Annotated in this window: 52 protein-coding genes and 1 pseudogene (2 of these 53 running past the window's edge); 37 read left to right on the plus strand and 16 right to left on the minus strand. The window is 67.0% G+C overall.

What is annotated here, in order from left to right; translation table 11 throughout:
• From U5805_RS01010 to U5805_RS01020, 3 genes are all read left to right on the plus strand, one after another.
• Window positions 1-321, plus strand: the 3' portion of a protein-coding gene (locus U5805_RS01010; protein WP_322101562.1) for a nitronate monooxygenase. It extends 777 nt beyond the left edge of the window; only the last 321 of its 1,098 coding nucleotides appear in the window; its start codon lies off the left edge, out of view; the stop codon is at window positions 319-321.
• A 482-nt stretch (window positions 322-803) separates the two neighbouring features.
• Window positions 804-1,712: a TauD/TfdA family dioxygenase gene (locus U5805_RS01015; RefSeq protein WP_322101563.1), complete on the plus strand. Its 909-nt coding sequence runs from the start codon at window positions 804-806 to the stop codon at window positions 1,710-1,712.
• Between the two features lie 17 nt (window positions 1,713-1,729).
• Complete coding sequence (locus U5805_RS01020; RefSeq protein ID WP_322101741.1) at window positions 1,730-2,002, plus strand: hypothetical protein; 273 nt, start codon at window positions 1,730-1,732, stop codon at window positions 2,000-2,002.
• Here the strand turns inward: U5805_RS01020 and U5805_RS01025 are convergent.
• Both U5805_RS01025 and U5805_RS01030 read right to left on the minus strand, forming a co-directional pair.
• Window positions 1,915-2,405: pseudogene (locus U5805_RS01025) on the minus strand (dihydrolipoyl dehydrogenase); the annotation flags it as partial. The gene U5805_RS01020 and the pseudogene U5805_RS01025 sit on opposite strands and share 88 nt — an antisense overlap.
• 13 nt (window positions 2,406-2,418) lie before the next feature.
• Window positions 2,419-3,333: a LysR family transcriptional regulator gene (locus U5805_RS01030; protein WP_322101564.1), complete on the minus strand. Its 915-nt coding sequence runs from the start codon at window positions 3,331-3,333 to the stop codon at window positions 2,419-2,421.
• Window positions 3,334-3,436: 103 nt separating this feature from the next.
• Between U5805_RS01030 and U5805_RS01035 the strand changes: the two genes are divergently transcribed.
• Window positions 3,437-4,348: a DMT family transporter gene (locus U5805_RS01035; protein ID WP_322101565.1), complete on the plus strand. Its 912-nt coding sequence runs from the start codon at window positions 3,437-3,439 to the stop codon at window positions 4,346-4,348.
• 101 nt (window positions 4,349-4,449) lie between these two features.
• Window positions 4,450-5,823 (plus strand): LLM class flavin-dependent oxidoreductase, encoded by a 1,374-nt coding sequence (locus U5805_RS01040; RefSeq protein WP_322101566.1) that lies wholly within the window; start codon window positions 4,450-4,452, stop codon window positions 5,821-5,823.
• A gap of 71 nt (window positions 5,824-5,894) precedes the next feature.
• Here the strand turns inward: U5805_RS01040 and U5805_RS01045 are convergent, their stop codons facing one another.
• Complete coding sequence (locus U5805_RS01045; RefSeq protein ID WP_322101567.1) at window positions 5,895-6,722, minus strand: MetQ/NlpA family lipoprotein; 828 nt, start codon at window positions 6,720-6,722, stop codon at window positions 5,895-5,897.
• Between the two features lie 163 nt (window positions 6,723-6,885).
• Between U5805_RS01045 and U5805_RS01050 the strand changes: the two genes are divergently transcribed.
• The 3 genes from U5805_RS01050 to U5805_RS01060 all read left to right on the plus strand — a co-directional run bounded on the left by U5805_RS01050 (window position 6,886) and on the right by U5805_RS01060 (window position 10,214).
• Complete coding sequence (locus tag U5805_RS01050; protein ID WP_322101568.1) at window positions 6,886-8,382, plus strand: MFS transporter; 1,497 nt, start codon at window positions 6,886-6,888, stop codon at window positions 8,380-8,382.
• 171 nt (window positions 8,383-8,553) lie between these two features.
• Window positions 8,554-9,975: a YeiH family protein gene (locus U5805_RS01055; protein WP_322101569.1), complete on the plus strand. Its 1,422-nt coding sequence runs from the start codon at window positions 8,554-8,556 to the stop codon at window positions 9,973-9,975.
• Between the two features lie 8 nt (window positions 9,976-9,983).
• Window positions 9,984-10,214 (plus strand): hypothetical protein, encoded by a 231-nt coding sequence (locus U5805_RS01060; RefSeq protein ID WP_322101570.1) that lies wholly within the window; start codon window positions 9,984-9,986, stop codon window positions 10,212-10,214.
• A 7-nt stretch (window positions 10,215-10,221) separates the two neighbouring features.
• Here U5805_RS01060 and U5805_RS01065 read toward each other — a convergent pair whose 3' ends face one another.
• Window positions 10,222-11,028, minus strand: a complete 807-nt coding sequence (locus tag U5805_RS01065; protein ID WP_322101731.1) for a phosphate/phosphite/phosphonate ABC transporter substrate-binding protein — start codon at window positions 11,026-11,028, stop codon at window positions 10,222-10,224.
• A gap of 331 nt (window positions 11,029-11,359) precedes the next feature.
• Between U5805_RS01065 and U5805_RS01070 the strand changes: the two genes are divergently transcribed.
• The 11 genes from U5805_RS01070 (at window position 11,360) to phbB (ending at window position 29,773) form a co-directional block, all read left to right on the plus strand.
• On the plus strand, window positions 11,360-12,322 hold the full coding sequence (locus tag U5805_RS01070) for a fatty acid desaturase (protein WP_322101571.1): 963 nt from the start codon (window positions 11,360-11,362) through the stop codon (window positions 12,320-12,322).
• Between the two features lie 497 nt (window positions 12,323-12,819).
• Entirely contained in the window at window positions 12,820-13,275 is a 456-nt protein-coding gene (gene bcsD / locus U5805_RS01075; protein WP_322101732.1) for a cellulose biosynthesis protein BcsD, read from the plus strand.
• Between the two features lie 46 nt (window positions 13,276-13,321).
• Entirely contained in the window at window positions 13,322-14,497 is a 1,176-nt protein-coding gene (bcsP, locus tag U5805_RS01080) for a cellulose biosynthesis protein BcsP (protein ID WP_322101572.1), read from the plus strand.
• Window positions 14,494-15,282 (plus strand): cellulose biosynthesis protein BcsQ, encoded by a 789-nt coding sequence (gene bcsQ / locus U5805_RS01085; RefSeq protein ID WP_322101573.1) that lies wholly within the window; start codon window positions 14,494-14,496, stop codon window positions 15,280-15,282. The genes bcsP and bcsQ overlap by 4 nt, the downstream gene beginning before the upstream one ends.
• The gene (bcsA, locus tag U5805_RS01090) at window positions 15,279-17,492 is read left to right on the plus strand and encodes a UDP-forming cellulose synthase catalytic subunit (RefSeq protein WP_322101574.1); all 2,214 of its coding nucleotides are present in this window, start codon (window positions 15,279-15,281) and stop codon (window positions 17,490-17,492) included. The genes bcsQ and bcsA overlap by 4 nt, the downstream gene beginning before the upstream one ends.
• 5 nt (window positions 17,493-17,497) lie before the next feature.
• Window positions 17,498-20,101 (plus strand): cellulose biosynthesis cyclic di-GMP-binding regulatory protein BcsB, encoded by a 2,604-nt coding sequence (gene bcsB / locus U5805_RS01095; protein WP_322101575.1) that lies wholly within the window; start codon window positions 17,498-17,500, stop codon window positions 20,099-20,101.
• Window positions 20,102-20,181: 80 nt separating this feature from the next.
• Window positions 20,182-21,414: a cellulose synthase complex periplasmic endoglucanase BcsZ gene (gene bcsZ, locus U5805_RS01100; RefSeq protein ID WP_322101733.1), complete on the plus strand. Its 1,233-nt coding sequence runs from the start codon at window positions 20,182-20,184 to the stop codon at window positions 21,412-21,414.
• Window positions 21,405-26,516 carry a cellulose biosynthesis protein BcsC gene (locus U5805_RS01105; protein WP_322101576.1) on the plus strand — a complete coding sequence of 1,704 codons (5,112 nt, stop codon included), beginning with the start codon at window positions 21,405-21,407 and terminating at the stop codon, window positions 26,514-26,516. The genes bcsZ and U5805_RS01105 overlap by 10 nt, the downstream gene beginning before the upstream one ends.
• Before the next feature lie 202 nt (window positions 26,517-26,718).
• Window positions 26,719-27,741 (plus strand): DNA-binding protein, encoded by a 1,023-nt coding sequence (locus U5805_RS01110; protein ID WP_322101577.1) that lies wholly within the window; start codon window positions 26,719-26,721, stop codon window positions 27,739-27,741.
• Window positions 27,742-27,995: 254 nt separating this feature from the next.
• The gene (gene phaP / locus U5805_RS01115; RefSeq protein WP_322101578.1) at window positions 27,996-28,643 is read left to right on the plus strand and encodes a TIGR01841 family phasin; all 648 of its coding nucleotides are present in this window, start codon (window positions 27,996-27,998) and stop codon (window positions 28,641-28,643) included.
• A 386-nt stretch (window positions 28,644-29,029) separates the two neighbouring features.
• The gene (phbB, locus tag U5805_RS01120) at window positions 29,030-29,773 is read left to right on the plus strand and encodes an acetoacetyl-CoA reductase (RefSeq protein ID WP_322101579.1); all 744 of its coding nucleotides are present in this window, start codon (window positions 29,030-29,032) and stop codon (window positions 29,771-29,773) included.
• 221 nt (window positions 29,774-29,994) lie between these two features.
• Here phbB and U5805_RS01125 read toward each other — a convergent pair whose 3' ends face one another.
• A complete protein-coding gene (locus U5805_RS01125) occupies window positions 29,995-30,384 on the minus strand; it encodes a DUF3022 domain-containing protein (protein ID WP_322101580.1) in 390 nt (129 codons plus the stop codon).
• A gap of 229 nt (window positions 30,385-30,613) precedes the next feature.
• On the opposite strand from U5805_RS01125, the gene U5805_RS01130 reads away from it, so the two are divergent.
• The 3 genes from U5805_RS01130 (at window position 30,614) to U5805_RS01140 (ending at window position 32,172) form a co-directional block, all read left to right on the plus strand.
• The gene (locus tag U5805_RS01130) at window positions 30,614-31,225 is read left to right on the plus strand and encodes a hypothetical protein (protein WP_322101581.1); all 612 of its coding nucleotides are present in this window, start codon (window positions 30,614-30,616) and stop codon (window positions 31,223-31,225) included.
• Window positions 31,222-31,506, plus strand: coding sequence for a hypothetical protein (locus U5805_RS01135; RefSeq protein WP_322101582.1), 285 nt, complete (start codon window positions 31,222-31,224; stop codon window positions 31,504-31,506). The genes U5805_RS01130 and U5805_RS01135 overlap by 4 nt, the downstream gene beginning before the upstream one ends.
• Window positions 31,507-31,788: 282 nt before the next feature.
• Complete coding sequence (locus U5805_RS01140; protein WP_322101583.1) at window positions 31,789-32,172, plus strand: hypothetical protein; 384 nt, start codon at window positions 31,789-31,791, stop codon at window positions 32,170-32,172.
• Between the two features lie 304 nt (window positions 32,173-32,476).
• On the opposite strand, the gene U5805_RS01145 is transcribed toward U5805_RS01140, so the two are convergent.
• Window positions 32,477-32,761 (minus strand): hypothetical protein, encoded by a 285-nt coding sequence (locus U5805_RS01145; protein ID WP_322101584.1) that lies wholly within the window; start codon window positions 32,759-32,761, stop codon window positions 32,477-32,479.
• Between the two features lie 68 nt (window positions 32,762-32,829).
• Window positions 32,830-33,792: a LysR family transcriptional regulator gene (locus U5805_RS01150; RefSeq protein ID WP_322101585.1), complete on the minus strand. Its 963-nt coding sequence runs from the start codon at window positions 33,790-33,792 to the stop codon at window positions 32,830-32,832.
• Here U5805_RS01150 and U5805_RS01155 point away from each other — a divergent pair.
• The 5 genes from U5805_RS01155 to U5805_RS01175 all read left to right on the plus strand — a co-directional run bounded on the left by U5805_RS01155 (window position 33,791) and on the right by U5805_RS01175 (window position 38,662).
• Window positions 33,791-33,970 carry a hypothetical protein gene (locus U5805_RS01155; RefSeq protein ID WP_322101586.1) on the plus strand — a complete coding sequence of 60 codons (180 nt, stop codon included), beginning with the start codon at window positions 33,791-33,793 and terminating at the stop codon, window positions 33,968-33,970. The genes U5805_RS01150 and U5805_RS01155 overlap by 2 nt on opposite strands.
• A complete protein-coding gene (locus tag U5805_RS01160) occupies window positions 33,967-35,067 on the plus strand; it encodes a porin (RefSeq protein ID WP_322101587.1) in 1,101 nt (366 codons plus the stop codon). Before U5805_RS01155 ends, U5805_RS01160 begins: the two co-directional genes overlap by 4 nt.
• 78 nt (window positions 35,068-35,145) lie before the next feature.
• Complete coding sequence (locus tag U5805_RS01165; RefSeq protein ID WP_415914520.1) at window positions 35,146-36,279, plus strand: alpha/beta hydrolase; 1,134 nt, start codon at window positions 35,146-35,148, stop codon at window positions 36,277-36,279.
• Between the two features lie 86 nt (window positions 36,280-36,365).
• Window positions 36,366-37,664 (plus strand): MFS transporter, encoded by a 1,299-nt coding sequence (locus U5805_RS01170; RefSeq protein WP_322101734.1) that lies wholly within the window; start codon window positions 36,366-36,368, stop codon window positions 37,662-37,664.
• A complete protein-coding gene (locus U5805_RS01175) occupies window positions 37,661-38,662 on the plus strand; it encodes an alpha/beta hydrolase (protein WP_322101589.1) in 1,002 nt (333 codons plus the stop codon). The genes U5805_RS01170 and U5805_RS01175 overlap by 4 nt, the downstream gene beginning before the upstream one ends.
• A gap of 356 nt (window positions 38,663-39,018) precedes the next feature.
• Here the strand turns inward: U5805_RS01175 and U5805_RS01180 are convergent, their stop codons facing one another.
• Complete coding sequence (locus U5805_RS01180) at window positions 39,019-39,981, minus strand: sulfonate ABC transporter substrate-binding protein (protein ID WP_322101590.1); 963 nt, start codon at window positions 39,979-39,981, stop codon at window positions 39,019-39,021.
• A 304-nt stretch (window positions 39,982-40,285) separates the two neighbouring features.
• Between U5805_RS01180 and U5805_RS01185 the strand changes: the two genes are divergently transcribed.
• From U5805_RS01185 to U5805_RS01195, 3 genes are all read left to right on the plus strand, one after another.
• Window positions 40,286-41,095: a DUF2325 domain-containing protein gene (locus U5805_RS01185; protein WP_322101591.1), complete on the plus strand. Its 810-nt coding sequence runs from the start codon at window positions 40,286-40,288 to the stop codon at window positions 41,093-41,095.
• A 3-nt stretch (window positions 41,096-41,098) separates the two neighbouring features.
• Entirely contained in the window at window positions 41,099-42,154 is a 1,056-nt protein-coding gene (locus tag U5805_RS01190; protein WP_322101592.1) for a fatty acid desaturase, read from the plus strand.
• 643 nt (window positions 42,155-42,797) lie between these two features.
• On the plus strand, window positions 42,798-44,348 hold the full coding sequence (locus U5805_RS01195; protein ID WP_322101593.1) for a methyl-accepting chemotaxis protein: 1,551 nt from the start codon (window positions 42,798-42,800) through the stop codon (window positions 44,346-44,348).
• 266 nt (window positions 44,349-44,614) lie between these two features.
• Here U5805_RS01195 and U5805_RS01200 read toward each other — a convergent pair whose 3' ends face one another.
• Window positions 44,615-45,550, minus strand: coding sequence for a LysR family transcriptional regulator (locus tag U5805_RS01200; protein ID WP_322101594.1), 936 nt, complete (start codon window positions 45,548-45,550; stop codon window positions 44,615-44,617).
• Between the two features lie 26 nt (window positions 45,551-45,576).
• Window positions 45,577-46,233, minus strand: a complete 657-nt coding sequence (locus U5805_RS01205; protein ID WP_322101595.1) for a M24 family metallopeptidase — start codon at window positions 46,231-46,233, stop codon at window positions 45,577-45,579.
• A gap of 309 nt (window positions 46,234-46,542) precedes the next feature.
• Here U5805_RS01205 and U5805_RS01210 point away from each other — a divergent pair, with 309 nt between their 5' ends.
• Together U5805_RS01210 and U5805_RS01215 are read left to right on the plus strand one after the other, a co-directional pair.
• On the plus strand, window positions 46,543-47,745 hold the full coding sequence (locus tag U5805_RS01210) for an NAD-dependent formate dehydrogenase (RefSeq protein WP_322101735.1): 1,203 nt from the start codon (window positions 46,543-46,545) through the stop codon (window positions 47,743-47,745).
• Between the two features lie 5 nt (window positions 47,746-47,750).
• Complete coding sequence (locus U5805_RS01215; RefSeq protein ID WP_322101596.1) at window positions 47,751-48,263, plus strand: HPP family protein; 513 nt, start codon at window positions 47,751-47,753, stop codon at window positions 48,261-48,263.
• Between the two features lie 518 nt (window positions 48,264-48,781).
• Here U5805_RS01215 and U5805_RS01220 read toward each other — a convergent pair.
• From U5805_RS01220 to tkt, 3 genes are read right to left on the minus strand one after another with little or no spacing between them, the layout of a single operon-like run.
• Complete coding sequence (locus U5805_RS01220) at window positions 48,782-49,036, minus strand: hypothetical protein (RefSeq protein ID WP_322101597.1); 255 nt, start codon at window positions 49,034-49,036, stop codon at window positions 48,782-48,784.
• A gap of 24 nt (window positions 49,037-49,060) precedes the next feature.
• Entirely contained in the window at window positions 49,061-49,444 is a 384-nt protein-coding gene (locus U5805_RS01225) for a DUF3175 domain-containing protein (protein WP_322101598.1), read from the minus strand.
• A gap of 1 nt (window position 49,445) precedes the next feature.
• Window positions 49,446-51,551, minus strand: a complete 2,106-nt coding sequence (tkt, locus tag U5805_RS01230; RefSeq protein WP_322101599.1) for a transketolase — start codon at window positions 51,549-51,551, stop codon at window positions 49,446-49,448.
• Window positions 51,552-51,904: 353 nt separating this feature from the next.
• On the opposite strand from tkt, the gene U5805_RS01235 reads away from it, so the two are divergent.
• The 3 genes from U5805_RS01235 to U5805_RS01245 all read left to right on the plus strand — a co-directional run bounded on the left by U5805_RS01235 (window position 51,905) and on the right by U5805_RS01245 (window position 53,109).
• Window positions 51,905-52,207: a hypothetical protein gene (locus U5805_RS01235; protein WP_322101600.1), complete on the plus strand. Its 303-nt coding sequence runs from the start codon at window positions 51,905-51,907 to the stop codon at window positions 52,205-52,207.
• 82 nt (window positions 52,208-52,289) lie between these two features.
• The gene (locus U5805_RS01240) at window positions 52,290-52,628 is read left to right on the plus strand and encodes a hypothetical protein (RefSeq protein ID WP_322101601.1); all 339 of its coding nucleotides are present in this window, start codon (window positions 52,290-52,292) and stop codon (window positions 52,626-52,628) included.
• Between the two features lie 184 nt (window positions 52,629-52,812).
• Window positions 52,813-53,109 (plus strand): hypothetical protein, encoded by a 297-nt coding sequence (locus U5805_RS01245; protein WP_322101602.1) that lies wholly within the window; start codon window positions 52,813-52,815, stop codon window positions 53,107-53,109.
• 56 nt (window positions 53,110-53,165) lie between these two features.
• On the opposite strand, the gene U5805_RS01250 is transcribed toward U5805_RS01245, so the two are convergent.
• Complete coding sequence (locus U5805_RS01250) at window positions 53,166-54,122, minus strand: zinc-binding alcohol dehydrogenase family protein (RefSeq protein ID WP_322101603.1); 957 nt, start codon at window positions 54,120-54,122, stop codon at window positions 53,166-53,168.
• Window positions 54,119-54,394 (minus strand): hypothetical protein, encoded by a 276-nt coding sequence (locus tag U5805_RS01255; protein ID WP_322101604.1) that lies wholly within the window; start codon window positions 54,392-54,394, stop codon window positions 54,119-54,121. Before U5805_RS01255 ends, U5805_RS01250 begins: the two co-directional genes overlap by 4 nt.
• A gap of 94 nt (window positions 54,395-54,488) precedes the next feature.
• Between U5805_RS01255 and U5805_RS01260 the strand changes: the two genes are divergently transcribed.
• Window positions 54,489-55,289 (plus strand): helix-turn-helix transcriptional regulator, encoded by an 801-nt coding sequence (locus tag U5805_RS01260; RefSeq protein ID WP_322101605.1) that lies wholly within the window; start codon window positions 54,489-54,491, stop codon window positions 55,287-55,289.
• A gap of 115 nt (window positions 55,290-55,404) precedes the next feature.
• Here the strand turns inward: U5805_RS01260 and U5805_RS01265 are convergent, their stop codons facing one another.
• Complete coding sequence (locus tag U5805_RS01265; RefSeq protein ID WP_322101606.1) at window positions 55,405-56,304, minus strand: alpha/beta hydrolase; 900 nt, start codon at window positions 56,302-56,304, stop codon at window positions 55,405-55,407.
• A gap of 281 nt (window positions 56,305-56,585) precedes the next feature.
• On the opposite strand from U5805_RS01265, the gene U5805_RS01270 reads away from it, so the two are divergent.
• On the plus strand, window positions 56,586-56,629 hold the beginning of the coding sequence (locus U5805_RS01270; RefSeq protein WP_322101607.1) for a sugar porter family MFS transporter. It continues 1,366 nt past the right edge of the window; the window shows 44 of its 1,410 coding nt (coding positions 1-44); it begins with the start codon at window positions 56,586-56,588; the stop codon falls past the right edge of the window.

The following is a 56,629-nucleotide window of genomic DNA, read 5'->3' on the forward strand; positions in this document are numbered from 1 at the left end:
CGCCGCGCCTTGCTCGGCGACGCGGCGCGCAGCACGGCCTTCACCGCCGCGATTTCGGGGCGCGTGGCGCGCAGCCTCGCGAATCGCTTCACGGCGCTCGGCGAGCGGGCGGACGCGCCGCGCCCGCCCGCGTATCCGATCGCCTACGACGCCGGCAAGGCGCTGAACGCGGCCGCGAAGGCGCGCGGCGAATTCGGCTACGGCGCGCAATGGGCGGGGCAAGCCGCGGCGCTGGCGCGTGCGCTGCCCGCCGCCGAACTCGTCGCGCAACTGGAGCGCGAGGCGCGCGCGAGCATCGCGGCGCTGCAATCGGCATGGTGAGCGGGCGCGGGCGTAGGTAAAGGCGTGTCGGCGGCCGCGAGCGCCGCGTCTGCCGACGCTGTGCCGATGTCGCGGCGCTGCTGTGTCGCTGCCGTGTCGCTTCCGTGTCGATATCGTGTAGATGTCGTGCCGATGTTGTGCCGATGTTGTGCCGATGCCGTGAGCCTCGAAGCGACGAGTCGCAACCGGCACCGCGCCGGGACCGGCGACTTCTTTCGATAACTCACGCCATGACCTCGCTGACGTGAGGCTTTTCGGCCGCGCTTGCCTGCCGAATCGACGCTTTCGATGCGACCGGCTACAGGCACGTGGCCGCCGGTTCGAACGCTCGCCGTGGCCAGGCGTCTTGCACGCGCGGAACGCGTCCGTACGCCATAGCGACGCCGTTATGACTTCAGCGGATAAACGTATGGGATTTGCTTCGTTGCCAGCCCGCGTGGGCGCGCGTAGATTGAGCCGATCGTTCTCAGGAAGGTTTTCGCGTGACCACGACCGCTCTACACCCCGCACCCGCCGCGCGCGAGCCGCGCGCCGGCCGTCAACGCTTCGAGATTCGCGCGCTCGACGCGCCGCTCGGCGCCGAAGTGATCGGGCTCGATCTCGCCTGCGCGCTCGACGCGGACGACTTCGCGCGCCTGCATCGCGCGCATCTCGATCATCATGTGCTCGTGTTTCGCGACCAGCGCATCACGCCCGCCGAGCAGGTCGCGTTCAGCCGCCGCTTTGGGCCGTTGCAGATTCATGTGCTGCATCAATTCGCGCTGGCGGGCCATCCCGAAGTGCTGATCGTGTCGAACATCGTCGAAAACGGCCAGCCGATCGGGCTCGGCGACGCGGGCCATTTCTGGCATTCGGACCTTTCGTACAAGGAGAAGCCGAGCCTCGGCTCGTTCCTGCATGCGCAGGAGTTGCCCGCGGAAGGCGGCGACACGCTGTTCGCCAACATGCATCTCGCGTGGGACACGCTGCCCGCGCATTTGCGCGACGCGGTGAAGGACTTGCGCGCCGAACACACCTATCTCGCGCGTTATGCGGAGTTGCAGGCGCGCAGCCCGTGGCGGCCGAATCTTTCGGCGGAACAGATCGCGCAGGTGAAGCCCGTGCAGCATCCGGTCGTGCGCAGGCACCCGGAAACGGGCCGCAAGGCGTTGTTCGTGAGCGAGCACTTCACCACGCGCATCGTGGGCTTGCCCGAGGACGAAAGCCGCGCGCTGCTCGACGAACTGTTCGCGCATAGCGTGCGCGAGGCGCATCTTTATCGGCATGTCTGGCGCGAACACGATCTGGTGTTCTGGGACAACCGCTCGCTCATGCATCTCGCGGGCGGCACGCCCGATCATTTGCGACGCAAGCTGTATCGCACGACGATCGAGGGCGACGTGCCGGTTTGATCGCGCGTCGGTGAAGCGTGGGTTATGCGTTGTCACGCGTTGGTTGCGCGTGCAACGACACGCGCGGCGCAACACGCGCAGCCCGGGCACGCTATGCCGCGTCCACCACGATCTTTTCCGCCGCCGTGCCGTCGCCCCAGCGCGGCATGATCGAGCGCGACGGGATCGAACGGGCCGTCGTACTGGCCGAGCACGCGTGCCTTCATGACGGCGTTATCGTTCGCGGGCTCGACAGTTTCGCGGCGGCGTCGCGCAACGCGGTGCGCAAGCCTTCTTCCACCACGGGGTGAAAGAACGGCATCGCGAGCATGTCGTCCACGCTCAGGCGCATTTGCACGCTTCACGCGGGCAGATGGCCGATAGGCTCGGCCGCCGGCCCGAACCATTCGGCGCCCGCAAAGCGGCGCGTGACGCGATCCACGTACACGTGGCCCAAGCGCTGATTCTTGAGCATGACGCGGCGGCGGCCCTGATCGGCGAAACTTGCCTCGCCGGTGACGAACGCGCCTTCCCGAAAGTCTCGCGAAGCGTTTGACGATCCTGCCCGACCATGGCGATCCGCGGATCGGAAAAAACGATCGCAAGCGGCGCGCGCCGCGCGACCGGCTCCACGGCGGGAAAACGCGCGGCGTTGCGGCCGGCGTTGCGGCCGTCGTCGGCGGCTTCGTGCAGCAGCGGATGGCGCCGGTTCGCGCCGGGCGAGCGCTCACTCCGCAATGCGCTCGCCGAGCCAGTCGATCAGCGCGCGCACCTTGGGCGGCAGGAAGCGGTTGGGCGGATAGAGCATCCACACGGGGCCGCTGTAGGCGCGCGGTTCGAGCGACCACTCCGGCAGCACGCGCACGAGCAGGCCGTCGCGCAGCGCGTCGGCGGCCGCGAATTCGGGCAGGCTCGCTATGCCCCAGCCGTCGAGCGCCGCGTCGCGCCGCGCGTTGACGTCGTTGGCGCTGTAGCGGCCGCTCACTTCGACGGTGTGCGCGCGTGCGCCGCGCCGGAACAGCCAGCGGTTGTCGTCGGCGCTTTCGCCGAGGCAAAGGCAGTCGTGCCGCGCGAGATCCCTGGGGTGCCGCGGCGTGCCGCGCCCGCGCAGATAAGCCGGCGCGGCGCACGGCATCCAGTGCAGCGCGCCCAGGCGCCGCGCGGCCAGCCCCGGCGGCGGCGCGGGCGTCGGGCGGATCACCACGTCGACGTGATCGCGCAGCGGGTCCACGTCGCGGTCGGTGAAAAGCAGTTGCACGTCCACTTCCTCGTAAGCGCGCAGAAAACCGGCGATCAGCGGATGCACCACGGTCTGGGCGAACGAAATGGGGGCGCTCACGCTCACGCGGCCGTGCGGGCGCTCGTTCAGGCGGCTCGCGGCTTCGGCCGCGCTGGCCGCCGCGCCGAGCATGTCGGCGCTGTGCCGGTACACCTGGGCGCCCGCTTCCGTGAGCCGCAAGCTGCGCGTGGAGCGTTCGAGCAGACGGGTGCCGAGCGCGCGTTCGAGCCGCTGCATCTGGCGGCTCACCGTGGAAGGCGTGCTGCCGAGCTGGCGGGCCGCGAGCGAGAAATTGCCGGCTTCGGCCACGCGCGCGAAGGTGGCGAGATCGGGCAGCAAAGGCAGGAGATCGGTGGGATTCATTTGTGCATTGCCGACATAGATGATGTTCCGATGAACCGGATTATCGCTTCGAGTGCAATGCCGGACAATGTGCCGAAGCCATCTTCTTTTCTCTCCCGCCGCCATGCTCACGTTCCTCCGCTCACCTCGCACCATCGACGCCCTGCTCGTGGCCGTCGCTTTCATCTGGGGCACGAGTTACGGCGTCGTCAAGGGCGCGTTGCTCTCGTATTCCGTGCTCGGCCTGCTGGCGCTGCGCTTCGGCCTGACGTTCGTGCTGCTCTCGCCCGCGTTGGGCGCGCTTTCGCGCGTGCGCTGGCGCGACCGGCTGGGCGTGCTGGGCGCGGGCGTGCTGCTGCTCGGCATTTTTCTCGCGGAAACCTTCGGCGTGTCGCTCACGCGCGCGTCGAACGCGGCGTTCCTCATCAGCCTGTGCGTCGTATTCACGCCGCTCGTCGAATGGGCGTGGCTGCGGCGCGCGCCGCGCGCGCTGGAGTGGGGCGCGGCGGGCGTCTCGATGGCCGGCGCGTTCTTGCTGACCGGCGGCCATTTCGCGGCCGGCGCGGGCGACTGGCTCGTGGTGCTGGCCGCGCTGCTGCGCGCGCTCACGAGCTGCGCCGTCAAGCGCGCGATGCATGCGGGCGCGGTGCCGCCGCTCGCGGTCACGGCGGTGCAGGCGGGCGTCGTGGCGGTCGGTTGCGCGGCGCTCGCGCTTACGGTCGCGCCCGCGCAGTGGCAGCCGCTGCCCGCGTGGCACGGTCACGCCGCGTTCTGGTGGAGCGTGATCTGGCTCGTGGCGGGCTGCACGCTGTTCGCCTTCTTCGTGCAGAACTATGCGATGAGCCGCAGCAGCCCCACGCGCGTCGCGCTGCTGATGGGCAGCGAGCCCGTGTTCGGCGCGTTGTTCGCGCTGGTGTGGCTCGGCGAGCGCCTGACGCTGGCGGCGTGGGTCGGCGGCCTGCTGATCGTTGCGGCGTCGGTTCTGGCGCTGGAGCGCGCGCCGCGCACGGCGGCACGGGCGAGCGCGAGCGCGTAGCGCGCTTCATCGGGAAAGCGCATATGCAATCGCGAATTAACTGGTAGGGGATTGCCGCGCGCGCTGTTCCAATGGCAGACGACCTGGCATGGAGCATGGCAATGGCGCAACCGAACAAGCAGATTCTGCTCAACGCGTTCAACATGAATTGCGTGGGCCATATCAACCACGGTTTGTGGACGCACCCGCGCGACCGCTCGACCGACTATCGCACGCTCGCGTACTGGACCGACCTCGCGCGCACGCTCGAACGCGGCCTGTTCGACGGACTGTTTCTCGCCGATATCGTGGGCGTGTACGACGTTTATCGACGTAACGTGGACGTCACGCTGCGCGAGTCGATCCAGTTGCCCGTGAACGATCCCACGCTGCTCGTGCCCGCGATGGCGGCCGTCACCGCGCATCTGGGCTTCGGCGTGACCGTGAATCTCACCTACGAGCAGCCGTATCTGCTCGCGCGGCGCTTTTCCACGCTCGATCACCTCACGAACGGGCGCATCGGCTGGAACATCGTCACCGGCTATCTGGACAGCGCCGCGCGCGCGATGGGGCTGGAGCAGCAATGGCCGCACGACGAACGCTACGAGCGCGCCGACGAATACCTGGAAGTCCTCTATAAATTGTGGGAGGGCAGTTGGGAAACGGGCGCCGTGCGGCGCGACAAGGCCGCGCGCGTGTTCGCCGATCCCGCGAAGCTGCATCGCGTGGCGCACGCGGGCCGCTATTACCGCGTGGACGGCTATCATCTCGCCGAGCCTTCGCCGCAACGCACGCCGGTGCTGTTTCAGGCGGGCAGTTCGGGGCGCGGCCAGCGCTTCGCCGCGCGTCATGCCGAGTGCGTGTTCATCTCGCCGCCGAACCGCGCGGCGGCGCGCGAAACGGTGCGCGCGCTGCGCGAGCAGCTCGTGCAGGCGGGCCGCCGCCCCGACGACGTGAAGGTGTTCGTGGGCGCGGCGGTCGTGCCCGGCGCGACGGAGCGCGAAGCGCGCGAGAAGTACGCGGATTACCGGCAGTATGCGAGCCGCGAGGCGGGCCTCGCGCACTTCGCTTCGAGCACCGGCATCGACTACGCGCAATACGATCTGGACGCGCCCGTCGATTACGCGCCCGGCAATGCGATCGAATCGGCCGCGCGCACGGCGAAACAGCACGGCTGGACGCGCCGCAAGCTGCTGGAAATGTTCGAGCTGGGCGGGCGTTATCCGGCCATCGTCGGCAGCGCCGCGCAGGTTGCCGACGAATTGCAGGCGTGGATCGACGAAACCGGCGTGGACGGCTTCAACCTGAGCCGCACCGTGGTGCCCGAAAGCTACGAAGATTTCGTCGATCTCGTGATTCCCGAGCTTCAGTCGCGCGGCCTCTACAAGACGCAGTACGCGCCAGGCACGCTGCGCGAAAAACTCTTCGGCGAAGCGCCGGTGCTTCCCGAACGTCACGCGGGCGCGAGCTTTCGCCGGGTGACGGAACCCGTGTGATACAGAAAAGGCCATTGATTCGTTATCCGAATCAACGGCCTTTTTCTGTCCGGCGCTTCGCGCGCGCGAGCTTACTGCTGCGGCGCGTCCTTCCAGGCGGGCAGCGTCGCGCCGTGATAGACGGACAGAATCTCCGTCGCCACGTTGGCTTGCTGATAGCTTTGCACGAGCGTATGCACCCACGGCGCATTCGCGTCCTTCTCGTTGACGGCGATGAAGTTGCGATACGGATTGCCCGGCACCTTCTCCTGCGCGATACGGTCCTGCGGAATCTTGATGCCGGCCTTCACGGCCCAGTCGGTGTTGATCACGGCGGCGTCCACGTCGTCGATCGAACGGCCCACGATGCCCGCGTCGAGTTCCTTGATGCGGAGTTGCTTCGGATTCCTCGCGATGTCGCGCGCGGTGGGCAACAGGCCCACGTCGCCGCGCAGCGTGAGCAGGCCCAGCGACTGAAGCAGCAGCAGCGAGCGGCCTTCGTTGCTCGGATCGTTGGGCACGGCAACCGTGGCGTTCAGCGGCAGGTCCGCAACCGACTTCACCTTGTGCGAATAAAGGCCGATCGGCTGCACGTAGGTGAAGCCCACGGGCACGATCTTGTAGCCGCGCGCCTTCACCTGCGCGTCCAGATAAGGCTTGTGCTGAAACGAATTGGCGTCGAGATCGTGCTCGGAAAGCGCCTCGTTCGGCTGCGTGTAGTCGCCGAAGGTGGTCACCTTGACCGTCACGCCATGCTTCGCGGCGTTGGCGGCGACCACGCGCCACACGTCCTCGTCCTCGCCCGACATGATGCCCACGCGCACGGTCTGATCCGCCGCGCAGGCGAGCGGCGCGGCCGCGAATGTCACGCCCAGCGCGAGCGTGCCGAGCAGGGTGGCGAGCAGTTTTCTTTTATTCATGGTGTGCGTCACGTTGACGAGTTGAGGGTGAGGCGATGCTAGAGAGCGCCATGCACGCGGACAACCAATTTCGCCAGCAATGCTTAGCAAAAATCGTCGTTTTGCGCGCGCAACCGCCGTGGCTACGATGCAGCGATTGCCCTCATCAGCGAGCGTTTTCATCATGTCGACGATAGCCGTTCCCACTTCCACCGCGAGCGATGCCGCGCCGCATTCGCCGGATGCTTGCGCGCAGGCCGTGATCCGCTCGGCGCAGGACGTCGCGCGTATCGTCAACGCGGGCGCGGCCAAGGGCAGCAATGCGCGCATCGTGATCGCCATCGCGCTCGGCGGCGTGTTTCTCGACGCCTACGATCTCACTTCGCTCGCCTACGGCGTGAAGGACATTGCGCGCGAATTCGCGCTTTCGCCGGTGCAGGTGGGCTTCGTTTCGGCGGCGATCACGTTCGGCGCGATTCTCGGCGCCTTGTTCGGCGGGTATCTCACCGACCGCATCGGCCGCTACCGCGTGTTCATGGCCGACATGCTGTTCTTCGTGGTCGCGGCAATCGCGGCCGGTCTCGCCCCGAATGCGTGGGTGCTGGGCGGCGCGCGCTTTCTCATGGGCTTCGGCGTGGGACTCGACTTGCCCGTGGCGATGGCGTTTCTCGCCGAGTTCTCGCGCGTGGCGGGCAAGGGCAACAAGGCCGCGAGCGTGGCCGCGTGGTGCCCCGCATGGTACGCGGCCACCAGCACCTGCTATCTGCTGATTCTCGGCCTCTATGCGGTCTTGCCGGAGTCTCAGCTCGGCTGGCTCTGGCGGCTCACGCTCGCGTTCGGCGCCGTGCCCGCGCTCGCGATCATCGCGGTTCGCAGCCGCTATATCAGCGAGTCGCCGGTGTGGGCCGCGAACCAGGGCGATCTGGAAGGCGCCGCGCGCATTCTTAAGCGCACCTATGGCGTGGATGCCGTGGTCGAACGCGATCGCGCCGCAGAGAAGCCGCAAGCGCGCGGCGCTTCATGGCGCAATTACGGCGTGCTGTTCAACGCAACGTATCGGCGCCGCACGATTCTCGCGGCGACCATCGGCGCGGCTTCGTCGTTCGGCTATAACGCGATCATTTTCGGTCTGCCCGTGATCATCGCGAGCTTCCTCAAGCAAGGACCGCTTACCACCATCGTCGCCGCGCTCGCGCTGAATCTGCTGTTTGCATTCGTGGGCGGCTTGATCGGCGTGCGCACGGCGCCCACGGTTGGCGCGTGGAAAATGACGGTGCTCGGCCATAGCCTGCAATTCGTCTCGCTGATCGGACTTGCCTTGATCGGGCATCCGGGCAGCGGCGTGTTCGTCGCGCTCGCGATTTTGCTGCTGGGCGGCTACCTGTTCGGTCAGGGGTTTGGCCCCGGCTCGCACAGCATGACGTACGCATCGCTCAGTTATCCCACTTCGCTGCGCGGCATCGGCGTGGGGTTCAACCAGACGCTCGTGCGCTCCGCATCGACGATCTCGCTGTTCCTGTTCCCGATTCTCGCGGCGGCGCTGGGCACGAAAGTGTTCTGGGTGATTGCCGTCGCGCCGCTCACCTCGCTGCTCGTGCTGCTCGCGATTCGCTGGGAACCGTCGGGCTACGACATCGACGCCGAAGATTACGCCGGCGTGGTGCAAGAAAGGGCGCAATGAAGCGTAGAAAGAAAGCGCCATAAGCATAGAGCGATAAGTGATTTCCGTTGAGTCGATCAGCACTCCATACTGATTCGTGATTCGACAAGCGTAAAAAATCACGGCGACGCGTTGCCCGCGCAGGGACACGCGAATCGCCGCAAACGGGGTTTGGAAACCACAGGGGAAGCCATGAGCAATACGACACTCGCAGCCGAGGGCGGCAAGCCCGCCGGTCAACCCGCGGCCGCTACCGCGCAACGCAAGCCGTTCGGCACCGAGGACTGGTGGGCCGTGGCGATCGGACTCTTCGCGATCGTGGCGGCGTGGGCGCTGTTCGCCTCGGGCAGCAGCATCAAGACGCTGGCGGTCGCGCCCGCGCGCTGGGCGGACCTGGGCGCGCTCTCGCACGACATTGCGGCGCACGCGGGCGGCTATCTCGCGCTGTTCGTCGCGTTCGCCGTGGTGTTTTCGGTGGCGATCGCCGCGCTCGGCTTGCCCGTCGCGCAGTTTCTGGGCGGCTTTCTCGTGCTGTTCGTGGTGTCGGCGCTTGTCTTTGCCTTAGGTGCCTGGGCGCAGGCGACGCGCTATAACTTCGAGCCGCCGCTCATCGCGCTCGCGCTCGGGCTGATCGTCTCCAACGTTTTCACGTTGCCCGCGTGGCTCGCGCCCGCGTTGCGCGTGGAGTTTTATATCAAGGTGGGGATCGTGCTGCTCGGCGCGACGCTGCCGCTCACGCTCATCGCGTGGGCCGGGCCGGTGGCCGTGGGGCAGGCGACCATCGTTTCGCTCGTCACGTTCTTCGTGATTTACGGCGTGGCGCGCGCGCTCGGGATCGAGCAGCGCTTCGCGGCCGTGCTTGGCGTGGGCGGCGCGGTGTGCGGCGTCTCGGCGGCCATTGCGATTGCGGGCGCGGTGCGCGCGAAGCGCGAGCAGGCTTCGGTGGCGATCACGCTCGTGGTCGTGTGGGCCATCGTGATGGTGTTCGCGCTGCCCGCGCTCTCGCACGCGTTCGGCTTGCCGACGGGCATCGCGGGGGCCTGGATCGGCACTTCCGAATTCGCCGATGCGGCCGGCATTGCCGCCGCGCAAGCCTACGGCGATCTCGCGCGCCACGCTTCAGGCGCGGTGGCGGGCGCGCCGGAGGCGTCGCTACAGGCGTTCGTGCTCATGAAGGTGGTGGGCCGCGACATCTGGATCGGCATCTGGGCGTTCGTGCTCGCCGTCGTCGCCACCACGCGCTGGGAACGCGAACCCGGCGACGACGTGCGCACCACCACGCGCGCCCGCGAAATCTGGACGCGCTTCCCGAAGTTCGTGATCGGCTTCGTGCTGGCTTCGGCGCTCGTGACGTGGGTCGCCTCGCACTATTCGCTCGCCGATTACCGCAGCGTGGTGACGCCGGCGTTCGTCGCGCCGATCGTCGCGCTGCGCACCTGGGCCTTCACGTTCTGCTTCCTGAGCATCGGGCTGACCACGCGCTTTGCCACGCTGTCGGCCACGGGCGCGAAGCCGTTCCTCGCTTTCACGGCGGGCGTGGCGGTGAACGTGGTGATCGGCTACCTGCTCTCGGCGCATGTGTTCGCGTCGTACTGGTCGGCGCTGGGGCAATGAGCGCGGCAATGAGCGTTGTTGCATTCCCGGCCGCGCAGCACGCCTGCGCGCGCTGTGTGCGCTGGGCCGACGACCGCGCGTTGCTCGAAGCGCGCATTGCGGGCCTGGCGTCGTTCGGTTCGGCATGGGGCGCGACCGTGGGCACGAGCCGCCTGTGCCTGCATCACGATCGCCTCACGATGCCCGACGATGGTTGCGGCGCATTCCTCGCACGCGACGGCGCGAACCGCGTCGCTTGATGCGCCGTTAGCGCAGTTCGGGATAGCCGTGGCCGCGCGCCGTGTGCGCGATGGCCTCGATATCGGCGTAGGCATCCGGCACGAGCCGCGCGAAGCCGCGCAGACGCAATGCGCGGGCGCGTTGGGCGTCGGCGGCACAGGCGGCATCCAGCGCTTCGCGTAATGCTTCGGCATCCGAATCATCGAGCGAGCGCGCGGCGATCAACGGCAAGCCCGGCGCGTCCGTGCTCATGCCGATCTCGCGCACGCGGCGCAACGTTTCGTCGTTCGCGTCGCGCAGCAGGGCGTACGTCACGCAGTCGATGGCGCCGATATCGGCGTTATGCGCGGCCAGCGCGCGCAACGTGGCGGCGTGCGAGCCCGTCCATGTCACCGAGGCGAAGAAGCGGCCTTCGCAGGCGGGCGATATCAGCGGCGCAACCACGTGCCGCAGCGCGTTCATGCCGCTGTGCGAATCGGCGCTATTGCAAGCCGCCCGCAGGCCGCGGCACGCTTCAAGCGAAGTCGCGCCGTTGCGCCAGGCTCGCTCCGACACCACCAGCACGCTGCGATACCGCGCGCCCTCGCAACCGGGCGCGTCGAACTGCGGCGTGGCGATCAGATGCACGTCGTGTTCGAGCCCGAGCATGCGATACGGAAACCCGCAGGTCTGCGAAAGCAGCAGGTTCCGGCTGCGCCAATGCGGCATGAGTTCGCCGCCGGGGGAATCCATCAGCGTGACGCGGCGTTCGCCGCGCCGTTGCAGGTAATGCGCAACGGTATCGCGCAGCAACGCATGCCACCACGCGGCGTGGCGCGGCGTGACGTTGTACATCGGCAGGGAAGCTATCCAGGTTCGGGCGGGCGCGTTCATGCGCTCATCTTACGCGGGCGTTTTGCGGCGCGCGCGCGAATAAGCAAAGCCGAATCCATTGGTTTGCGCGGCGCGGCGGGCCGGTTATGTTGGCGGCTCGGTGAGGGTTCGTTATCCGCACGGTGGCGAACCCGGTTACGACTACGGTCTCCGATGCAGCCGGGAATGTGACCAATAATGCGGCCAATAATGTGACCACGAATGTGACCACGAATGTGACCACGAATGTGACCGCAAATGCGGCGGCCTCGGGCATTCACGGCAAGCGCCAACGCGAGCGGATTTGATTAGCATGGCTGAATATTTCGATTCCGATCACGCACGCGACATCGCGGCGCTCGGCGCGCATTTCGCGGCGCGCACGCAGTGGCCGACCTGGCTCGTCATCGCCGCAATCTACGGCGGCTGGTTCGGCGTGCTGGCCGCGCTGCACGCGGGACGTTTGCCGCTCTACGCGGCCACGCCGCTTCTGATCGTGCTGTGCGCATGGCACATGTCGTTGCAACACGAGCTGATTCACGGTCATCCCACGCGTTTCGCCGCGCTCAACATGGCGCTCGGCTGGCCGCCGCTGGCCGTGTGGTTTCCGTACGCGCTCTACCGCGAAAGCCACATGGCGCACCACCGCGACGAGGCGCTCACGGTGCCCGGCATCGACCCCGAAACGAACTACGTGCAGCCCGAGCGATGGTCGCGCCTGCCGCGCTGGCAGCGCGTGCTGTGGCGCGCGCGCAAGAGTTTCTTCGGGCGCGTGCTGATCGGGCCGCCGATGGCCGTGGCCGCGATGTTGGCCGGCGCCGCCGGACCATGTCGCGCGGGCGACGCGCGCCATGTGCGCATGTGGCTCGCGCACGCCGCGGCGGTCGCGGTGCTGCTCGCCGGGGTGCAGCGTTACGCGGGCGTGCCGTGGTGGTTCTATCTCGTGGCGATCACGTGGCCCGCACTGGGCCTCGCGATGGTGCGCTCGCTCTACGAGCATCGGGCGGCTCCGGCGCCGAAGGCGCGCATCGCCATCAACGAGGCGGGTGTCGTCATGCGCCTCTTGTATCTGAACAACAATTACCACCTCGTCCATCACGACCTGCCGGGGCTGCCGTGGTTTCAGTTGCCGCTGGCGTACCGGTTGCGCCGCGACGACTACCGCAGTAAATGCGGCGGCTTTGTGATCGACGGCTATGCGGCGCTGCTGCGGCGCTACGCATGGCGCGCGACCGACGCGCCCGCCCATCCGTTCGCCGACGGCGCGACGCAGTAATCCTTCCGCGACTTCTCGCCGCCGTAATGGCTTACGGCCGTATTGCACCGCGCATGGCGTGTAAATAATTCGTTATTTTTATTTATATCGCTGCGGCAAATCATTCCGGGCGACGCGTGAAAAAACTACCGAAAAAAATCGTCGCGCATTGTGTTATGACTCCGGCTTTTGCCGATTTTCAGATAACGCTTAAATAAATCGCCCCGGCGCAGCGCAGGGAGACATGCGTATCGTATGGGAATTTGCGATTTTCTTACCGACTCGGCTCGATTTTTTGAGAATTTTCTCCCGATATTTGCCGATTTTGAAGGGCGGTATCAGGGAAATCGACTGAGCTATACTCGTGAAAATCCAAATACTGCCTGTTAATCGCGTTAGGTACAGTTTCGATTAATGCGCATGCCGGGTAACGCATGCGTTGGATTCGGGGCCTCGACGCGCAGGCGTCACGGCCGGATGTCCGTCAGCCACTTTGCGATTCAGGGATGAGCCTGCCCATGCCGACCGTCGTCGATGTTCTGCTCGAGCAACATCTTTCGCCCCAATGGCGCGGCGTGCTGCGCGCGCTGGCGGCGGAGTTCGAATCGCAACTGAGCCGCGACGAGCTGCGTCAACTCATGTTCCGCATCGGCACGCGCTTTGCCGACTGCCATGCGCTGCCGCCGTGCGAATCGACGGGCGAACTCGCGCAGGCGCTCAACGCGCAGTGGGCCGCCATGCAATGGGGCTATGTGGAACTCGACGACGCCGGCGACTACCTGCGCGTCTTGCACTATGGCGCGCCGCTTGCTGCTTTCGGCGGCGATGCGCTCGCGTGGTCGCCCGCGTTCCTGCAAGGCTGTTATCAGACGTGGCTCGACGCGATGGGGGCGGCCGATCTGAGCGTGGTGCAGGCGAGCGCGCCGGGGGAGGGTTTCGTCGTCGAATTCCATCTCGCGCGCGCCGTGGCCTGAGCGCCGCGCCGCCCGGTTTTCTGTGTTCACGCTTCCAGTGAGTCTTATGAGCAGCTCGCGCGACATCAAGGCACTCTTCGACCGGTTTGGCGGAGACGCCAACGGTTATCGGGAAATTCGCATGGAAAACGAGGCGCGCGATGCACGCGGCCGCTGGCCGTTGCTCGGCATGCTCGATCCGCGGCGAGTCGAACTCACGAAAACCGAGGCGGCCGGTTCCGATCTTGCTCGGGCGGGAACCGGCAAACCCGGCGTGGCGGAGCCTGGCGGCCCCGGCGTGTCTGGCCAGCAGGACAACTCGCAAGCGGCGCTGCGGCGTTCGGCGCCGCTTTTCACGCGCTCGCCGCGTCGCGACGTGCCGCCGGTGGTGCGCAAGGAAAAGCCCGCCGCGCCCGAAAGCGGCGCGTACCGGTTTTCGCCGGAGCCGGACGCGCAGGCCGATGAGCGCGCGGAGCGCGACGCGGCGGCCAATGAACCCGGCGACGATGCGCCGCTCGGCTTCGTGATGCCCGCGACGAGCGCGCCCGACGCACTTCCTTCGGCGTCGGCTTCGTTGCAAACGCCTACGCCCGAAGCGACCCCGGACGCCGCGAGGGAAGCCGCCGAACCGGCCATGACGCCTGCCGCACCGGCCGCGCCGCGTTTCGTGCAGCCGTCCGCCGTGCTGGGAAGCGCGCGCGCAGGCGTGCCGGCGCGCGGCGGCGTTACGTGGGCCTCGACGCAAACGTTAGCGGGTCCGCAGGCCGGCTTGCGCACGCCGCAGAATGCGGCGAACGGCGCGCCCGGCCAGCCGCAAACGTGGCGCGACGCGTCAGCCGCGCCGCAGCCGGAAGCGGCGCGCTTGGTTCAAGCGCCGCCGTCCGCGCAACCGGCACAATCAGCGCAATCAGCGCAATCAGCGCAATCAGCGCAATCAGCGCAATCAGCGCAAGCGGCACAATCAGCACAATCAGCACAATCAGCACAATCAGCACAACCCGCACAAGCGCGCGAGCAACCCGCACAACCCGCCGCGCCGCTGAAAAAACTCTTCGGCGCGCCGGCTTCCGGGCAGGCCCAAGCCGCGCCGCCCGTGTCCGGCGGCGAAAAGCGCCTTGCCTCGTTGTTCGACCGTCTGCGCGGCGGCGGCGCATCGCCTTCGGGCGAGGCGAGCCGGAACTCCGGCGGCGCGGCGCAGCCGACGGCGCGCCCGTGGTTCCTCAAGGGAGCCCGCAAACCATGAAAGTCGTGAGCGTGGTCTCGGCGAAGGGCGGCGTCGGCAAAACGACGATCGCCGCCAATCTCGCCGCGGTGCTCGCGGCGCAGGGCCGTCATGTGGTGGCCGTGGATCTCGACCCGCAGAACTCGCTGCGCCTCTACTTCGGCGTGCCGCTCGACAGCGTGGACGGTTTGTCGCGCGCCGCGCTCACCGGCGCGCCGTGGCAAAGCGCGATCGTCGACGGCACCGGCGGCGTGCTGGTGCTCGCGTTCGGCGCGCTGATCGAAGAGGAGCAGCATCTGTTCGAACGCCATCTCGACGAAGACCCGCGCTGGCTCGCACGCGGCCTCGACGCGCTGCACCTGGGCGACCCCGACATCGTGATCGTCGATACGCCGCCGGGCTCGTCGGCCTACACGCGCGCCGCGCTCACGGCCGCGCATTTCGCCGTCAACGTGGTGCTCGCGGACGCCGCTTCGTATGCCGCGATCCCGCAGATGCAGCGCATGATCGACGCCTATGCCGCGCCGCGCCCCGAGTTTCGCGGCGAGGGCTACGTCGTCAACCAGGTCGATCAGACGCGCCAGCTCAACAAGGACGTGCTGCGCGTGTTGCGCGACATGCTCGGCGACCACATGTTTCCGGGCGTGGTGCATGACGACGAAGGCGTGAGCGAGTCGCTCGCCTGCAACACCACGGTCGTGCGCTACGACCCGATGTGCCAGGCTTGCGCCGACATGCAGGCGTTCGGCAAATGGCTGCTCGCGGCGCTCGAAGCGCCCGGCCTCGCCCGCAGGAGCGTGGCATGAGCACGGTTCGCCCCGATTCCGTCGAAGCATTCTCGCGCGACGGCAAGCGCGCCTCGCGGCTCGAACGTTTCGCCGACGCGCGCATCTGGGGCAGCCTGCCCGTCGCGATCGTGCTCGTGCTGTTCTCGCTCGTCGCCCTGTTCTTCGTGTTCACGGTGCCGCTCACGAACGCGCAGCAACTGCTGTTCGCAGCCTGCTGCTTCGTGTGCGCGCTGCTGTTCCGGCGCGCGGAAGGCCATTACGCGACGCTCGTGATGATCATGCTCTCGCTGCTCGCAACGGGCCGCTACATGTTCTGGCGCCTCACCGAAACCACCTACTGGACGCGCCCGATCGACGCGGTCTGGGGCTTGCTGCTGGTTTCCGCCGAAGTCTACGCGGCCGTGGTGCTGCTGCTCGGCTACTTCCAGACGGCGTGGCCGCTCAAGCGCAAGCCCGTGCCGCTGCCCGCCTCGCGCGACGACTGGCCCACCGTCGACATCTTCATTCCCACCTACAACGAGCCGCTCGCCGTCGTGAAGCCGACCATCTACGCGTCGCTCGCGCTCGACTGGCCCGCCGAAAAACTCTCGATTCACGTGCTCGACGACGGCCGCCGCCCCGAATTCAAGGCGTTCTGCGAGGAAGTGGGCGTGAACTGGACGATACGCGCGCACAACCGCCACGCGAAAGCCGGCAACATCAACGAGGCGCTCAAGATCACCTCGGGCGAATACTTCGCGATCTTCGACTGCGACCACATTCCCACGCGCTCGTTTCTGCAAATCTGCCTCGGCTGGTTCCTGCGCGACAAGAAACTGTCGATGCTGCAAACGCCGCACCATTTTTTCTCCGCCGATCCGTTCGAGCGCAATCTCGGCACGTTCCGCAAGGTGCCCAACGAAGGCGAGCTGTTCTACGGGCTCGTGCAGGACGGCAACGACCTCTGGAACGCCACGTTCTTCTGCGGCTCGTGCGCGGTGCTGCGCCGCTCGATGGTGGAGGAAATCGGCGGCATTGCCGTGGAAACCGTGACCGAGGACGCGCACACGGCGCTCAAGCTGCACCGGCTCGGCTACACCACCGCCTATCTCGCGATCCCGCAGGCGGCCGGTCTCGCCACCGAAAGCCTTTCCGGGCACATCGGCCAGCGCATTCGCTGGGCGCGCGGCATGACGCAGATTTTTCGCGTCGACAATCCGCTCGTCGGCAAGGGGCTCTCGTTCGGCCAGCGCCTGTGTTATCTGAACGCGATGATGCACTTCTTCTACGGCATCCCGCGTCTCGTGTTTCTCACGGCGCCGCTCTCGTTCCTGTTCTTCGGCGCGCACGTGATCCAGGCGTCGGCGGCCACCATCGCGCTGTTCGCGCTGCCGCACATGTTCCACGCGAACATCACGAACTCGCGCATGCAGAGCGCGTTCCGCCATTCGTTCTGGGCCGAGGTGTACGAGTCCGTGCTGGCGTCGTACATCACCGCGCCCACGCTGCTCGCGCTCATCAACCCCAAGCTCGGCAAGTTCAACGTGACGGCCAAGGGCGGCCAGATCGCCGAAAACTATTTCGACTGGGCGATCTCGCGGCCGTATCTGGCGCTGCTGCTGCTGAACCTGATCGGCTTCGCTTTCGGGCTCTGGCATATCGAGGCGTACTGGCACGTCAGGAGCGAGGTCGACACGACGCTTCTCAATCTCGCGTGGACGGCCTACAACATGCTGATTCTCGGCGCGAGCGTGGCCGCGGCGAACGAGCACAAGCAGGTGCGCACGGTACACCGCGTGTCGATGCGGATGCCGGTGATGCTGCGCTTCGGCACGGGACGCACGCTCGCCTGCGAGACCGTCGACTATTCCGAAGGCGGCGTGGGCGTGAAGCTGCCGCAGAACCTCTCGGTGCCGCTGCACGAGAAGGTCACGGTCTCGCTCTTTCGCGGCGACGAGGAATACGCGTTTCGCGCGACCGTGAGCTTTTCCGCGCCGGGGCGCGCGGGGCTGCACTTTCACGAGATGACGAAGGACCAGGAGTTCGACTTCGTCAAAACGACGTTCTCGCGCGCCGACGCATGGACCGGCTGGGCCGAAGGGCGCGAGAAGGACGCGCCGCTGCGCGCGCTTTCGCATGTGCTGAAAGCGGGCGTGATGGGCATTGGGGGACTCTTCGAACACCTTTACGTCGACCTGCGCGCATGGGGAAGGCGCGGCGAAAAACGCGGCGGACAAAAAGACAGTTAAGGCACATGAAGAAATGGAGCGGTGTGTCGCTCGGGCGCGCGCGCCGGGGCGAGGGTCGGCGCGCGGCGCGTTCTGCGCAGGTTGCGGATCGCGCGCGCCCGGCGCAGGGAAGGCGCGCGGCGCGCGCGCTGGTTTGCGCGCTCGCGCTGCAACTCGTGGCGGCGCCATGCGTCGATGCGATGGCGCAAACGGCCTCGGGCACGGCCGCAACGGCAGGCGCGGGCAAGCGCACCGGCGAGAGCGCGAGCGCACCGCCGCCGCCCGCCGCGGGCCGCGCGGCCGACGGCGCGACGGCGGTGGGCGCCGTGCCGCCGCCGGGCGCGGCGCAGCCGTTCGACACGCAGGCGGGCGTGCAGCCCGCGCTGGGCTTGCCGGTGCCGCCGTTGCCGGCGGAGCAGCAGAAACTGCTCGGCATGCGCCCGCCCACCACGGCCAATCCCGGCACGCTCGTGCCTGGCGGGCGGCGCCAGACGCTCACGTTCGCCGATCTCGGCGCGCTCGACCCGCTGCAACTGCGCGGCACCGAAGGGCAGAACGGCGTGCCGTTCTCGGTGCGCAACGACGAAGTCGTGACGGCCGCGATGCTGCATCTCGTCTACAGCTATTCGCCCGCGCTGCTGCCCGATCTTTCGCAACTGAAGGTGCTCGTCAACGGAGAAGTGGCCGCCACGCTGCCGGTGCCGCCGGCGCAGGCGGGCACGACCATCGCGCGCGACATCGCGCTCGATCCGCGCTTCATCACCGAGTTCAATCACCTGAACGTCCAGTTGATCGGCCATTACACGCGGCGCTGCGAAGACCCGGCCAGCTCCGCGCTCTGGGCGACCGTGAGCAACGCGAGTTCGCTCGATCTCACCTACGCCTCGCTGCCCACGAAGCCCGACCTCGGCGCGCTGCCGCAGCCCTTCTTCGACCGCCGCGACGTGCGCCGCCTCGAACTGCCGTTCGTGTTCGCCGCCAGGCCCGACGCCGCGACGCTCGAAGCCGCGGGCACGCTCGCCTCCTGGTTCGGCGCGCTCGCCGGGTATCGCGGCGCGACCTTCCCCGCGCAAGTGGGCAGCGTGCCGCTCTCGGGCAATGCCGTGGTGCTCGCGCTGGCCGGCGCCGCTCCTTCCGCCTTGCCCGACGGGGTGACGCTGCCCGCCGTCAACGGCCCGACCATCGCCGTGACGGAGCGCGCCGCGCCCGCGCGCGGCCAGTTGCTGCTCGTGCTCGGCCGCAACGACGAAGAACTCAAGACGGCCGCGAGCGCGCTCGCGCTCGGCCAGAACACGCTCTCGGGCACGGCCGTGACGGTGAACCAGCTCACGACGCTCAAGCCGCGCGCGCCCTACGACGCGCCGAACTGGCTGCCGTCGAACCGGCCGGTGCGCTTCGGCGAACTCGTGGACGAACGCTCGCTCTCGGTCGCGGGCTACGACGCCGGGCCGATCCTGCTCAATCTGCATGTTCCGCCCGACATGTTCATGTGGAACACGAAGGGCGCGCCGATCGACCTGAGCTACCACTACACGGTGCGCCCGCGCCCGGACCGCTCGTCGCTCAACATCAGCGTGAACAACAGCTTCGTGCAGGCGTTGCAGATTCCGGCCGCGAACCCGGCGCGCTTCAGCCTCAACCGCTTTCTCGGCCGCTTCGGCGCGGTGGCGTATTCGGCGGGCGTGTCGCGGCGCATCATCCACATTCCGCCGCTGCTGCTCACGCCGCGCGCGCAACTGCGGCTTCATTACTTCTACGACATTCCCGATACCGGCGAATGCTCGGGCCGCCTGCTGCGCAATGTCGAAGGCACGATCGATCCCGATTCCACCATCGACCTCTCGTCGTTCCCGCACTACATGGCGCTGCCCGATCTCGCGGCGTTCGCCAACAGCGGCTTCCCGTTCACGCGCATGGCCGACCTCTCGGAAACCGCCGTGGTGCTGCCCGACAACCCGACGGGCGGCGACTACAGCCTGTTCCTGCTCGCCATGGGGCGCATGGGCGAATCGACGGGATATCCGGTCACGGGCGTGACGGTGGCGAGCGCGGGCGACGTGGATTCGCTCGCCGACAAGGACCTGCTCGTGCTCGGCGGCCCCGGCCGCCAGCCGCTCCTCGCGCGCTGGGCCAAATCCATGCCGTTCTCGAGCGACGGCGGTTCGAACCGCTTCACGCTTTCGGACGCCGTCTACCAGTTCGAGGACTGGTGGCACGGCCCGCGCGGCGTGGAGCGCGCGAGCGCGCGCGCCGATCTTTCCATGGTCAGCAACGGCGGCAGCGCGTTGATGACGGGCTTCGAATCGCCGCTCAAGGCGGGCCGCAGCGTGGTGGCGCTCATCACCTCGCCGGGCGAGCCGGAAGCCGACATGCAGTCCGCGCTGCTCGACGCCGACGTGCTGCCGCAAGTGCAAGGCGCGATGGACGTGATTCACGGCCGCTCGGTCACCGTCACCTCGAACGGCGACACGTATTACGTGGGCAAGCTCACGCCGCTCCAATACATGCGCTGGGTGCTCTCCTCGCATCCGTTGCTGCTGCTGCTGGGCGGCGTGCTGGCCGCGGTCGTGATCGCCGCGCTGTTCTATCGCGTGCTGCGCGGGATCGCCGCGCGCCGGCTCAAGGATTGACCGTCATGACTTCTGGCAACCCGAGCCGATTTTTCGAACACGCCGCGCCGCGCCGCGCGCGAACGCACGCGGCGGCGCGGATGGCGGCGCTCGTGCCGGTATTCATGTCGATGCTCGCGGCGTCGCTGGCGGCCGCGCCGGCCAGTGCGCAGACCGCGCAGACCGGCGCGCGGAACGTCGCGCAGACCAACGCGCAGACCAACGCGCAGACCAACACGCAGACCAACACGCAGACCAACACGCGCTGCGGCGACTGGGCCGCGTACCGCAGTTTCGTCGCGCATGCCTTGCAGGCCGACGGCCGCGTGTTCGACGCTTCCACGCCCGCGCAGCAATCCACTTCCGAAGGCCAGTCCTACGGCATGTTTTTCGCCCTCGTCGCCAACGACCGCGTGAACTTCGACAAGATGCTCGGCTGGACCCGCGCGAATCTCGCGGGCGGCCAGTTCGCGCCCGGCAATCTGCGGCTGCCCGCGTGGCAATGGGGCAAGCGGCCGGACGGCACCTGGGGCGTGATCGACGCAAACGCCGCCGCCGATGCCGATCTGTGGCTTGCCTACGATTTGCTGCAAGCGGGGCGCCTGTGGCGCGCGCCGGACTACACGGCGCTCGGCACGGCGCTCGCGAGCGAGATCGCGCAGCGCGAGGTGGCCGACCTTGCCGGTTTCGGGCCGATGCTGCTGCCGGGGCCGCAGGGTTTCGTGAGCGGCGACGTGACGCGCCTGAACCCGAGCTATCTGCCGCTGCCGGTGCTGCGCGGCCTCGCACACGCGTTGCGCGGCGGCTCGTGGAACGCGCTCGCGCAGAACGCGTTCAAGCTGGTCGCGGCCACGGCGCCGCGCGGTTTCGCGCCGGACTGGGCGGCGTGGCGCGCGGGTCAGTTCGTCGTCGATCCGAAGAACGGCGATACCGGCAGTTACGACGCCATTCGCGTTTATCTCTGGGCCGGTCTCGCCAATCCGGGCGACCCGCTCGCGAAGCCGTGGCTCGACGCCGTGCGCGGCATGGCGTCGCGCGTCGCGCAAACGGGCGTGCCGCCCGAGAAAGTCTCGGCGACGAGCGGCGCGGGCACGGGCGAAGGCCCGCTCAGCTACTGGGGCGCGCTCGCGCCGTACTTCGCCGCGCTCGGCGACGCGAAAAGCGTCGGCCTCGCGCGCACGCGCCTCGCCGTGCTCGACGGCGGCGGCGCGGGCAGCGAGCCCGTCTACTACGACCGCGTGCTCGGCCTGTTCGGCGGCGGCGCCGTGAACGGCCGCTACCGCTTCGACGTGAACGGCCGGCTCGTGCCCGCGTGGGAGGGCGCATGCCAATGAGGCCGAACACGCGGCGCATGCCGATTGCGCCGATCACGCCGATCACGCCGATCACGCCGATCACGCCGATCACGCCGATCACGCCGATCACGCCGATCACGCCAACCACGGCAACCACGGCAACCACGGCAACCACGGCAACCACGGCAACCACGGCAACCACGGCAACCACGGCAACCACGGCAACCACGCCCGCCCCGCCGCCCCGCGCGACACCGGCGCGGCGCCTGCGCGGCACGGCGCTCGCGCTGGCCCTCGCGGGTCTGGCCGCGCTTGCGCACGCGCCGCTCGCCCACGCCGCCGACGACGCGCTCAAGGCGCTCATCGACCAAGGCAAGTACTGGCAGACGCACGGCCGCGGCGACCTCGCGGAGCAGGCATGGCAGAAGGTGCTGCGCATCGACCCGAAGCAGCCCGACGCGCTGTTCGGCATGGGCATGGTGATGGCCGACCGCAAGGACGGCGCGAAAGCCGAAGGCTATCTCGACCAGTTGCGCTCGGTCGCGCCCGCCTATCCGGGCATCGACGATCTCGGCCGCCGCCTCGGCCAGACGAGCCCGCGCGACCAGACCGTGAACGACGCGCGCAGGCTCGCGCAAATGGGCAAGAGCGCGTCGGCGGTGGAGCAGTATCAGAAGGCGCTGAACGGCAAGCCCGCGACGCCCGAGCTTCAGCTCGAGTATTACCAGGCGCTCGCGGCCACGCCCAACGGCTGGGACGAGGCGCGCAAGGGCCTGGAAGCGCTCGCGCGCCAGAATCCCGACGACCCGCGCTATCAACTCGCTTACGCGCAGCATCTGACTTATCGCGACGCCACGCGCCGCGACGGCATCGCGCGTCTGCAAGTGCTCGCCGCCGATCCCAGGTATGGCCAGCAGGCGCGGCAAAGCTGGCGGCAGGCGCTGCTGTGGCTCGCGGCGCGGCCCTCGGACCAGGCGCTGTTCGAGTCGTATCTGAAACTCGCGCCCGACGATCCGGCCGTGAAGGCGCGTTACGAAGGCATGGTGTCGCAGGACGAGGCCACGCGCGAGCGCGCGTTTGCCCAGGCCGCGAACGATGCGCGCGGGCGCGCCATCGCCGACGGTTTTGCCGCGCTCAACCGCGACGATCTCGTGACGGCGCGCGCGCGGTTCGCGGCCGTTCTCGCCAATTCGCCGAACGACGCCGACGCGCTGGGCGGCATGGGCGTCATCGAATTGAAGCAGGAGCATTTCGAGCAGGCGCGCAATGACCTCGAACGCGCCTCGCGCGCGGGCAATCCGGCGCGTTGGCGCGACGCGCTCGCGAGCGCGAACTACTGGACCTACACGAGCGAGGCGCTCGGCGCGCAGAGCAACGGCGAAGTCGCGAAGGCCAAGTCGCTGTTCGAACGCGCGATCGCGCTCAATCCTTCCGACGTGACGGCGCAAGTCATGCTCGGCGAACTGCTGCTCGCGAACCACGATCCGCAAGGCGCGGAGCAGGCGTACCGCATGGCGCTGCGCCGCCAGGCCGATAACCCCGACGCGATTCGCGGGCTCGTGGGCGCGCTCGCGGCGCAAGGGCGCGGCGACGAAGCGCTTCGGTTCGCCACGCAGCTCACCGTCGAGCAGCAGAACAGGGCGGGCGGCATCGACCGGCTGCGCGGCACGGCCGAAGCGGCGCAGGCGCGCCAAGCCGAAGCGCAAGGCGATCTGGGCCGCGCGCGCAGCCTGTTCGAGAGCGCATTGGTCAGTAATCCCGACGATCCGTGGCTGCGGCTCGACCTCGCGCGCATCTACGTGCGCCAGGGCGCCGTGGGCACCGCGCGCAGCATGATGGACGGCCTGCTCGCGGCGCATCCCGAGATGGTCGACGCGCTTTACGCGAGCGCGCTGCTTGCCGAGCAGACGCACGACTCTGCGAACGGCCTGCAAATGCTCGACCGCATTCCGGCCGCGAGCCGCACGGCGGCGATGACGACGTTGCAGCATCGGCTGTGGATCGGCCAGCAAGTCGATCTCGCCACGCAAATGGCGAAGCGCGGCCAGAGCCAGCAGGCTATCGCGATGCTGCGTGCGGCCGAGCCGGTCGCGGCCGGCGACGCCTCGCTCACGGGCCGACTCGCGGGCGGCTACGTGGCGGCGGGCGACCCGTATCGCGCGCTCTTGCTCGTGCAAGGCGCGATGGCGGCCGCGCCCAACGACGCCGCGCTGCAACTGCAATACGCGGGCATCCTGCTCGCGAGCCATCAGGACGCCTTGCTCGGCGACGTGATGCGCCGCCTGCAAGCCATGCCGCTCACGCCCGAGCAGCGCACCGACTTCGACAACCTCAATCTCGCGATCGTCGTGCGTCAGGCCGATACGGTGCGCCAGCGCGGCGACCTCGCGAGCGCCTACGCCGTGATCGCGCCGTGGCTCGCGGCGATGCCCGACAACCCCGACCTCCAGGCGTCGCTCGCGCGGCTCTATTCGTCGGCGGGCGACCCGGCCAACGCGCTCAAGTGCTACCGCATCGCCATCGCGCGGCGTCCCGACGACCGCGGGCTGCAACTGGCGGCGCTCTACGCGGCCATGGGCGCGCGCGACTGGCGTTACGCCGGGCAGATGGCGGACGCCGCGCTCAACGCCGCGCCCGACGACCCGGACGTGCTGGCGGCCGTGGGCCGCATGTATCGCGCCGAGGGCAAGCTCTCGCTGGCATCGACGTATCTGAAAAAGTCGCTCGTGGCCAGTTCCACGCCCGTGGGCCTGCGCAATGCCTACGCCGGGCCGGTCGCGAACGTGCCGCGCGGCTGGGAAGCGCTGAGCCGGCCGATCGGCGCGAATCCGTTGCCGGGCACCAATCCGTTTGAAGGAAAGACGGCCGTGGATACCGCCAACGCCGCCAACCCCGCCAACCTCAACGCGGGCGCGCCCGGCGGCGCGGCGCCCGCGTACACGATGCCCGCGCCGACCTCGCCTTCGTGGTCCACTCTTTCGTCTCCCGTTACGACCGTGCCTATTTCACCGCCGCCGCCCGCGCCCCCCGCGCCGTATGTCACTCCGTACACGGCGCCCGCCGGCGCCGTCTCGGGATACCAGGCGCCTGTCGCGCCGACGGATACCAGCGGCTACGGCCAGGATACCGCCGGGTCGAGCGCCTCGGGCGGGCCGCCTTCCGCGCAGCCGCTCCAGCCGTATTCGCAATATTCCCAATACGCGCCCGCGCCGCAGACTTACGCGCCGAACGGCGATGCGCCGCAGCAGCCGTATGCGCCGCAGAACCACGCGCCGCAGCCGCAGGGTTATCCGCAGCAGAGCGCGCCTTACGCGGCGGGCGGTTATCCGCAAAACGGTTATGCGCAGGGCGGTTATCCCAACGGCACTGCGCCAAACGGTTATCCGCAGAACGGCTATCCCCAGAACGGGTACGCGCAGAACGGCTATCCGCAGCAGCCCTACGTCGCCACGCCGTGGCCGATGTCGCCCGCCGCGCAGGCCGCGCAAGGCCAGCCCGCCTATGCGCAACCCGCGCCCGCTCGCCGCGCCGCCGCCACGCGCAAATCGACGGCCAAACGCGCCGCGCCGCCGCCCGCCTATGCGCAGCAAGGCGGCTATCCGCAGCAGGCGTATGCGCCGCTGTATCCGCAACAGGCGTACGGTCAACCGGCGTATCCGCAGCAAGCCTATGCGCAGCAGCCGTACGTGCAACAACCGTACGCGCCGCAGCCGTATCCACAGCAAGCCTATGCGCCGCAACCCTATGCGCCGCAACCGTACGCGCAGAGCTATCAGCCCTACACGCCGCAGCCGCCGTATCCGCAAACTGCGCAGCCATACAACGCGCCGAACTACATTCCGCAGCCGCCCGCTGGCTACGCGCAGGCGTATGCGCCGCCCGCCGCCGGCGCAAACGGCGCGGGGGGCGGCGCGCGCCAGGTCGCGAACTCGCAGACGCTGGGCGTCGCCGACGAACTCGCGCAGGTCAACCGCGAGCAGTCGAGCACGGTGACGGGCGGCGTGGTGTTCCGCAATCGCGCGGGCGAGGACGGCCTGTCGAACCTGACCGATATCGAAGCGCCCATCGAAGGCCGCATCAAGGCCGGCAACGGCCATGTGGTCGTGACGGCCACGCCCGTCACGCTCGACGCGGGCACGGCGGCGAGCGGCCTGCCGACCGCCGCGCGCTTCGGCTCGGGGCTTTCGAACGGCGCGGCGAGCAGCGGCAACTTCGGCTCGCAAACGGCGAGCGGAGTGGGCCTGTCGATCGGCTATCAAAGCCAGTCGGTCAAGGCCGACATCGGCAGCACGCCCGTGGGCTTTCGATATCAGAACGTCGTGGGCGGCCTCGAATACGACGGCAACGCGACCGACAAGGTCGCCTACTCGCTCGCGATCACGCGCCGCGCCGTCACCGACAGCCTGCTTTCCTACGCGGGCGCGCGCGACGCGGGCGCGGGCCTGGAATGGGGCGGCGTGACAAAGTCGGGCGGGCGCGCGGCGCTCGGCTGGGACGACGGCACCGACGGCCTCTACGTGAACGGCGAGGTTTCGTACTACGACGGTCATCACGTCGAAGGCAACCTCGCGGGCAAGGCGGGCGGCGGTTTCTACACGCGCGTCTACAAGGACGCGGATCAGACCTTTACCGTCGGCGTGAACACGACGTGGATGACGTTCGACAAAAACCAGTCGTACTTCACGTACGGCCAGGGCGGCTATTTCAGTCCGCAACAGTACGTGATCCTGAACCTGCCGGTGGAATACGCGGGCCGCAACGGGCCGTTCACGTTCGACCTCAAAGGCTCGATCGGCGTGCAGCATTATCGCGAGGACGCGGTGCCGTATTTCCCGCTCGACGGTATTCGCCAGACCAACGCTTCGAACAACATGAACGCCGTGACCACGGCCTCGCTCGACTCGAACGCCGTTTATCCCGGCCAGAGCAAAACCGGGTTCGCGTATTCGCTCTACGCGAGCGGCGAATATCAGCTCGGGCCGCAACTGGCCGTGGGCGCGATGGCGTCGCTCGGCAACGCGTATCAGTATCGCGAATGGCTGGCGGCGGTGTATCTGCGTTACAGCTTCAGCGAGCAGTCGGGTGCGCAGCCGTTCCCGCCGCGCGTGCCGATGTCGCCGTTCCTCGCGAATTCGGACTGACGCGGCGAGGGGCTTTCCGGGCCGATTGCGGCGGCCGATGCAGCAGTCGATGCGGCAGCGGATGCGGTGGTCGATGCGGCGGTCGATGCGGAGGCGGATGCGGTGGCGCGCGTCGGCCACCGTTTGCATTGGCCGTTCGCAATAGTAGAAATCCGGCGATTTACGTTGTAATGTTCGCCCAACCGAAATTGCACGCCCGCCCATGTCCGAAGCCGTTCCCGACGAAGTCCGCCTCAACGCCGAAATCGAGCGCCTCAAAGCCGAATTCCCGAAAACGCGCGAACTCTACCGCGAAGTTTGCGCGCTGATGTTTTTTCGCTTCGGCATCACGCCAACGGCCAACCGGCTTTATCAGCATGTGCGGCGAGGCAGCATGAGCACGCCCACGGCCGTGCTCGGCGAATTCTGGGCGGAATTGCGCGAAAAGAGCCGCGTGCGCATCGAGCACGCCGACCTGCCCGAGGAGTTGCAGGGCGCGGCGGGCGAACTCGTCGCGGCGCTCTGGAAGCGCGCGGCGGCCACGGCGCAGGATTCGCTCGGCGCGCTGCGCGTGGAAGTGGAGGAAGCGCGGCGCACGGCCGAAGCCGCGGTGGCCGCCACGCGCGCGGAGCTGGCCCGCACCGAGCAGGCGCTCGAACAACGCACGGCGGCGCTGCTCGCGGCGCAGGTGCGTATCCAGGAACTGGAGCAGGCGCAGGCCGCCGCCGAAGCGACGCGAGGCGCGCTCGAAGCGGAACTCGCGCGTGCGCAGCAAGCCGGCCGCGAACGCGATGCGGCGCTCGCGCAAGCACGGGCCGACTTTGCCGCGGAACTCGACAAGGTGCGCGCGAGCGTCGAACTGGCGGAAACGCGGCTTCAAGCGGCCGAAAAGCGCGCGCTGCTCGAAATCGAGCGCGAGCGCACGGCCAACGCGCGCCTGCAACGCGAAGCGGATGCCGCAGCGCAACGCGCGGCACGCGCCGAAGCGGCCGCGCGAGCGGAAATCCAGGGCTTGCAAACGCAATTGGGCGCCATGCGGCATCAGGCCGGCATGCTGGAAGGTCGTCTCGACGCGCTGCGCGCGAGTCATGAAGCGCAAGGGCGCGAGCTGGAGGCGGCGCGCGAACGTGCCAGCGCCGGGGCGTCCGCTTCGGCCTTGAAACGGAGTCCGCGCCGCGCCGGGCGTGCCGTATCCGACGCCGCGAAGCCGTTGCGCGCCGTGCGTAAAACAACGCCGAAGCAGTGAGCGGCCCCGTCGCGGCCGCATGAAGCCACCATTCCCTTAAACGTTGCTTGACAACTGCAAGAAATAAACCTGAAACGGGTTTGTAAGGGAAATCACCTAAGAGTGCAGCGCACAAAAATGCCGAATTTCTGTCTTAGAATGGCCGCTCTAAAGTGATGGCGGCGAAGAAGCGCGCTGCATAAATCGCACAGCCGCACATCATGTTTTCGGGGATTGGCGCTTTCTTCAGTATGACTAACCAAGGAGCATAGCTGATGTTCGTATCCGCACCCGAATCCTTCCGCGCGAATTATCAGGCTGGCATTGCGGCGTTTTTCGCACTCGCGCAGCCCGCGCTCGAGGGCGCGCAGGCCGTGTTCGACCTGAACCTGCAAACCGGCAAGGCGGCGCTCTCGGAAAGCGAGGCCGCGCTCAAGAACGCGCTGCAAAGCGGCAGCCCGGCCGAGTTCGTCACGCAGCAAATCGGCGCCTCGCAGCACGCCGCCGCGAAGGCCATGTCGTACGGCCGTCAACTCGCCGATATCGCCTCGCATACGCAGCAGGCGTGGGTCGAAGCGGCGCAGGCGCACGCGGGCGAGCAGGGCCAGCGCGTCAAGGCGCTCTCGGAAGGTTTTGCGTCTTTCACGCCGCCTTTCATGGCGCCCTTTGCTTCCCAGTTCGCATCGCAATTCGCCGCGCCGTTCGTTCCGTTCGCGCAGTTCGGCCAACCCGCGCCGGTGGGCGCCGAGGCCTTCATTGCCGCGATGAATTCGAGCATTGCCGCGTTCGGCCACGCCGCCGAAACCCTGCGCGGCATCACCCGCCAGGCCGTCGAAACCGCGCAAGGCGGCTTCCAGCACGCCGTCGCGCCGGCTCAGGAAGCCACGCAAGCCGCCGCCAAGGCCGGCACCGCGAAGGTCTGATCCGCCGCCCCTGGTTCGTCCCGCCGATTCAGGCAGCCCGCTCGCCGTCGTCCTTCATGTGACGACGGCGCGGGCCGGCTTTCCTGCGCATCGGCGGCGGCATGGGCGTGGCGCTCGCGGCCGAACGGATCGAATCGGCTTGCCTAAGCGGCTTGAGTCGATCGAATCGTTTGAGTCGTTTGAGTCGATCGGGTCGATGAATCTCGTCGTTTCAAGCCGGTTTTAAAAGAGCATCAACGCGAGCGGGCCGCCGCGACGCCTTGGCGTTTCGCTCGCAACGGATACGCGCAACTACTCCGGGTCGAATAAAAAGCCGCGCGATTTCACGCCTTGCCGTCAACAACAAGGCGCATTTCATCGAAACACTTTTCTCGCGGATAGATAGGATGACTAATCGAATTGCATTGGTGACGGGCGGCATGGGCGGCCTTGGCGAAGCGATCAGCGTGAAGCTGCACGACGCGGGGTATCGCGTCGTCGTGACGCATTCGCCCGATAACGCGGGCGTGCCCGGCTGGCTTTCGCGCATGCGGGCGACCGACCGCGAATTTGACGCCTTCGCGATGGACGTGGCCGACTACGATTCGTGCCAACGCGGCGCGGCGAAGATTCGGAGCGAGATCGGGCCGATCGACATTCTGGTGAACAACGCGGGCATTACGCGCGACATGACGTTTCGCAAGCTCGACAAGGTGAACTGGGATGCGGTGCTGCGCACGAATCTCGACTCGATCTTCAATATTTCCAAGCCGCTTTGCGACGGCATGGTCGAGCGCGCGTGGGGCCGCATCATCAACATTTCATCGGTGAACGGTTCGAAGGGCTCGATAGGCCAGACCAACTATGCGGCGGCGAAAGCGGGCATGCACGGCTTTACCAAGTCGCTCGCGCTCGAGGTGGCGCGCAAGGGCGTGACCGTCAACACCATTTCGCCCGGTTATCTCGCCACGAAAATGGTGACGGCCATTCCGCAAGACGTTCTCGACTCGAAAATCCTGCCGCAGATTCCCATGGGACGGTTGGGCGATCCGAACGAAGTGGCCGCGCTGGTGTTGTTTTTATGCTCGGAGGAAGCCGGTTTCGTGACGGGCGCGAATATTCCCATCAACGGCGGGCAGCATATGCAGTAAGCCGGCAATCGGTGCGGTGATGAGAATCGCATGAAAACAGGGCTGAGCATTTGCGCTTGTCAGGCTACTTTTGTGCGAATTCAGGTCGGCCATAACGAATCGCCGGAAACGTCGTTGGCGTTTTCCGGCGATTTTCGTTTGCTAACGAGTGCGCAACCAGCCAGCGTAAATCGGCGGGCTTAACCGGCGAGGTCAGCCCGCGAGATGAGCTGCGAGGGCAATTACCGCAACGCGTCCGTGGTATCGAATTCAGCATCGTCCACGACGATTTCGAAGGCGCAGGCTTCGTTGCCGTCGCCTGGCGGCGTGGATGCGCGATCGGCCGCAAAACGTTCGCGAACCAACTGGCGCAAACGCTGCTGAACGACCAGACGCTGGGCGGTATCGGATCGGGCATAGCGGTCGAGTTGCGCGCGGGTGAACCTCAGTGTCATCGCGCAGCGCGCGTCGAGCGACGTGTCGCGATGCGATTCCACGACCCACGACGTTTGCACGTAGACGGTTTCGCCTTCATCGACGAGGCTGATGGCGGGCCGCTTGGGCGAGTCGAACACGTCGGTCATGGCAAGCTGGATTTCCTCGATGCGCTGATTGAAATCGAAGTCGGTCATGAGCACTCCTTTGGTTAATCCTTCGAGTCAGTTGCAGACTGCCCGCGCACGGCCCGTACCGCGCGCACGAGATCGTTCATAGGCACGCGCGATGCGCTTGCAGCCATGCAATCGAAGCTCAAATTCAAGCCTGGCGATGTTGTGGCACGCCGTATGCGTTGCGGCGTATGCGCTGGTTAGAGGCCGCAAGTCGCACGACGCACGGCGTCGAGGGCGCAAGGAGAGAGTCATGTCACTGATCGTAGCGAGTCGCTTCACGACGCTCCAGGACGCAGATGTGGCGGTCGAGAAGCTGCGTGCCAACGGATTCGTCGACGAAGACATTGCGTCGTTTTATGTGAACCCGAGCGGCCAGCACGCGCGCTTTCCCGTGGGCGGCGACGAGTACGCCGACCCAGGCGCGCGCAAGTCGTCGGTGGGTGCGGCGACGGGTGCGGCGGCGGGCGCCGTGGTGGGCCTCATCGCGGGCGTGCTGTTCTCGTATGTCGTGTTCCGCTCGATGCTCGTGCTGGCCGTTGCGGCGGGCGTGGGCGCGTATGTGGGAACGCTGGGCGGCGCGCTGTGGCAAACGCGCGGCGGCGGCAAGAAGCGGGGCAGCGTCGCCGATCGCGGCGACATCGGTCACGAACCCGACGGCACGCCGAAAGCGCGTGAATCGGGCGTGCTCGTGGCCGTACACGTGAGTCCCGGCACGCAGCAAACGGCGGCGCAGGTGCTGCGCGCGGCGGGCGGCATGGAGATCGAACGTGCCGACGGCCGCTGGCAGCAGGGCCATTGGGCCGATTTCGATCCCACGCGCACGGTGCAGCCGCTGCGCGAAGCGGAAGGAGGAGCGCGATGAAACAGCAGCAGCAACATTCGCAGCCTGAGGGTACGCCGCAAGGCGACGAGAGCGCGAACACCAAACACCCGCAGCACGAGGGCGGCGAGCCGGTAGGACGCAACGACTCGCATTCGCCGCGCTCGGTCGGCGAGCAGGGCCGCCGCGACATCGAGAGCGGCATGCAGGATACCGACCGCCGCGGCGGCGGCGAGTATCAGCAACGCACCGGCAACGATGCACAGGCCAACGAGAATTCGCGCGGCAACCCAGCTTCGGGCGCGGCGAAAAAAGAGCCGTAGCGAAGGCAGCACTGAAAGGCAGCACTGAGAGAGAGCGGCAGCGAGTCGCCAAAAGACGGGGGTAGCGCATCGCCCTGTCTGCTTCGGCGGACAGGGCGTTTTTAACGCGCGGCGCTTTTGCTGCGATATGTGGCCCAGCGCACGGTTCTTGCGCTATCGGCCGAAAATAATCTCGCCGCCGCCCTGTCTTATCGCGGCGACTTGCCGTTAACCCGTACGTCCCGAGCCAGCTTCAGGACGCGCGCGTCATCACGAAAGCAACAAGAGCAAGACGAACAGACAGTGGCAACGGAAATCATCGAGGGACCGGCCGTCGCGGCCGAGAAAAGCACGGATGCGGGCGCAACGCCGCCGCCGGCATCGCCGGTTGCGGCGCGGGTATCGGGCGCGTTGCGCGCGCATCGACGCGAAGTCATCTTGCTGGCCGTGGTGGCGGGCTGCGTGATCGCATTCGCGGCGTGGCTGGACGCCACGTTGCGTCCGGCGCTTGCCGCGCGCGAGCACGGTCAGTTTGCCGATACGGCGAGCGTGCGGCACGGCGCGGCGTATTCGAATGCGCCGCCGGAGTCGTGCGCCGCGAGTCACCTTCAATGGTGCGGCGAAATCGGCGTGATGGCGGCGCGCGGGAAGCCGATGGACGCGGCAGGCGCCGGCATCGGCCGATAACGCCCATTGCCTTCGCTCGTCACCTGCACTGACGCGCCGCCGATGCATTGTCGCGAGACGCGGGCGCTCGTGCCGGGTGCATTGAGCGTATTCGGACCGGGCGCGACCTGATCGAACGCGACCTGATCGAACGCACCGTCGCCCTTCGCCGATATCACGGCCGCGTTCCCGCATCGGCAAGCGTGTCTTTCGGCGAGGTGTGCGCCGCGTGAGTGAGGGCGTGGTGAGGGCGGAGCGGCGGCGCGCGCTTCAGTCGGTCACTATTCCGAACTCACCGGCCGGGCGCGCCGCCTTCAAACGTTGCTTACTGATCCTTCGCGTCCTTCACGCGCGCATCGGCCTTTTCCTTGTCGGCGTCGGCTTGCGCGTCGGCTTTTTCCTTATCGGCCTTGGCCTGCGCGACGGCGGCCTTCTTGTCGGCCTTCGACTGCTTTTTCGCGGCCTTTTGATCGGCGTGCGTGACCGGCGCGGCGGACGGATCGTTGTTCGTCTGCGCCACGGCGTCGCTTGCGAAAGTCCATGCGCCCGCCGCCGCGAGGGCGAGCAGGGCGGCGCTCAAGCTGCGTGCGGGTGTGCGGATCGTCGGCATGCCGTTTCTCCCTTCAAGTGTTGAACGTGCCCGCAAAGGGAGCAATCGGCATGCCGTGCGCGGCCGCGTTAGCTTGACGCGTGTGCCGCCAGCGCGCCGGCAAGCTGCGCCTGCGCGAAGTCCACGAAGCGCGCGGCCGCCGGATTGTGCATATCGGAGGGATACGCGAGATGCAGCGGCGCGCTCAGGCCGTGCGCGCTGCCGAGCGCGCAGAACGCCACGTTTTCGTGGTCGTAGTGGCGCATGGAGGCGGGCACCAGCGTCACGCCAAGACCGGCCGCGACCATATGAATGCCGGTGAGCATGCGCGGCACTTCGCGCGAGACTTGCGGCAGAAAGCCCGCGCGCTTGCATGCGGCGAGAAAGTCGGCGTACATGCCGGGCGCGCCGGGGCGGCGCACGAGAATGAAGTTTTCGTCGGCGAGCGCTTCGAGCGGCACGGCGGGCAGCTTTGCAGCGGCGGCTTTCTTCGATGATGCCGCGCGTTTCGCGGCGGCCAGCAACGGATGCCCGAGCGGCAGCACGACCACCATCGGCTCGTCGAGCAATTGCGTGAAGGCGAGGCCGGCGGGCGTTTCCGTCGGCTTGCGCAAGAACGCAACGTGAATCTGCCGCGCGAGCAGCCGCTCGATCAGCTCGGCGGCGTTCAGTTCGGCCAGTTCGATTTCGATGCCGGGATGCGCGGCGCCGAACGCACGTATCAAATGCGTGGTGAGCGGATGAAAACCGGCCGAACTCGTGAGTCCGATCGAGATCGATCCCAACTCGCCGCGCGCGATGCGCCGCGCGTGCGAGAGCCCTTGCTGGAGCGTGTCCAGCACGACCGCCGCATTCTGCGCGAACGCCTCGCCCGCCGGCGTCAGCTCCACGCCGCGCGGCAGGCGCACGAACAGGTCGAAGCCCACTTCTTCTTCGAGCAGGCGAATCTGCTGCGAAAGCGGCGGCTGCTGCATGGCGAGGCGCTCGGCGGCGCGCGTGAACTGGCCTTCCTCGGCGACGGCCAGGAAGTAGCGCAAATGGCGTAGCTCCATGTTCGGGGCTTCCGGTGATGAGGTGAAGGGCGGCCCGGCAAATGCCATATTTTTTGAATATGGCGGCGTTATTCAATTGATATTTTACATCTACCGGCAGCGGCCCTACGATGGCGACCATTCCGCGTTGGCCCACTCGCCGCGCGCCTTAAAAACAACATCGGAGACCTATCCATGAAGAAGCACCACGCCGCCGCGTTCGCGCTGATCGCCGGTTGCGGCGCAGCCCACGCCCAGGAAATCGACGAAGCCCTTGCCACCGCCGTGGGCGGCGGAGGCGGCAGCTCGGTCACGCTTTACGGCGTGGTGGACGCCAATGTGGAATTCCTCTCGCATGCAAGCGCCACGGGCGGCTCGCTCGTGCGCGAGAACTCGGGCGGCATTCACAACTCGCGCTTCGGCGTGCGCGGCAGCGAGTCGCTCGGCGGCGGCAACACGGCGTGGTTCGTGCTCGAATCGGGCTTCAACAGCAACGACGGCACGCAGGCCACGGCCGGCACGCTTTTCAACCGCACGGCGGCGGTCGGTCTTTCGAACCAGCGCATCGGCTCGCTCTCATTCGGCTTGCAGTACACGGCGATGTACGACATCTTGCTGCACTACGATCCGATGTCGTTCGCGCAGCAATACACGTGGTTCCCCACCACGGGTTCCTCCGACGACTTCGCGTTTCGCGCGCGTGACAGCAACTCGGTGAAGTACGTGGGCAGCTTCGGCGGCCTGACCGCCATCGCCGACTACAGCTTCGGCGGCGACGCGGATTCGTTCCAGAGCAGCGCGGCATACAGCGGCGGCCTCGACTACGACGGCGGCACCTTCGGCCTCGCGGTGGCCTACGACTACCGCAACGGCGCGATCAATTCGAGCGGCACGTGGACGAAGTCGCGCAACCTGAGCATTTCGGGACGCCAGAATATCGGCGCGGGCGAAATCATGGGCGGCTACGAGCATTACCTGTATAACCCCACGAAAAGCGCGTCGGTGGCGCAGCAACTGTTCTTCGCGGGCGTGCGGTATCCGGTGATGCGCAACCTGAAACTCACGGCGGCGTATTACTACGACGTCGACAAGACGCCGAAGACGTCGAATACGTGGATGGGCGTGCTGAGCGCGCAATACGCACTGTCGAAGCGCACCTCGCTTTACGCGACGGTGGCCTACGCCGAGGCGACGCGCTACGCCAACGGCACGTACACGCCGGTCGGCACGAACGACAGCACGGCGTTCGGTCCGAACCAGACGGGCGTTACGCTCGGCATGTTCCACAAGTTCTGATACGCGGGTTCGGCAGCGAGTTTGCAATACGGCCCGCGCGCGGCGCGGGCCTTTGACGGAGTGGTTCGCATGACAGCAATTCCGGTGGCGGTTCCGGTCCGAAACGCGCGGCGTGGCGCGGGGGCGAAGCGGCTCGCGCGCGGCGCGGCCGCGCTGGGCGCGCTCGCGGCGCTGGCCACGTTGGCGGGGGCGCTCCTGTTCGCGCCGAACGCCCGCGCCGCCAGCGCCGAAGCGGCGCACGCGTACAACCCGCATCTGCGGCCCGTCACGCACGTTTCGGACACGCGCATGCGTATCGACACGCCCGCGGGCGCCGCCGAATTCGCGCTTTACGTGTCGCGCGACTGGGACCGCCCGCAGCCGGACGTCACGCGCGCGATCATCGTGATTCACGGCAAGCTGCGCAACGCCGACACCTATTTCCACAGCGCCGAAAAAGCCCGCGACGCCGCCGCCGCCCAAGGCGCGGATACGGCCGGCACGCTGTTGATCGCGCCGCAGTTCCTCGCCACGCTCGACTTCGCAGGCCGCGACGAACCCGCCGACCTGCTGCGCTGGAACGAGAACGGCTGGATGGCCGGCGAGAACGCCGTGGCGCCCGCGCCCGTCAGCTCCTACGCCGTGCTCGACGCGATCGTCGCGCGCCTCGCCGACCGCACGCGCTTTCCCAATCTGCGTCACGTGATTTTCGCGGGCCATTCGGGCGGCGGCCAGGTCGTGCAGCGCTACGCCGTGGCCGCGCGCGAAACGGGCGCGCTCGCGCAGGACGGCGTCGATATGCGTTATGTGGTGTCGAGCCCGTCGTCGTATGCGTATTTCGATGCGACGCGCCCCGTGCCCGTGGAAGCCGCCGCGTGCCCCGCATTCGACGACTGGAAATACGGCATGCAAAAGCGCCCGGCCTATCTCGCGGACCGCACGCCCGCGCAGCTCGAAGCAGCCTATGTGAAGCGCCGCGTGCAATATCTCGTCGGCGGCAACGACGACGATCCGCAGCAAAAGGCGCTCGACCAGAGCTGCCCCGCCGAAGCGCAAGGTCCGCAGCGCGTCGCGCGCGCGCAATCGTACGTGCGCTACCTTCAGGCGCGCCACCCGGAAGGCATCGACCAGCGGCTCGACATCGTGCCGGGCGTGGGCCATAACGGCGCACGCATGCTGAGTTCGGTCTGTGCGCTCGCCGCGATGTACGACACGCCGGGATGCACGCCATGAACCGCCCGACGACTTCCGCCGCGACTTCGCCGCTCGGCGTGCAAGGCGCCACGGCCGAGCAGGCGCGCGCCGCGCTTTCGCCTGCGATGGTGCGCCGCGCGATCTTCTCCTCGGTGCTCGGCAACGGGCTCGAATGGTTCGACTTCCTGATTTACGCGTACTTCTCCAAGACCATCGCGCAGGTGTTCTTTCCGGCGGGCAGCGGCTTCCTGTCGATCATGCTCACGCTCGCGACCTTCGCGATCGGCTTTTTCGTGCGGCCGTTCGGCGGCATTCTGCTCGGTCTTTACGCCGACCGCATGGGCCGCAGCCGCGCGCTTTCGCTCATCATCATTTCGATGGCGGTCAGCACGCTGCTGATGGGCCTCACGCCCGGCTACGCGCATATCGGCCTCTTCGCGCCCGCGCTGATCGTATGCGCGCGCGTGCTGCAAGGGCTTTCGGTGGGCGGCCAGTTCGCGACCGCCTCGGCCATGCTGGTGGAATACGCGCCGCCGGGCCGCAAGATGTTCTACGGCAGTTTCAACATGACGGCGCAATCGTTCGCACTCCTGCTTTCCTCGGGAACGGGCTATCTGCTGACGACGCATCTCACGCACGCGCAACTCGTCGCATGGGGCTGGCGCGTGCCGTTCCTGTGCGGCGCGCTGGCGGGCCCGATCGGTTTTTATATCCGGCATCGCGTGGCCGAGTCGCCCGAATTCGTCGAACTGCGCGCGCACGAAGGCCGCGCGCCGCGCACCACGCTGCGCCGGTTTTGCCGCGAAAACGGCCGCGCGGCGCTCTGCGCGATGGGCGTGATCGCCGTGGGCGCGGCCACCAATTACGTGTGGCATTCGTACATGGCCGTGTACGTCGAGCGCCAGTTGCACCTGCCGTTGGCGGTCGCGCTGCGCGGCGCGTTCTTCTGCGGCGTGCTCAACCTGTTTCTGTTTCCGCTCGCGGGCAAGCTCGCCGACCGCTTCGGCGCGTACCGGCTGTTCTATCCCGTGACGATCGCGTGGATGGTCTGCGCCTATCCGCTCTTCGCCTACGTGGTGTCGGCGCCTTCCGCCGAGCGGCTTTTCATCGCCCAGGTGATCGCGACGGTGTTTCTCGCGGCGATGTCGGGCGCGCATCCCGGCATGCTTGCAACACTGTTTCCGGTGCGCAGCCGCTCGTCGGGCGTGGCGATCTCGTACAACATCGCCGTCACGCTGTTCGGCGGTCTCGCGCCGTTCACCATTACCGGGCTCACGCGACTCACGGGCACGAGCCTCACGCCCGCGTTCTACCTGATTTTTGCCGGCCTCTTCTCGCTCGTGCTGGTGTACGGCACGCGCCGCGGCCACACCCTCGCCGACGAAGAACGCCATCCCTCCACAAGAAGGAACTCCGCTGCATGACCTTGCTTGATTCCAACGACGAACGCGCGCCCAACGAACGGCCCGTGGCCGTCGTGGCACCGATGCATCTCGAAGTCGCGACCGCGCGCGGACGCGGCACGGTGCCGCTGTACGTCTCGGGCGCCTGGAACGCGCCGCAGCCCGAAGTCACGCGCGCCGTGATCCTGCTGCACGGCCGCCTGCGCAACGCCGACGCCTATTTCCAGCTCGCGCATCGCGCGCGCGCCAATGCGGGCGAGGCGGCGGCCAACACGCTGCTCGTGGTGCCGCAGTTTCTCGCGAGCGACGATGTCGCGGCGCATCGCCTGCCGCAATCCACCTTGCGCTGGGACTGGACGAGCTGGATGGGCGGCGACGACGCGCTCGCGCCCGCGCCGCTCAGTTCGTTCGACGTGCTCGACGCGCTGCTTGCCGCGCTTGCCGACCGGCGGCCGTTCCCGTCGCTGCGCGAAGTGGTGGTCGCCGGGCATTCGGGCGGCGCGCAGGTCGCGCACCGCTATGCCGTGCTCGCGCGCGGCGAGGCGCCGCTCGCCGCGCGCGGCGTGACGCTGAGCTACGTGATCGCGAATCCGTCGTCGTATGTGTATTTCGATACGCAACGCCCCGACGCGCACGGCGGTTTCGCGCCGTTCGACGAATCGGCTTGCCCCGGTTTCAACCGTTGGAAATACGGGCTCGACGCGCTGCCTGCCTATGCGCGGACGCCCGGCGCGGCGCTCACGCCCGATGCGCTCGAAGCGGCCTACGTGCGCCGCGACGTAACGCTGCTGCTCGGCGAGCGCGACTGCGACCCCGAGCATCCCGCGCTCGACCGCTCGTGCGCGGCGCTCGCGCAAGGCGCGCACCGTCTCGCGCGCGGCCGTGCGTATGCACAGTACCTGCGCGGGCGCCATGCGAGCGCGCACCCGGTACACGAGATCGCGGGCGCGGGCCACGACGCCGACGCCGTGTTCGGCTCGCCCGCCGGCCGCGCGGCGCTGTTCGGGGCGGCGGGCTGACGACTTCGGGCGATAACTTCGGCTGATAACTTCGGGCGGCAACTTCGGCCCGCAACTTCGGCTGACAACCTCGGCCGATAACTTCGGGCGACAACTCCGGGCGGCAACTTCGGGCGACAACTTCGGCCCGCAACTTCGACCTACAGCTTCGGCTGATAACTTCGGACGATAACTTCGGGTGACAACTTCGGCTCGCAACTTCGGCTGACAACCTCGGCCTACAGCTTCGGACGACAGCTTCGGCCCGCAACTTCGGCCCGCAACTTCGGCCCGCAACTTCAACCGACAACTTCGCCTGTCGACGCGGCCCGTTGCGCGGCTGATCTGGCGACCGATTTGCCGGTGTGTCTCGCGGCTCAAGCGAGTCCGGGCGCGGCGGCTTCGAGCACGTTCACGCGCTTCGGAATCAGCTTGAGGTCGAAGAAGGTATCGGCGATCTGCTGCTGTTCCGCGAGAATCGCCTTCGTGATCGGGCCGGTGCCGAACTGCACGCGCTCGATCGCGACGCTCGCCACCTCGGGCGGCAAGCCCCACAGCCGCGCAAGCTGCGCCGCGAGTTCGGGCCGGTTGCGCTGGCCCCACTGGTCGATCTGGCTCAATTCGTCGACGAGAATCCTGATGACGTCGGGATTGCGCGCCGCATAGCTCAGCGAAGAAAAATAATAGGCGCGATTGCCGACCACGCCGGTCGCGTCGGCGAGAAGGCGCGCGTCCAGCGTTTTCTGCGCGGCGGCGAGGAACGGGTCCCAGATCACCCACGCGTCGACCGAACCGCGCTCGAAGGCCGCGCGCGCGTCGGCGGGCGCGAGGAACACGAGGTTCACGTCGGCGTATCGCAGGTCGTGCGCGCGCAGCAGCTTCACGAGGAAATAGTGGACATTGCTGCCGCGATTGAGCGCGACCGTCTTGCCCTTGAGGTCGGCCACGCTGCGAATCGCCGAATTGCGCGGCACGAGCACGGCTTCCGACTGCGGGCGCGGCACCGTCGCGGCCACATACGCGAGCGGCGCGCCCGCCGCCTGCGCGAAGATGGGCGGCGCCTCGCCCACGTCGCCGAAATCGATCGAGCCCACATTGAGCGCTTCGAGTTGCACCGGACCGGCGTCGAACTCCGTCCACGTGACGGACACGCCGAGCGGCGCGAGACGCTTTTCGAGCGTGCCGCGGCCCTTCAGCAAGGTCAGATAACCCTTCTGATTGCCGATGCGCAACGTTCGCGCGGCGGCCGTGGCCGCGGCGGCGTGCGCCGGGAACGCGGGCAGGACCGCGAAAGCGGCGGCGCTGGCGGAAAGCTTGAGAAAGCGGCGGCGTGGGTTCATGCGCGGCGTGCCCGAAGAGTGATGACAGCCGCCGATGTTAGAAGCCGCGCCGCGAACTGAAAAACAACGAATTGCGCGTTGCTCATTCCCAAAGCCGATAACGCGCTCTTATGTCGCGACACGAAATAAAGCGAAACGACGAGAATGTGCGCGACCTCAAGACGCCCATTTTTTTCGGCGGCGCGGCTTGGCGAATCGTCCTTGTTTTACGATAATGAGAATCATTTCTATTTAAGGGCGACGCGAACCCCGCGCCGTCCGCGCGACGCCACGGCGTTCGCGAGGCACGCAAGGAACGAGCGCCATGACCTCGAACGAACTGGACTGGTTGCGCCTGTGCGACGAGCACGGCCGCGTGGTCTCCGCTTACGGGCGGGCGCAGCGCCGCGCGTCGCAGGTCATCGCGGCGCAGGCGCGCCGCATCGAGGCGCTCGAAACCCAGGTCATGCAACTGCGGGCGGCGGCCATCGTGCATCGCACCGCGCTGGTCTGGGCGCGCGAGGACATGGAGGCGCTGCAAGCGGCGGTTCCCGGCTTGCCGAAGCGGCTCGCGCTGGCAGGGCAGGTCCGCCTGCTCGAAACGCGCGTTCGGGCGCTGGTCCGCGCGCAAACGGCGCGGCCCGACGTTGCCGGGCGTGCGCTGGCGGCGCAGCCGGAATCCGCGCCGGAATCCGCGCCGGGAACGGCTTCGCAACCGGGGCCGGACGCCGGGCCGAAGCGCGGTTCGAACGCCGCGCAAAGGTCCGGGCCGCGCTTGAGCCGGTTTCCGGCGGGCGCGGAAAAAGTCGTGCTTTGGGTGAGCCGCGACGCCGTGCAGCAGGCGTTGACGCAGCGCGTGGCCGCGCGCGCGGGCATGCGCCTCGTGCAGACGAGCGGCGACGACGCGGCCTTGCTGGACCACACGCTCGCCGACGCCGATCTCGTGATTTGCCAGGCGGGCTGCGTGAGCCATGGCGACTGGTGGCGCATGAAGGACTATTGCGCGCGCAAGGGCAAGCCGTGCGTGCTGGTCGACCGGCCCGACGCGTTGCGGCGCGTGATTGCCGCGCGCGCGCCCGTAGCCGCCGAAATGGACGTCGAGGCCGACATGGATACGTATCATCAGGATGACTGAGTAATGACAACACCGCTTCAACCGATTTCGCCTGGCGACCCGCTGCCGCACCGCAAGATCCTGCGCGGCTGGCTCGAACCGCTCGCGCGGCGCACCACCGCTTATCCGCTGCTGCTGCTCGTGATCGACTATGCGATTCTCGCCGGGCTTCAGGCGCTGATCGTGCTCGTGCACGGCCTTGCCGTGAAGCTGATCTGCGCGCTGGTTTCGGGCTTCGTGATCGGCCGGCTGTTCATCATCGGGCACGACGCGTGCCATCAAAGCCTCACGCCGCACCGGCGGCTCAACAAGTGGCTCGGGCGCATCGCGTTCCTGCCGTCGCTCACGCCGTACAGCCTGTGGGAAGCGGGCCACAACGTCGTGCATCACGGTTACACGAACCTCAAGGGCTTCGATTTCATCTGGGCGCCGCTCAGTGTCGAGGAATTTCAGGCGCTGTCGCGTCCGCGCCGCTGGATGGAGCGGCTCTATCGCAGCGGCTGGGGGCCGGGCGTCTATTACATGGTCGAAATCTGGTGGCGGCGCATGATGTTCCCGAGCAAGGCAGCGATGCCCACGCGCCGGCCGATTTTCTTCAAGGACTGCTGGCTCGTGACCGCGTTCGCGGCGCTGTGGCTCGCCGCACTGGTTTGGGCCGCGCTGGCCACCTCGCAATCGGTCGCGCTGCTGCTCGTGTGCGGCTTCGGCATTCCGTTTCTGTTCTGGTGCGCGATGATCGGTTTTGTCGTGTACGTGCATCACACGCACGAACGCGTGAGCTGGTACGACGATCGCGCCGAATGGACGCGTGCGCAGCCCTTCGTCACGACCACGGTGCATCTCACGTTTCGCTGGCGCTTTGGCGCGCTGCTGCATCACATCATGGAGCACACCGCGCATCATCTCGACATGAGCATTCCGCTGTACCGGCTCGAGGAAGCGCAGGCGCAACTCGAAACGCTGTTGCCGCAACGCATCGTGGTCCAGCCGTTTTCGTGGCGCTGGTACTTTGCCACCGCGCGCAAATGCAAGCTCTACGACTTCCAGACGCGCCGCTGGCTGCGCTTCGACGCATCGTAAATCGTCCTGACGATTACGGGCCGCATTGCAAGGCGGCCCGCACCGCCCGCGCCGCCCGCACTATTAGCACCATTAGCACCCGGTTCAACATGACGATGACCGCCGTCGCGCCGACGGCGGCGGCATCGGCTCAACGTCCGTTCCCCCTTCGCTCCTGATTTCTCGCCGCGGCGTGAAGCACGCGAACACCTCGCCGGCACCGCGCCGCCGCGCCTCGCCTCGCCTCGCCTGTTTGCGCGCGCAATGCCTCGTCGGCAAACGGCGCACCGATCGCGCGCTCCACTGCCTTCCGGCGCTCGTCGATCCACGCCAATTCCGCAGTCCCCGCGAGCGCGCATGGCTGCGCCTGCACGCGCGCGTGTAGGCGACCGCCTGCCGGTTTGTCCTGCGAGAGAGAGATTCGAATCTGCTTACATGATGGTTGCGTTTCGCTTTTCGCAAGCGACGCGTCCTCCAAAACTCACGCGCGCAAGGCGTCTGCATTACGCGGCATTACCGGAAATCCGCGAAAAATCACGCAAATCGCGAAATTCATCGTACACGCACACGTTTGCCTCAAGTTTTTCGTTTCGCGGCCGTATAAGCGTTCGACGATCCATTCTGGTCATTCACCAAGCCTTGCTGGCGGTTTCGAATAAAGAACATGTTCAGGAAAATTACAATCCGCGCGCGCCTTGCTCTCGCGATGGCTTTTCTCGGAATTCTGCTCGTGCTGGGCGGCGCGATGGGCATTGCGGGCGTGAGTTTCAGCAATCGCGATCTCAATGCCCTTTACGCGAATCAGCTCGCGTCATCGGTGGCGCTCGGCGAAACCAGCGTCGCGCTCGCGCGCAGCCGTTTGTGGCTGTTCCGCATTGCGATCAACCCGGACGTGCCCGATATCGCCAAGCTCACGCAGAACTCGCGCGACCAGCTCGCGAAGGCGAAGAAGTCGTGGGATGCGTATCGCAAGCTGCCGAGCTACGACGCAGACGAAGCGCGCAGCGCCGACCAGATCGACGCCAAGCTGCAAAACCTCGTGACGAGCGCCTACGAGCCGATTTATCAGGTGATCGCGAGCGGCGACAGCAACCAGATTCGCACGGCCGTCGCGAACACGTCGTCGGCGATTTACGGCGATGTGACGGGCAGCATCGACATCTTGCAGAAGAAGCAGAAGGAAGCCGCGCAGGCGACCTACGACGGCGCGCAGGCCCGCTTTCGCTGGTTCGTGACGATTGCCGTGTGCGGCGTGCTGTTCGCGCTCGCGGCGGCCGCGTTCGCGTGGGTGGCGCTGCAACGCGCGATCGGACGTCCGCTGGCGCAGGCGCTCGAGCACTTCAGGGCGATCTCGGACGGCGATCTCACCGCGCGCATCGAAGTGCGCTCGTTCGACGAAATGGGGCAGTTGCTCGAAGGCGTGAAGGCGATGCAGGCCAAGCTCATCGACATGATCGGCTCGGTGCGCGAGGGCGCGAGCGCCATCAATACCGCCGCGCACGAGATCGCCGCGGGCAACACCGATCTTTCGCAGCGCACCGAGGAACAGGCCGCGTCGCTCGAAGAAACCGCTTCCAGCATGGAAGAACTCACGGCCACCGTGCGGCGCAATGCCGACAACGCTCGCCAGGCCACGACGCTCGCGGGCGCCGCGTCGGACACCGCGCAGCGCGGCGGCAGCGTGGTGGGCCGCGTGGTCGACACGATGCGCGAGATCGCCGACAGCTCCTCGCGCATGAACGAGATCATCGGCGCGATCGAAAGCATCGCGTTCCAGACCAACATTCTCGCGCTCAACGCGGCCGTGGAAGCGGCGCGCGCGGGCGATCAGGGACGCGGCTTCGCGGTGGTGGCTTCGGAAGTGCGCACGCTCGCGCAGCGCGTGGCGACGGCGGCGGGCGAAATTCGCGGCTTGATCGGCGAATCGACTTCGCGCGTGGACGCGGGCTCGAAACTCGTGCAGGACGCGGGCAGCACCATCGCCGAAATCATTCGCGACGTGACGCGCGTAAACGACATTCTTCAGGAAATTTCTTCGGCGTCCGAGGAGCAGAGCGCCGGCATCGGCCAGGTCAACGTGGCGGTTTCGCAGATGGACCACGTGACGCAGCAGAACGCCGCGCTGGTGGAGCAGGCGTCGGCGGCCGCGCAGTCGATGGCGCACCAGGCGAGCGGCCTCAGCGAAGCCGTGTCGATTTTCAAGGTGCGCGCTTGAGGCAGGGAAACGGCGTTTGAAGGCGCGTTTTTAAGCCGCGCTTTTTAGCCGCGCTTGAATGCGTAGGACGCGATAAATGTGCCGCCGGTGCCGGATCGACCGGACGGCTTCCCGAGTCGCCGAAGTGACCGTTTTGCTTCCACTCCAAGCGCAATAAAAGCGTCACTTCGGCTCAGTCCGCATTAAATCTGCTACTTCGCATCGCAGTAGCGGCGACCGGGATCTCCGGGGCTTGATCGGCGCGAGTGCAGTTTCTCTTATCACGCTCAACTGCCATTCGGAAGCAGGGCGTCGAAATGCTTTTGAAGATCGAGATCGGTAGCCGCGCTCCACATCGCCGATACCAGCGGCGGCATCGTCGGCGCGCGACGCGCGATAAAACCAATTGCACGGGTAAGCTCGGGTTCGATCGGAACGACACGCGCTTTGCTCGCCTCAGGATCGATGACACTGAGCAAACTATGAGGCAGGATGCTGTGAAGGCCGGCGTGCTGCACGTTCGAGTGCAAGGCCAGCAGAGAGTCGGTCTCGAGCACGACGGTCGGCTGGACACCTGCCTGACGAAACGCCGCGCCGATCACCTGTCGGTTCTGCATGGCCGTGCTGAGCAGGCAGAACGGCAAACTGCCCAGTTCCGACCAACGGACCGCGCGCGACTGCGCACCGGTGAGCGTGCCGACATCGCACGCCGCCGGCGACAAGAGGAAATAACGCTCGCGGTAAAGCGGCAACACGTCGAAGCCCGCCTGCACGCGCTCGTCGAGATACGTGAAGCCGATATCGATCTCGTAGTCGTCGAGTTGTCTCAGGATCGCATCCGAACTCAGCGATCGCACCGTGTAGTGGATGGCGTCGTGTTTCCCACGGCACGCACCGAGCAGCAGGCCGATGATCGGCATGGTCGTCGGGATGACGCCGAAGCGCAGCGTGCCGGTCAGCCGTACCTTCGAGGCGGACGCATCCTGGCGCATATGCTCGAGCGCAGCCAGTGTCTGGCGTGCCCAACCGAGCACACGCTCTCCCTCTTCCGTGAATCCGATAAAGCGACGGCCGCGCTTGACGATCACGAGACCGAGTTCGGACTCGAGACTGCGGATCGCAGACGACAGCGCGGGCTGCGAGACATTGCACAGCTCGGCCGCCTTTGCAAAATGCTGCTCCGTTGCGAGCGTGACGAGATACTTCAGTTGTCGGATGAACATTCGGCGATATGCGTGCTAGCGGCAGTTCAGACGAGCAAGTCCTCATAGAAGGCGCCGAACGGCCGAGTCGGGTGCGCGATCTGTATCTCGAGGATCCACAGGCCGACATCCGGACACGCGGCGAAATCGCCGAGCTTGCCGGCCTTGTACACCGCATGCGGAAAGTCGCTCACGCGATGGCCTTTGATATCCAGATTCAGACGCCAGCCCATTTCGTTCGCGCGATGCTCTGCGTGTTCATAGAGCGCGACGCCGGTCGTACCCGTCTTGCGCCAGTACGCCTCGACTTCGTCGAACAGGCGCTGAGCAGCCACGGCGCACCCGATCATCTCCGGATCGTCACCGACGACGAAGGTCGCGCCCGCATCACCTTCGTGTCCTTTCCAGACGATCCCCAGATCGATGAAGAAGATATCGTTGTCGGCAAGGCGGGGATCTCCCTCCGAGCGTTCCTTGAATGTCTTGAGCGTATTTGCGCCGAAGCGCACGAGCGACGGATGCCAGATTCGCTCCATGCCAAGCGCGGTCATCAGGCGCTTGCACTCGGCGGTCGCTTCGGATTCGAGCATTCCCGGTTGCACCAGCGAACTGAGCTGGCTGACGACATCCCAGGTTCTGTCGCGCGCGTACATCATCGAATCGAGTACGAACTTTTCGCCGACGCGCTGCTGATCAATGTTCATCTCATCCTCGTTATATATCAATGAATATAACGGTAATTCGGGCGCGCGTCTAATTCGTATGTTGCGAGCCTGTCTATCTACTGGTAGACGACTGAGAAAGACGAACGCTGCCGTTACTGCCGGCGAGGCGCACCGTCCGAAGTCCTCCGGTGATAAGCCACGTTTATCAAACGATTCGGCGAAACGATTGGATCGCTGCAGCCCTTCTCGACAACACTGTGTCCGTCGATCCCGCCGCAGGCAGCGATCGAAGAGCCGGTGGCGCGTATGGCCCCGGAAGGAACGCCCACTAGAATGGAGACAGATATCGTGGCAAAAATTGTTTGTGTGCTGTACGACGATCCGGTCAACGGTATGCCGAAGGAGTATGCCCGTGACAGTCTTCCGGAAATCACGCGCTATCCCGACGGGCAAACGACGCCGACGCCCAAGGCAATCGACTTCACGCCGGGCCATTTGCTGGGCTGTGTCTCGGGCGAACTGGGTCTTCGCAAATATCTGGAGTCGAATGATCATCAGTTGGTGGTGACCTCCAGCAAGGACGGCGCTGACAGCGTCCTCGACCGCGAACTGCACGATGCCGAGATCGTGATTTCTCAACCGTTCTGGCCGGCCTACATGACGGCGGAGCGCATCGCGAAAGCGCCCAAGCTCAAGATGATCGTCACGGCCGGGATCGGCTCGGACCATACCGACCTTCAGGCCGCGATGGACCGCGGCATCACCGTGGCGGAAGTGACGTATTGCAATAGCAACAGCGTCGCCGAGCATGTCGTGATGACCACGCTCGCGCTCGTGCGCAACTACATTCCGTCGCACAACATCGCGAACGAAGGCGGCTGGAACATTGCCGACTGCGTCGAGCGTTCGTATGACGTCGAGGGCATGCACGTCGGGACGGTCGCCGCCGGCCGGATCGGCTTGCGCGTGTTGCGCCTGCTCAAACCGTTCGATATGAAGCTGCACTACATGGATCGTCACCGTCTGCCCGATTCGGTGGAAAAGGAGCTCAATCTCACGTACCACGCGACGCTCGAAAGCCTGACTCGAGTGTGCGACGTGGTCACGTTGAACTGCCCGTTGCACCCGGAGACGGAGCACATGATCAACGCGGCGACGTTGAAGAATTTCAAGCGCGGCGCCTACCTGATCAATACCGCTCGCGGCAAACTGTGCGATCGCGACGCCATCGTGGATGCACTCGAGAGCGGCCAACTGGCAGGTTACGGCGGCGACGTCTGGTTCCCTCAGCCCGCACCGGCCGATCACCCGTGGCGCAGCATGCCGCATCAGGGGATGACGCCTCACATCTCGGGCACCAGCCTCTCGGCGCAGGCACGCTACGCGGCAGGAACGCGTGAGATTCTCGAATGCTACTTCGAAGGCCGCCCGATTCGCGATGAATACTTGATCGTTCAGGGCGGCAAGCTCGCCGGCGTGGGCGCGCACTCCTATAGTGCCGGCAACGCGACGAAGGGATCGGAAGAAGCTGCCCGCTTCAGGAAGGCCTGACGTTCATGACGACCCCGACCGCCGCTTCCTCCAGCGTCACCGGGGCCCCGACCAGGCGCGCTCATGCCCGCAGCATCTTGCTTGCCGGCGTGGGCGCGTTCGTCGGATTGGCTTTCGTGGGGCTATTGGCACAAGAGACTTCCGAGCCCTGGATCCTTGGTTCATTCGGAGCGACTTGCGTGCTGCTGTTCGGCTTTCCTTCCAGCCCGTTTTCACAATCGCGAAATATCATTGGCGGCCACGTCCTGACGTCGTTGACGGGTTTGCTATGCCTGCAACTCTTCGGCCCCGGGTATATACCCATGGCCGTTGCCGCAGCGTCCGCATTGATGCTGATGATGTTGACGCGAACGGTACACCCGCCAGCAGGCAGCAATCCGGTCATCATATTCGCGGCGCAGCCGGCCTGGTCGTTTCTGGCATTGCCGACGATGTTTGGGGCGGTCGCACTGGTAGCGATCGGCTGGCTTTACTGGGCGATCGTGAAACGCGGAACGTGGCCCCATCGGGCCAAGTGACGTACCTCGACACAGGTCTTGCTTTAAGCGCATATTCTTTTGAGGCAGGGTCCGCTCTACGGACTCTGCAAACTTTGAATACGAGACCAGCCTGCATAGACCTGCACGAGCGTCGCGTGGCGCAAACCGCTTCAGAACGCAATTGCCGGATCGTTGCTTGAGCGCCGCCATCGGCGGCAACCCGCCAAGCTGTAGACAATTTACCGGGTCCTTCGTAGAACGTCTGTAAGGGCTGAGGTGCTGTCTCCGAAATGACCGCATTACTCAGTAACCTGTCGTTGAATTGGGAACAGCACGACCGTCGGCATTGGGTCGCTACCAGAAGTTCCCAGAGAGCAGCGATGTACTTGCTCTGCCGCCTCAGCGCCAATCTTTCGGCACCCGGCCGGGTGTCCGCCGCGTTGTGGCACATTTATCGTAGCAAAGGTGTCGCTTTTATTGCGGACTACGGAAGGCGCTTCAAGCCGCGCCTTCAACGCACGTCAAGCGCGCCCATCAAGTGCGCCACCAGTGCGCAGCTACTTTGCCGTGGCGCCGCTCGCGGGCGGCGCGCGCGAAATATCGTCGTCGTTGGTCGCGCGCTTGTGCGGCTTCTTCACGGGCATGTGGTCGGGGTTCGTCGCGCTCGCGGCGCCCGACGCCACCTCGGGCGTTTTCGCCATCGGCGTGACCGGCTGCGGCGCGATGGTTTGCGCATGCGCCTTCAGCGCGCCCGCGCCGGCGAATGCCGCCACCAGCGCGGCGGCCATGTGCTTCGTCATCCTGAACTTCATGATGGTCTCCCTGATTCCGGCCATTCAAGGCTTGCGGCCGAACGCTTCGCGCAGCTTGCCCTTCGCGCGCACGAGCGTGTCGCGGCGCGACTTCGGCAAATTGCGGCCGGCGCGGTTGATGTAAAAGTTGAGCATCGACATCGCCGACTGATACGGCGTGCCCTTGCGCCGCCGGCTATGCTCCGACGACGCTTTCAGCGACTTCGCGATGTCCTCCGCGCTGCCGCTCTTGAACACGCCCGATTCGATGTCCATGGCGTCGCTCGACTCGGTAACGTGCTTCGACCAGCGTCGGGTCGTGCGCTTTTTCGCGGCGGCCGGCTGCTTTGCCGCGCTCGCATGCGCATGACGCTGGCGCGCGGGGCGGCCGCCCTTGCGGCGCGTGGAAGAATGGGCTGCCGTGCTCATGTCACTCTCCGCTGGGCGCTTTGGCGTTCTTGCCGCGCGCGATCTGCTTTTTCGCTTCTTCCACCACGCGCTCGGGCGTGAAGCCGAATTTCGTGCGCAGCTTCTGCAACGGTGCCGAAGCGCCGAACGTATGCATCACGATCTGCGCGCCGAGGCGGCCCACGTAGCGGTCCCAGCCGAGCGTGGCGGCTTGCTCCACGGCCACGCGCGCGTGTACGTCGGGCGGCAGCACCGAATCCTTGTAGGCGTCGTCCTGTTTCTCGAAGAGATCCCACGAAGGCATGGAGACCACGCGCGCCGCAATGCCCTCGCTCTTGAGCGTTTCGTACGCGGCAATGCAGAGCGAGACTTCGCTGCCGGTGGCGAGCAGCAGCACTTCGGGCTGCTTGCCCTCGGGTGCGTCGGCGAGCACGTACGCGCCACGGCGCACGCCCTCGGCGCTCGCGTACTTCTTGCGGTCGAGCGTAGGCAGCGGCTGGCGCGTGACCACCATGCACGAAGGTTCGCGCGGGCGCGTCATGACCACGCGCCACGCTTCGGCCACTTCGTTGGCGTCGGCGGGGCGCAGCGTGGTGAGGCCGGGCACGCCGCGCAGCGAGGCGAGCTGCTCGATCGGCTGGTGCGTCGGGCCGTCCTCGCCCACGCCGATCGAGTCGTGCGTGAACACGAACACCACGGGAATCTCCATGATCGCGGCAAGGCGGATCGGCGGCTTCATGTAGTCGCTGAAAATCAGGAACGTCGATGCGAACGGCCGCAGGCCCGAGAGCGCGAGGCCGTTCGCGACCGCGCCCATGCCGTGCTCGCGAATGCCGAAGTGCAGATTCGCGCCGCTGTAATGGTCTTTTTCGAAACTCGTCGCGCCTTCGAACTTGAGATTGGTTTTCGTCGATGGCGAAAGATCGGCCGCGCCGCCGATCATCCACGGCACGTGCTTCGCAATGGCGTTCTCCACCTTGCCCGACGATTCGCGCGTGGCGATGCCTTTTTCGTCGGGCTCGAACGCCGGTATTTCGGAATCCCAACCATCGGGCAGCTCGCCGTTGAGCAACTGGCGCAGTTCGGCGGCTTCCTGCGGATAGCGCTTCGCATAGTCGTCCATGCGCTGCCGCCATGCCGCGTGCTCCTCCTTGCCGCGCGCGCCCATGCCTTGCGCGAAGTGCTCGCGCACGCCTTCGGGCACGAGGAAATGCGCGTCTTCGGGCCAGCCATACGTGCGCTTGGCGAGCTTCACTTCTTCCTCGCCGAGCGCTTCGCCGTGCGCGGCCGCCGTGTCCTGCTTGTGGGGCGCGCCCCAGCCGATGATGCTTTTCACGACGATGAGCGTGGGCCGGTCGGTCACGGCCTGGGCCTTTTCGATGGCGGCTTCGATCGCCTTCGTGTCGTTGGCGTCGTCGACATGCAGCGTGTTCCAGTGGTAGCCCTTGAAGCGCGCTTCCACGTCGTCGCTATAGGCGAGGTCGGTGTGGCCTTCGATGGTGATGCGATTGCTGTCGTAGATCCAGATGAGATTGGACAGGCCGAGATGACCCGCGAGCGAAGCCGCTTCGTGCGAGACGCCTTCCATCATGTCGCCGTCGCCGCAAAGTGCATACACGCGGTAGTCGAACAGTTGCGCGTCGGGTTTGTTGTAGCGCGCGGCGAGCCAGCGTTCGGCCATCGCCATGCCCACGCTGTTGCCCAGGCCTTGGCCGAGCGGGCCGGTGGTGGTTTCCACGCCGCTGGTCATGCGGTATTCGGGGTGGCCGGGCGTCACGCTGTCGATCTGGCGGAACTGCTTGATGTCGTCGATCGACACGGCGGGCTTGCCGGTGCGTTGGCCTTTCGCATCGACGGCTTGCACGCCCGAGAGATGCAGCAGCGAATACAGCAGCATGGAGGCATGGCCGACCGAGAGCACGAAGCGGTCGCGATTGGGCCACTGCGGCGCTTCGGGGTCGAAGCGCAGGTGATATTGCCAAAGCTGGTAAGCGACCGGCGCCAGCGCCATGGGCGTGCCGGGATGGCCGGAATTGGCCTTTTGCACGGCATCCATCGACAAGGTGCGGATCGTGTTGATGGTGAGCAGGTCGAGATCGGCGGAAGACTTCGGGGCGGTGTTGGACATGAGCGGCGACTCCTCGGGCGGCGGGGCGCTGCGACGCGAACAGGGCGCAGCGGGCAAGTCATCGAGTGAGCAAATGCGATGCCGTGCGCTTTCGGCGGCTTACGTCGGTTTATGCGTTGACGTTCGCGCTACGTTCGCGCACTTGCGTTCATGTTCACGATTGGCGTTTGCTGCGCGAGCGTTTGCGGCGGCGCGTCACGGCGGGGTCGCGCAGGCTGGCGCGGCGCGGCCCCAAGCGGCCCCAAGCGACCGCCCGCGCTCGCAAGGAACGCGCTATGCGTGACCTGAAGCAGGCAGGCGCTCGCACGGAATCGGGAGCCCGTGTGTGCGCCCCAGCGCAGGAGGTAATCGAAATGAAACCCGCAACACGCTACCAGGTGAATGTTTGCGGCGGCGACTTCCGCCACGTTCGCGAAATGTTTCGCGAGTGGAAGAACGAGCCGCTCATTTACCGCAAGGACCACAAGATGTTTGAGGGACGGGACGAAGTGCGCCCGCTGGAAAGGCGCGAATTCGACAACACGGAGCAGGCGCGCAAGGCGTTGCAGGCCGCATGCAGCCCGCACGATCCCTATGCGCTTGCGGCCGAAGTGAGCAACGGCGAGCGCGACATGTGGATCGTCATGGCCGCATACCGCGAATGGGAGGGCGACTGAGCCTTGCGCTCGCATGCCGCCCCATCGAATTTACAAAGCCGAAGCGCGGATTTTCAACGCGGCGCGCGCAAGGGAGGGTCATATGAAGCCTCGCACCCACATTTGCAGAACGATGCGCGGGAAGATTCGCACGGCGCGTCCGGTATCGGCGTTTGCCGCCGCCGCATTGGCATGCGCGCTCGCCTGCGCCGGCTGCAAGCGCGAGAACGAGGGCGAACGTCCGCAAACGATGAATCCCGCGAGCAGCCAGGTCATGAGCAACAGCGCGGGCATGAGCGGCACGCCGGGCCAAAGCGATGCGGCGCAGCGCGCCCAGGCGTCGTCGCCCGCGGCTTCCGCGCCCGATGCGGCCAGCCCGGCATCGGCGGTCGAATCCACGCCGCCGCAAGCGCAGGTCGCGCCCGCAAGCGGCTCGAACTAGGGACCATGCGGCTTCGGGCTGAAGCTGGACAAAAGCGCGACGCCGGAGCGGTCCACATCGTGCCCGATCCATCATGCCGATCGTTCGAACCGGTCCGAGCAGGCGGCGCGCGGTCAAGCGCAGTCAAGCACAGTCACGCGCATTCACGGACATTCACGCACATTCACGCAAGGAGGACTACGCCATGGGACTTTCCACGCAGAATCCCCGCCCCGACGAAGCCGACGCAAGCGGCGACGAACTCAACGCGGCGAACCCGCAGCCGGGCAAGGAGCAGCACGACGAAGGCAGCAAGCCAGCGCGCGGCGCGCCGGGCAGTTTCGATCAACCCGAGCCGCATCCCGAAGTGATGCCGCGCGAAGGCGGCCCGCATCCCGAGCAGTCGGCCGAGGTGCCGCTTGGGGATCATGGCGAATCGGCGCCGCCGGGTTCGCGCGGGCACAACGCGGCGCCCGTCACGCCGGGGAAGAAACCGGGCTGACGCGCGCGGCATAGCTCGTAGCGCGCCCGGCGCTTGGCGTTATCACACGTCCGGTTTCACGCCATCGTGAACACGGTGCGCGCGCGCGAATCGCCGGCATTCCAGTGTTCGGCGATATCGGCGAGCGGCACGGCGCGCGTTTCGATATGCAGCTTCGCGGGCACCGCCGCATGCAGCACTTCGCGCACGGCGTTCAGGAGGCGCGGCATCGGCACGCTGCCGATGCCGCTGCCCAGCAGCGCAATCGCCGAAGCGCGCAACACCGCGCCCGGCAACTGGATTTGCGCGCCGCCGATCGAGCCGATCTGCACGAACCGCAGCGCATACGCCTCGGGCAGCGTTTGCGCCGCCGTCGTGAGCAGCGTTTGCGCGCTTGGCCCCCACAGATAATCGAGCACGACGTCGACGCCATCGCGCAGAGGCTTTTCCAGCGCCTCGGCGAGCGACGCGGCGTCCTGATCGAGCGAGATCGCCACATCGGCGCCCGCGGCTTCCAGCGCCGCGAGCGTGGCGGCATGGCGGCCTGTGGCGATCACCTTCGCGGCGCCCAGATGCTTCGCGATCTGCACCGCGAGAAACCCCGACGCGCCCGTTGCGCCGTTCACCAGCACGGTTTCGCCCGCCTTGAAGCGCGCGCGCTCGGTGAGCGCCGCCCACGACGACATGCCCGGAATGGCGATGGCGGCCGCCGTGCGCGCGTCGAGCGCCTCGGGCAGCGCGACGCACTGCGCCTCGGCCACGGGCACGCGGGCCGCGAGGCCGCCGAACGGCGGCTCGGGCGCGAAGAAGTACACGCGCGAACCGTCGGCGCGGCGGCCCACGCCGTCCACGCCGGCCACGAACGGAAACACGCCCGTCGACGAATAGTGCGCGCCGGATGCGCGTCCGCGCGTCACATGGCTGAGCGCGCTGGCTTCCATCTCGACGACGGCGAAACCCGGCGCGGCGACGGGATCGGCGAAATCGGCATAAACGGGCGCCGCACCCGCTTGCGTGACGACGGCCGCCTTCATGCGCGCACCTCGCGGGCGTTGCGTTGCGCTTCGATCCACGCGCGCAGCGCGGGATGGCGAACGTCGAGCACGTCGAAGAGGCCGAGCGCGTCGAGCGCGGGCAATGCGTCGGCGATATCGGCGGCGGCCGCGGCGCGGTCCGCGTCGCTCGCGCCGGCGTCGCACCAGACGCGCGCGTTGACGAGAAACGCGCCCACGGTGCCTTTGCGGATCGTGACGCCGTGGCGCTGCGCCTCGTTGATGGAATCGGGAAGAAGGTGTTCGGCTCGCATGGTTGCCTCGTTGTCGTCGGTCGATGCAGGCAGTCTACGCAGGCGCGCGTGCCCAGTCTCCGGTATAAAGGTCAATCCATACCGCTTTCCGGCCATGACCACTCCGCTGATACGCCCCGATCTCGTGCTGGCCGCCGACGGCCCCTCGGCGCCGTTTCTCGCCGCCGGCGAACTGACGCAGCGCGAAGCGCGCACGACCGCGCCGCACAGTCACGCGCGCGGGCAATTGATGGGCGCGCTGAGCGGGCTGGTTTCGGTGGGCGTGAACCGGCAGCAGTGGGTCGTGCCGGCCATCTACGCGATCTGGATGCCGCCGCATTGCGAGCATTCGTTGCGCTCGCACGGACCCTTTGCGGGCTGGAGCGTGTTTATCGCCGAGTCGCGTTGCGCGGCGCTGCCCCGCGAGCCGCGCGCGATCCGCACCACGCCGCTGTTGCGCGAAGCGGTACACCGCGCCGCCGCGTGGCCGGGCACGGCGCTCGACGCCGCGCAAACGCGTATCGCCGAGGTCATTCTCGACGAGGTGGCGGCCGCGCCCGCCGAGCCGCTCGGTTTGCCGAGCCCGGAGGAACCGCGTCTGCGCAAGGTGACGGATGCGCTGATCGGCGATCTTGCGGATTCGCGGCGGCTCGAGGAATGGGCCGAGTGGGCCGGGCTCTCGCCGCGCACGCTGAGCCGGCGCTTTCTCGCGGAAACGGGGCTGACGTTCGCGCAGTGGCGTCAGCAGGCGCGCGTGCTGCGCGCGCTCGAACGCGTGGCCGAAGGCGTGAGCGTGACCACGATCGCGCTGGAGCTGGGCTACGACAACGTGAGCGCGTTCATCGACATGTTCAAGCGCGCGACGGGCACCACTCCCGGCCGCCACGCGGCGGCGGAGAAGGCCGCGAGTTCGTGACGCGTTGCCTCGCGCGTTTCGTGGAGGGTGACGGGAGCGCGCCGCGGACCCAATCGCAAGACACGCCGCGCGACGCACCGCAAGACGTGCCGCCACGTGCCGCAAGACGTGCCGCTTACGGCGCCAGCATCCACGCGGTGATCGCATGCACGACCTCGCTTTCGATGCCGTTATAGCCGTGATGCGCGAACGCTTCGCACGCGTCGCCCTGCGATACGCCGCCGGAAACGATCATCAATTTCGTGCGCGGCGACTGCGTGAATTTCGCCATCAGCGCGTTGGTGTCGGCGACGGGGCAGAGCTTGCACGCATCGTCCTCGTGATGCACGACGAGCGCGGGAATCTTGATGGCGCCCAGATCGAGGTCGGGCACGGGCTTGTCGGTGTAATTGGCGCGGCCTTCGCGCAGGATCGTGGAAGTGAGCACGATGCCGTCGGGGCTGCCGCCGCTCGCGGCCAGCGCGACCGCAATCGCCGCGACCGACTGTGTGCCGCGGCTCGTGCCGATCAACCACACCGGCGCTTGTTGCAGCGCAGGTTGCGCGCGCAACCATGCGATCACGGCGCGCGCGTCGGCGGCGTGCTCGGGCGTTTCGCGAAAGCCGCCGAGGTAGGGCGGCGTCAGCCGGTCGCTGGGCGCATCGACGATTGCCACGGCCACGCCGTCGTCGACGAACGCTTGCCGCGCGCGCACGAGAAAGTTGTTTCTGCCCCAGCCGAACGCGCCGTTCGCCGCGATCCGCAAACCGCCGTGGCCGCCCGCGTAGAGCACGGCCACGGCTTTGGGCGCGGCGGGCGCGATCAGCAGAAAGCGCTGCGTGACGCCCGCGCGCGTGGGAATGTCGACGACGCGCGGCGCTTCCTGCGCGAAGGCCGTCGACGCGGCCGTCAACGCGACGATGAGCGACGCGAGTGTCACGAAGGCCGCGAAGGCCGCGAAGGCCGCGAAGGCAAGCGGCACCCGGAGCGCAAGTCGCGCGAAGCCGGCGAACGGAACGTCGAGTCGGGAGGTCATGATCGGTCGGCGCGAATGGGTCGAGAGGTTGCGCACGCATCGGGGCGCGCGCACCGCGAACGCGGCGGCACGTCGAGCACGGCAGACCTTTCATCTTACGCGAGCGCCGTAATCCTGCGGCACGTCGATTGCTTGGTACGCGATGCCGCTCCCTTCACGCGAAGCCGACGCCTCGCATTCAAGCGCCCCGCGCGAAGGCCGCGCGGCATTCGCGTGAGGCGTTTCGCGTATCCATCCGGTCGCGACCTCGACGCAATCCGAATTTGCGCAGGAGTTTCGACATGGGTACTTACGTCTCTCACACACATAAGCCTCACGGTCTGCA

The sequence above is a fragment of the Paraburkholderia sp. J41 genome, from assembly GCF_905220235.1.
Taxonomy (GTDB): domain Bacteria; phylum Pseudomonadota; class Gammaproteobacteria; order Burkholderiales; family Burkholderiaceae; genus Paraburkholderia.

Coding starts and splice junctions, on each gene's coding strand:
- U5805_RS01030 (WP_322101564.1), bottom strand. CDS start 3,333: ATGAATCCCACCGATCTCCTGCCTTTGCTGCCCGATCTCGCCACCTTC.
- U5805_RS01035 (WP_322101565.1), top strand. CDS start 3,437: ATGCTCACGTTCCTCCGCTCACCTCGCACCATCGACGCCCTGCTCGTG.
- U5805_RS01040 (WP_322101566.1), top strand. CDS start 4,450: ATGGCGCAACCGAACAAGCAGATTCTGCTCAACGCGTTCAACATGAAT.
- U5805_RS01045 (WP_322101567.1), bottom strand. CDS start 6,722: ATGAATAAAAGAAAACTGCTCGCCACCCTGCTCGGCACGCTCGCGCTG.
- U5805_RS01050 (WP_322101568.1), top strand. CDS start 6,886: ATGTCGACGATAGCCGTTCCCACTTCCACCGCGAGCGATGCCGCGCCG.
- U5805_RS01055 (WP_322101569.1), top strand. CDS start 8,554: ATGAGCAATACGACACTCGCAGCCGAGGGCGGCAAGCCCGCCGGTCAA.
- U5805_RS01060 (WP_322101570.1), top strand. CDS start 9,984: ATGAGCGTTGTTGCATTCCCGGCCGCGCAGCACGCCTGCGCGCGCTGT.
- U5805_RS01065 (WP_322101731.1), bottom strand. CDS start 11,028: ATGTACAACGTCACGCCGCGCCACGCCGCGTGGTGGCATGCGTTGCTG.
- U5805_RS01070 (WP_322101571.1), top strand. CDS start 11,360: ATGGCTGAATATTTCGATTCCGATCACGCACGCGACATCGCGGCGCTC.
- bcsD (WP_322101732.1), top strand. CDS start 12,820: ATGCCGACCGTCGTCGATGTTCTGCTCGAGCAACATCTTTCGCCCCAA.
- bcsP (WP_322101572.1), top strand. CDS start 13,322: ATGAGCAGCTCGCGCGACATCAAGGCACTCTTCGACCGGTTTGGCGGA.
- bcsQ (WP_322101573.1), top strand. CDS start 14,494: ATGAAAGTCGTGAGCGTGGTCTCGGCGAAGGGCGGCGTCGGCAAAACG.
- bcsA (WP_322101574.1), top strand. CDS start 15,279: ATGAGCACGGTTCGCCCCGATTCCGTCGAAGCATTCTCGCGCGACGGC.
- bcsB (WP_322101575.1), top strand. CDS start 17,498: ATGAAGAAATGGAGCGGTGTGTCGCTCGGGCGCGCGCGCCGGGGCGAG.
- bcsZ (WP_322101733.1), top strand. CDS start 20,182: ATGGCGGCGCTCGTGCCGGTATTCATGTCGATGCTCGCGGCGTCGCTG.
- U5805_RS01105 (WP_322101576.1), top strand. CDS start 21,405: ATGCCAATGAGGCCGAACACGCGGCGCATGCCGATTGCGCCGATCACG.
- U5805_RS01110 (WP_322101577.1), top strand. CDS start 26,719: ATGTCCGAAGCCGTTCCCGACGAAGTCCGCCTCAACGCCGAAATCGAG.
- phaP (WP_322101578.1), top strand. CDS start 27,996: ATGTTCGTATCCGCACCCGAATCCTTCCGCGCGAATTATCAGGCTGGC.
- phbB (WP_322101579.1), top strand. CDS start 29,030: ATGACTAATCGAATTGCATTGGTGACGGGCGGCATGGGCGGCCTTGGC.
- U5805_RS01125 (WP_322101580.1), bottom strand. CDS start 30,384: ATGACCGACTTCGATTTCAATCAGCGCATCGAGGAAATCCAGCTTGCC.
- U5805_RS01130 (WP_322101581.1), top strand. CDS start 30,614: ATGTCACTGATCGTAGCGAGTCGCTTCACGACGCTCCAGGACGCAGAT.
- U5805_RS01135 (WP_322101582.1), top strand. CDS start 31,222: ATGAAACAGCAGCAGCAACATTCGCAGCCTGAGGGTACGCCGCAAGGC.
- U5805_RS01145 (WP_322101584.1), bottom strand. CDS start 32,761: ATGCCGACGATCCGCACACCCGCACGCAGCTTGAGCGCCGCCCTGCTC.
- U5805_RS01155 (WP_322101586.1), top strand. CDS start 33,791: ATGTTCGGGGCTTCCGGTGATGAGGTGAAGGGCGGCCCGGCAAATGCC.
- U5805_RS01150 (WP_322101585.1), bottom strand. CDS start 33,792: ATGGAGCTACGCCATTTGCGCTACTTCCTGGCCGTCGCCGAGGAAGGC.
- U5805_RS01160 (WP_322101587.1), top strand. CDS start 33,967: ATGAAGAAGCACCACGCCGCCGCGTTCGCGCTGATCGCCGGTTGCGGC.
- U5805_RS01170 (WP_322101734.1), top strand. CDS start 36,366: ATGGTGCGCCGCGCGATCTTCTCCTCGGTGCTCGGCAACGGGCTCGAA.
- U5805_RS01175 (WP_322101589.1), top strand. CDS start 37,661: ATGACCTTGCTTGATTCCAACGACGAACGCGCGCCCAACGAACGGCCC.
- U5805_RS01180 (WP_322101590.1), bottom strand. CDS start 39,981: ATGAACCCACGCCGCCGCTTTCTCAAGCTTTCCGCCAGCGCCGCCGCT.
- U5805_RS01185 (WP_322101591.1), top strand. CDS start 40,286: ATGACCTCGAACGAACTGGACTGGTTGCGCCTGTGCGACGAGCACGGC.
- U5805_RS01190 (WP_322101592.1), top strand. CDS start 41,099: ATGACAACACCGCTTCAACCGATTTCGCCTGGCGACCCGCTGCCGCAC.
- U5805_RS01195 (WP_322101593.1), top strand. CDS start 42,798: ATGTTCAGGAAAATTACAATCCGCGCGCGCCTTGCTCTCGCGATGGCT.
- U5805_RS01200 (WP_322101594.1), bottom strand. CDS start 45,550: ATGTTCATCCGACAACTGAAGTATCTCGTCACGCTCGCAACGGAGCAG.
- U5805_RS01205 (WP_322101595.1), bottom strand. CDS start 46,233: ATGAACATTGATCAGCAGCGCGTCGGCGAAAAGTTCGTACTCGATTCG.
- U5805_RS01215 (WP_322101596.1), top strand. CDS start 47,751: ATGACGACCCCGACCGCCGCTTCCTCCAGCGTCACCGGGGCCCCGACC.
- U5805_RS01220 (WP_322101597.1), bottom strand. CDS start 49,036: ATGAAGTTCAGGATGACGAAGCACATGGCCGCCGCGCTGGTGGCGGCA.
- U5805_RS01225 (WP_322101598.1), bottom strand. CDS start 49,444: ATGAGCACGGCAGCCCATTCTTCCACGCGCCGCAAGGGCGGCCGCCCC.
- tkt (WP_322101599.1), bottom strand. CDS start 51,551: ATGTCCAACACCGCCCCGAAGTCTTCCGCCGATCTCGACCTGCTCACC.
- U5805_RS01235 (WP_322101600.1), top strand. CDS start 51,905: ATGAAACCCGCAACACGCTACCAGGTGAATGTTTGCGGCGGCGACTTC.
- U5805_RS01240 (WP_322101601.1), top strand. CDS start 52,290: ATGAAGCCTCGCACCCACATTTGCAGAACGATGCGCGGGAAGATTCGC.
- U5805_RS01245 (WP_322101602.1), top strand. CDS start 52,813: ATGGGACTTTCCACGCAGAATCCCCGCCCCGACGAAGCCGACGCAAGC.
- U5805_RS01250 (WP_322101603.1), bottom strand. CDS start 54,122: ATGAAGGCGGCCGTCGTCACGCAAGCGGGTGCGGCGCCCGTTTATGCC.
- U5805_RS01255 (WP_322101604.1), bottom strand. CDS start 54,394: ATGCGAGCCGAACACCTTCTTCCCGATTCCATCAACGAGGCGCAGCGC.
- U5805_RS01260 (WP_322101605.1), top strand. CDS start 54,489: ATGACCACTCCGCTGATACGCCCCGATCTCGTGCTGGCCGCCGACGGC.
- U5805_RS01265 (WP_322101606.1), bottom strand. CDS start 56,304: ATGACCTCCCGACTCGACGTTCCGTTCGCCGGCTTCGCGCGACTTGCG.